Origin of the sequence: Mesorhizobium sp. M0870 (genome assembly GCF_040319775.1) — a bacterium.
Taxonomy (GTDB): Bacteria; Pseudomonadota; Alphaproteobacteria; order Rhizobiales; family Rhizobiaceae; genus Mesorhizobium.
The window spans coordinates 54,136-110,213 of record NZ_JAMYOI010000025.1 but is presented as its reverse complement, the minus strand read 5'-3'; the positions used below and the strand labels follow the sequence as shown (position 1 = coordinate 110,213).

General features: G+C 62.8%; 54 protein-coding genes and 1 pseudogene (2 of these 55 only partly in view). 17 read left to right on the top strand and 38 right to left on the bottom strand.

Annotation, left to right across the window (positions count from 1 at the left end):
* From hppD to NKH97_RS25580, 3 genes are all read left to right on the top strand, one after another.
* Positions 1-921, top strand: partial view of a 4-hydroxyphenylpyruvate dioxygenase gene (gene hppD, locus NKH97_RS25590; RefSeq protein ID WP_023813590.1) — the 3' portion only. The gene continues 192 nt to the left of window position 1, outside the view; only the last 921 of its 1,113 coding nucleotides appear in the window; its start codon lies beyond the left edge, outside the window; the stop codon is at positions 919-921.
* A gap of 68 nt (positions 922-989) precedes the next feature.
* A complete protein-coding gene (locus tag NKH97_RS25585; RefSeq protein ID WP_023813589.1) occupies positions 990-1,214 on the top strand; it encodes a type II toxin-antitoxin system Phd/YefM family antitoxin in 225 nt (74 codons plus the stop codon).
* Positions 1,211-1,588: a type II toxin-antitoxin system VapC family toxin gene (locus tag NKH97_RS25580; protein ID WP_023813588.1), complete on the top strand. Its 378-nt coding sequence runs from the start codon at positions 1,211-1,213 to the stop codon at positions 1,586-1,588. The genes NKH97_RS25585 and NKH97_RS25580 overlap by 4 nt, the downstream gene beginning before the upstream one ends.
* A gap of 18 nt (positions 1,589-1,606) precedes the next feature.
* Here NKH97_RS25580 and NKH97_RS25575 read toward each other — a convergent pair whose 3' ends face one another.
* The 5 genes from NKH97_RS25575 to hmgA are packed head-to-tail and all read right to left on the bottom strand — an operon-like array spanning position 1,607 to position 5,662.
* Positions 1,607-2,143, bottom strand: a complete 537-nt coding sequence (locus NKH97_RS25575; protein WP_023813587.1) for a DinB family protein — start codon at positions 2,141-2,143, stop codon at positions 1,607-1,609.
* A 4-nt stretch (positions 2,144-2,147) separates the two neighbouring features.
* Positions 2,148-2,435 carry a hypothetical protein gene (locus NKH97_RS25570; RefSeq protein ID WP_023813586.1) on the bottom strand — a complete coding sequence of 96 codons (288 nt, stop codon included), beginning with the start codon at positions 2,433-2,435 and terminating at the stop codon, positions 2,148-2,150.
* A gap of 4 nt (positions 2,436-2,439) precedes the next feature.
* Positions 2,440-3,453 (bottom strand): fumarylacetoacetate hydrolase family protein, encoded by a 1,014-nt coding sequence (locus NKH97_RS25565; protein WP_352775895.1) that lies wholly within the window; start codon positions 3,451-3,453, stop codon positions 2,440-2,442.
* On the bottom strand, positions 3,450-4,337 hold the full coding sequence (locus tag NKH97_RS25560) for an MBL fold metallo-hydrolase (protein WP_352775942.1): 888 nt from the start codon (positions 4,335-4,337) through the stop codon (positions 3,450-3,452). Before NKH97_RS25560 ends, NKH97_RS25565 begins: the two co-directional genes overlap by 4 nt.
* An 11-nt stretch (positions 4,338-4,348) precedes the next feature.
* Positions 4,349-5,662 (bottom strand): homogentisate 1,2-dioxygenase, encoded by a 1,314-nt coding sequence (hmgA, locus tag NKH97_RS25555; protein ID WP_352611659.1) that lies wholly within the window; start codon positions 5,660-5,662, stop codon positions 4,349-4,351.
* A gap of 87 nt (positions 5,663-5,749) precedes the next feature.
* On the opposite strand from hmgA, the gene NKH97_RS25550 reads away from it, so the two are divergent.
* Entirely contained in the window at positions 5,750-6,217 is a 468-nt protein-coding gene (locus NKH97_RS25550; protein ID WP_352611658.1) for a MarR family winged helix-turn-helix transcriptional regulator, read from the top strand.
* A gap of 154 nt (positions 6,218-6,371) precedes the next feature.
* Positions 6,372-6,878 (top strand): DUF2380 domain-containing protein, encoded by a 507-nt coding sequence (locus NKH97_RS25545; protein ID WP_352678555.1) that lies wholly within the window; start codon positions 6,372-6,374, stop codon positions 6,876-6,878.
* Positions 6,879-6,886: 8 nt separating this feature from the next.
* On the opposite strand, the gene tdh is transcribed toward NKH97_RS25545, so the two are convergent.
* Positions 6,887-7,921, bottom strand: a complete 1,035-nt coding sequence (gene tdh / locus NKH97_RS25540; protein ID WP_352678558.1) for an L-threonine 3-dehydrogenase — start codon at positions 7,919-7,921, stop codon at positions 6,887-6,889.
* A gap of 52 nt (positions 7,922-7,973) precedes the next feature.
* Positions 7,974-9,161 (bottom strand): glycine C-acetyltransferase, encoded by a 1,188-nt coding sequence (locus tag NKH97_RS25535; protein WP_352611657.1) that lies wholly within the window; start codon positions 9,159-9,161, stop codon positions 7,974-7,976.
* Between the two features lie 332 nt (positions 9,162-9,493).
* Here NKH97_RS25535 and NKH97_RS25530 point away from each other — a divergent pair, with 332 nt between their 5' ends.
* Together NKH97_RS25530 and NKH97_RS25525 are read left to right on the top strand one after the other, a co-directional pair.
* On the top strand, positions 9,494-11,560 hold the full coding sequence (locus NKH97_RS25530; RefSeq protein ID WP_352611656.1) for a putative bifunctional diguanylate cyclase/phosphodiesterase: 2,067 nt from the start codon (positions 9,494-9,496) through the stop codon (positions 11,558-11,560).
* A 133-nt stretch (positions 11,561-11,693) separates the two neighbouring features.
* Positions 11,694-12,257 (top strand): polysaccharide deacetylase family protein, encoded by a 564-nt coding sequence (locus NKH97_RS25525; RefSeq protein WP_352799042.1) that lies wholly within the window; start codon positions 11,694-11,696, stop codon positions 12,255-12,257.
* Between the two features lie 112 nt (positions 12,258-12,369).
* Here NKH97_RS25525 and NKH97_RS25520 read toward each other — a convergent pair whose 3' ends face one another.
* The 3 genes from NKH97_RS25520 to NKH97_RS25510 form a co-directional block, all read right to left on the bottom strand.
* Positions 12,370-12,819 carry a type II toxin-antitoxin system VapC family toxin gene (locus NKH97_RS25520; protein ID WP_023813577.1) on the bottom strand — a complete coding sequence of 150 codons (450 nt, stop codon included), beginning with the start codon at positions 12,817-12,819 and terminating at the stop codon, positions 12,370-12,372.
* A gap of 8 nt (positions 12,820-12,827) precedes the next feature.
* Complete coding sequence (locus tag NKH97_RS25515) at positions 12,828-13,070, bottom strand: type II toxin-antitoxin system Phd/YefM family antitoxin (protein WP_352799041.1); 243 nt, start codon at positions 13,068-13,070, stop codon at positions 12,828-12,830.
* 77 nt (positions 13,071-13,147) lie between these two features.
* Complete coding sequence (locus NKH97_RS25510; RefSeq protein ID WP_128305073.1) at positions 13,148-13,573, bottom strand: MarR family winged helix-turn-helix transcriptional regulator; 426 nt, start codon at positions 13,571-13,573, stop codon at positions 13,148-13,150.
* 115 nt (positions 13,574-13,688) lie between these two features.
* Here NKH97_RS25510 and NKH97_RS25505 point away from each other — a divergent pair, with 115 nt between their 5' ends.
* Complete coding sequence (locus tag NKH97_RS25505) at positions 13,689-14,096, top strand: hypothetical protein (protein ID WP_127258021.1); 408 nt, start codon at positions 13,689-13,691, stop codon at positions 14,094-14,096.
* Positions 14,097-14,240: 144 nt separating this feature from the next.
* Here NKH97_RS25505 and NKH97_RS25500 read toward each other — a convergent pair whose 3' ends face one another.
* Entirely contained in the window at positions 14,241-16,286 is a 2,046-nt protein-coding gene (locus NKH97_RS25500; protein ID WP_023813573.1) for an NADH:flavin oxidoreductase, read from the bottom strand.
* Between the two features lie 101 nt (positions 16,287-16,387).
* Here NKH97_RS25500 and queF point away from each other — a divergent pair, with 101 nt between their 5' ends.
* Positions 16,388-16,849 (top strand): preQ(1) synthase, encoded by a 462-nt coding sequence (gene queF / locus NKH97_RS25495; protein WP_010915503.1) that lies wholly within the window; start codon positions 16,388-16,390, stop codon positions 16,847-16,849.
* A 9-nt stretch (positions 16,850-16,858) separates the two neighbouring features.
* On the opposite strand, the gene NKH97_RS25490 is transcribed toward queF, so the two are convergent.
* From NKH97_RS25490 to NKH97_RS25475, 4 genes are all read right to left on the bottom strand, one after another.
* Positions 16,859-17,458: a hypothetical protein gene (locus NKH97_RS25490; protein ID WP_023813572.1), complete on the bottom strand. Its 600-nt coding sequence runs from the start codon at positions 17,456-17,458 to the stop codon at positions 16,859-16,861.
* A 4-nt stretch (positions 17,459-17,462) separates the two neighbouring features.
* A complete protein-coding gene (locus NKH97_RS25485) occupies positions 17,463-17,942 on the bottom strand; it encodes a DUF3828 domain-containing protein (RefSeq protein ID WP_023813571.1) in 480 nt (159 codons plus the stop codon).
* A 96-nt stretch (positions 17,943-18,038) separates the two neighbouring features.
* Positions 18,039-19,688 carry an ABC transporter substrate-binding protein gene (locus NKH97_RS25480; RefSeq protein ID WP_023813570.1) on the bottom strand — a complete coding sequence of 550 codons (1,650 nt, stop codon included), beginning with the start codon at positions 19,686-19,688 and terminating at the stop codon, positions 18,039-18,041.
* A 41-nt stretch (positions 19,689-19,729) separates the two neighbouring features.
* Complete coding sequence (locus NKH97_RS25475) at positions 19,730-21,280, bottom strand: trimethylamine methyltransferase family protein (RefSeq protein WP_013532332.1); 1,551 nt, start codon at positions 21,278-21,280, stop codon at positions 19,730-19,732.
* Between the two features lie 90 nt (positions 21,281-21,370).
* On the opposite strand from NKH97_RS25475, the gene NKH97_RS25470 reads away from it, so the two are divergent.
* Both NKH97_RS25470 and mutL read left to right on the top strand, forming a co-directional pair.
* A complete protein-coding gene (locus NKH97_RS25470; protein ID WP_127288978.1) occupies positions 21,371-22,273 on the top strand; it encodes a LysR substrate-binding domain-containing protein in 903 nt (300 codons plus the stop codon).
* Between the two features lie 276 nt (positions 22,274-22,549).
* On the top strand, positions 22,550-24,424 hold the full coding sequence (gene mutL / locus NKH97_RS25465; protein WP_128305109.1) for a DNA mismatch repair endonuclease MutL: 1,875 nt from the start codon (positions 22,550-22,552) through the stop codon (positions 24,422-24,424).
* A gap of 72 nt (positions 24,425-24,496) precedes the next feature.
* Here the strand turns inward: mutL and NKH97_RS25460 are convergent, their stop codons facing one another.
* The 4 genes from NKH97_RS25460 to NKH97_RS25445 all read right to left on the bottom strand — a co-directional run bounded on the left by NKH97_RS25460 (position 24,497) and on the right by NKH97_RS25445 (position 27,638).
* Positions 24,497-25,387: a DMT family transporter gene (locus NKH97_RS25460; RefSeq protein WP_023813567.1), complete on the bottom strand. Its 891-nt coding sequence runs from the start codon at positions 25,385-25,387 to the stop codon at positions 24,497-24,499.
* A 12-nt stretch (positions 25,388-25,399) separates the two neighbouring features.
* Positions 25,400-25,726 carry an antibiotic biosynthesis monooxygenase family protein gene (locus NKH97_RS25455; protein WP_023813566.1) on the bottom strand — a complete coding sequence of 109 codons (327 nt, stop codon included), beginning with the start codon at positions 25,724-25,726 and terminating at the stop codon, positions 25,400-25,402.
* A 58-nt stretch (positions 25,727-25,784) separates the two neighbouring features.
* Positions 25,785-26,660 carry an alpha/beta fold hydrolase gene (locus NKH97_RS25450; protein WP_352775904.1) on the bottom strand — a complete coding sequence of 292 codons (876 nt, stop codon included), beginning with the start codon at positions 26,658-26,660 and terminating at the stop codon, positions 25,785-25,787.
* Between the two features lie 84 nt (positions 26,661-26,744).
* Positions 26,745-27,638 (bottom strand): DMT family transporter, encoded by an 894-nt coding sequence (locus NKH97_RS25445; protein WP_128305063.1) that lies wholly within the window; start codon positions 27,636-27,638, stop codon positions 26,745-26,747.
* Positions 27,639-27,729: 91 nt separating this feature from the next.
* On the opposite strand from NKH97_RS25445, the gene NKH97_RS25440 reads away from it, so the two are divergent.
* Positions 27,730-28,656, top strand: coding sequence for a LysR family transcriptional regulator (locus NKH97_RS25440; protein ID WP_128305062.1), 927 nt, complete (start codon positions 27,730-27,732; stop codon positions 28,654-28,656).
* 39 nt (positions 28,657-28,695) lie between these two features.
* Here NKH97_RS25440 and NKH97_RS25435 read toward each other — a convergent pair whose 3' ends face one another.
* The gene (locus tag NKH97_RS25435; protein WP_352442456.1) at positions 28,696-29,331 is read right to left on the bottom strand and encodes a hypothetical protein; all 636 of its coding nucleotides are present in this window, start codon (positions 29,329-29,331) and stop codon (positions 28,696-28,698) included.
* Between the two features lie 77 nt (positions 29,332-29,408).
* Here NKH97_RS25435 and NKH97_RS25430 point away from each other — a divergent pair, with 77 nt between their 5' ends.
* A complete protein-coding gene (locus NKH97_RS25430) occupies positions 29,409-29,642 on the top strand; it encodes a DUF2093 domain-containing protein (RefSeq protein WP_031213688.1) in 234 nt (77 codons plus the stop codon).
* Between the two features lie 121 nt (positions 29,643-29,763).
* On the opposite strand, the gene lpxK is transcribed toward NKH97_RS25430, so the two are convergent.
* From lpxK to NKH97_RS25400, 6 genes are all read right to left on the bottom strand, one after another.
* Entirely contained in the window at positions 29,764-30,789 is a 1,026-nt protein-coding gene (lpxK, locus tag NKH97_RS25425; RefSeq protein ID WP_128305060.1) for a tetraacyldisaccharide 4'-kinase, read from the bottom strand.
* A 1-nt stretch (position 30,790) separates the two neighbouring features.
* Entirely contained in the window at positions 30,791-32,107 is a 1,317-nt protein-coding gene (gene waaA, locus NKH97_RS25420; RefSeq protein WP_128305059.1) for a lipid IV(A) 3-deoxy-D-manno-octulosonic acid transferase, read from the bottom strand.
* Entirely contained in the window at positions 32,104-32,895 is a 792-nt protein-coding gene (locus NKH97_RS25415) for a lysophospholipid acyltransferase family protein (protein ID WP_013532344.1), read from the bottom strand. The genes waaA and NKH97_RS25415 overlap by 4 nt, the downstream gene beginning before the upstream one ends.
* A gap of 5 nt (positions 32,896-32,900) precedes the next feature.
* The gene (locus NKH97_RS25410; protein ID WP_056593794.1) at positions 32,901-33,146 is read right to left on the bottom strand and encodes a DUF4170 domain-containing protein; all 246 of its coding nucleotides are present in this window, start codon (positions 33,144-33,146) and stop codon (positions 32,901-32,903) included.
* Positions 33,147-33,249: 103 nt separating this feature from the next.
* Positions 33,250-34,065, bottom strand: a complete 816-nt coding sequence (locus NKH97_RS25405) for a 3'(2'),5'-bisphosphate nucleotidase CysQ (RefSeq protein ID WP_352799038.1) — start codon at positions 34,063-34,065, stop codon at positions 33,250-33,252.
* Positions 34,052-35,395: a TldD/PmbA family protein gene (locus NKH97_RS25400; protein WP_352799036.1), complete on the bottom strand. Its 1,344-nt coding sequence runs from the start codon at positions 35,393-35,395 to the stop codon at positions 34,052-34,054. Before NKH97_RS25400 ends, NKH97_RS25405 begins: the two co-directional genes overlap by 14 nt.
* Positions 35,396-35,561: 166 nt before the next feature.
* On the opposite strand from NKH97_RS25400, the gene NKH97_RS25395 reads away from it, so the two are divergent.
* Positions 35,562-35,978, top strand: coding sequence for a VOC family protein (locus tag NKH97_RS25395; protein WP_013532348.1), 417 nt, complete (start codon positions 35,562-35,564; stop codon positions 35,976-35,978).
* Positions 35,979-36,001: 23 nt separating this feature from the next.
* On the opposite strand, the gene NKH97_RS25390 is transcribed toward NKH97_RS25395, so the two are convergent.
* Both NKH97_RS25390 and epmA read right to left on the bottom strand, forming a co-directional pair.
* On the bottom strand, positions 36,002-37,252 hold the full coding sequence (locus tag NKH97_RS25390; protein WP_352799034.1) for an NAD(P)/FAD-dependent oxidoreductase: 1,251 nt from the start codon (positions 37,250-37,252) through the stop codon (positions 36,002-36,004).
* Between the two features lie 113 nt (positions 37,253-37,365).
* Positions 37,366-38,406 (bottom strand): EF-P lysine aminoacylase EpmA, encoded by a 1,041-nt coding sequence (gene epmA / locus NKH97_RS25385; protein ID WP_352799032.1) that lies wholly within the window; start codon positions 38,404-38,406, stop codon positions 37,366-37,368.
* Between the two features lie 114 nt (positions 38,407-38,520).
* Between epmA and efp the strand changes: the two genes are divergently transcribed.
* Positions 38,521-39,090 carry an elongation factor P gene (gene efp / locus NKH97_RS25380; RefSeq protein WP_127289004.1) on the top strand — a complete coding sequence of 190 codons (570 nt, stop codon included), beginning with the start codon at positions 38,521-38,523 and terminating at the stop codon, positions 39,088-39,090.
* Positions 39,091-39,294: 204 nt separating this feature from the next.
* Here efp and NKH97_RS25375 read toward each other — a convergent pair whose 3' ends face one another.
* From NKH97_RS25375 to NKH97_RS25365, 3 genes and pseudogenes are all read right to left on the bottom strand, one after another.
* Positions 39,295-40,236, bottom strand: a complete 942-nt coding sequence (locus NKH97_RS25375) for a hypothetical protein (RefSeq protein WP_352799030.1) — start codon at positions 40,234-40,236, stop codon at positions 39,295-39,297.
* Positions 40,237-40,519: 283 nt separating this feature from the next.
* Positions 40,520-44,227, bottom strand: coding sequence for an anti-phage protein Upx-like protein (locus tag NKH97_RS25370; RefSeq protein WP_352799028.1), 3,708 nt, complete (start codon positions 44,225-44,227; stop codon positions 40,520-40,522).
* Between the two features lie 354 nt (positions 44,228-44,581).
* Positions 44,582-44,819 (bottom strand): annotated as a pseudogene (locus NKH97_RS25365) (patatin-like phospholipase family protein); the annotation flags it as partial.
* Positions 44,820-44,946: 127 nt separating this feature from the next.
* Here NKH97_RS25365 and NKH97_RS25360 point away from each other — a divergent pair.
* Positions 44,947-45,489, top strand: a complete 543-nt coding sequence (locus tag NKH97_RS25360; RefSeq protein ID WP_352799026.1) for a dihydrofolate reductase family protein — start codon at positions 44,947-44,949, stop codon at positions 45,487-45,489.
* Between the two features lie 48 nt (positions 45,490-45,537).
* Here the strand turns inward: NKH97_RS25360 and NKH97_RS25355 are convergent, their stop codons facing one another.
* The 5 genes from NKH97_RS25355 to NKH97_RS25335 all read right to left on the bottom strand — a co-directional run bounded on the left by NKH97_RS25355 (position 45,538) and on the right by NKH97_RS25335 (position 51,952).
* A complete protein-coding gene (locus NKH97_RS25355) occupies positions 45,538-46,401 on the bottom strand; it encodes a patatin-like phospholipase family protein (protein ID WP_352799024.1) in 864 nt (287 codons plus the stop codon).
* Positions 46,398-47,735 carry a M16 family metallopeptidase gene (locus NKH97_RS25350; protein ID WP_352799023.1) on the bottom strand — a complete coding sequence of 446 codons (1,338 nt, stop codon included), beginning with the start codon at positions 47,733-47,735 and terminating at the stop codon, positions 46,398-46,400. The genes NKH97_RS25355 and NKH97_RS25350 overlap by 4 nt, the downstream gene beginning before the upstream one ends.
* A 4-nt stretch (positions 47,736-47,739) precedes the next feature.
* Positions 47,740-49,128, bottom strand: a complete 1,389-nt coding sequence (locus tag NKH97_RS25345; RefSeq protein WP_352799022.1) for a M16 family metallopeptidase — start codon at positions 49,126-49,128, stop codon at positions 47,740-47,742.
* A 233-nt stretch (positions 49,129-49,361) separates the two neighbouring features.
* Positions 49,362-49,916 (bottom strand): 16S rRNA (guanine(966)-N(2))-methyltransferase RsmD, encoded by a 555-nt coding sequence (gene rsmD, locus NKH97_RS25340; protein WP_023813546.1) that lies wholly within the window; start codon positions 49,914-49,916, stop codon positions 49,362-49,364.
* On the bottom strand, positions 49,913-51,952 hold the full coding sequence (locus NKH97_RS25335) for a pseudouridine synthase (protein ID WP_352799020.1): 2,040 nt from the start codon (positions 51,950-51,952) through the stop codon (positions 49,913-49,915). The genes rsmD and NKH97_RS25335 overlap by 4 nt, the downstream gene beginning before the upstream one ends.
* A gap of 182 nt (positions 51,953-52,134) precedes the next feature.
* On the opposite strand from NKH97_RS25335, the gene NKH97_RS25330 reads away from it, so the two are divergent.
* Positions 52,135-52,584, top strand: a complete 450-nt coding sequence (locus NKH97_RS25330; protein ID WP_023813544.1) for a nucleoside deaminase — start codon at positions 52,135-52,137, stop codon at positions 52,582-52,584.
* A gap of 40 nt (positions 52,585-52,624) precedes the next feature.
* On the opposite strand, the gene NKH97_RS25325 is transcribed toward NKH97_RS25330, so the two are convergent.
* Both NKH97_RS25325 and ileS read right to left on the bottom strand, forming a co-directional pair.
* On the bottom strand, positions 52,625-53,305 hold the full coding sequence (locus NKH97_RS25325; protein WP_023813543.1) for a hypothetical protein: 681 nt from the start codon (positions 53,303-53,305) through the stop codon (positions 52,625-52,627).
* 206 nt (positions 53,306-53,511) lie between these two features.
* Positions 53,512-56,078: the 3' portion of an isoleucine--tRNA ligase gene (gene ileS, locus NKH97_RS25320; protein ID WP_023813542.1), read on the bottom strand. It continues 427 nt past the right edge of the window; the window shows 2,567 of its 2,994 coding nt (coding positions 428-2,994); the start codon falls outside the window, past its right edge; its stop codon occupies positions 53,512-53,514.

The window sequence follows — 56,078 nt, the reverse complement described above, 5'->3', positions numbered from 1 at the left end:
ATCAACTATGTCGTCAATGCCGAGCCTGGCTCGCACGCGATGAAGTTCGTCGACAGGCATGGGCCTTGTGCTGCCTCGATGGCCTGGCGGGTTGTCGATGCCAAGCACGCTTTCGATCACGCCGTTGCCAAGGGCGCCACGCCTTACGAAGGCGCCGACAAGGCGCTCGACGTGCCGGCAATCGTCGGCATTGGCGGCTCGCTGCTCTATTTCATCGAGACCTATGGCAAGAAGGGTTCGGCGTATGATGCCGAGTTCGAGTGGCTGGGCGAGCGCGACCCGCGGCCGCAAGGCGTCGGCTTCTACTATCTCGATCACCTGACCCACAATGTCTACCGCGGCCAGATGGACACATGGTGGGATTTCTACCGCAATCTGTTCGGCTTCAAGCAGATCCATTTCTTCGACATCGACGGCAAGATCACCGGCCTGGTCAGCCGCGCCATCACCTCGCCCTGCGGCAAGATCCGCATTCCGCTCAACGAGTCCAAGGACGAGACCAGCCAGATCGCCGAATACCTGAAGAAGTACAATGGCGAGGGCATCCAGCACATCGCTGTCGGCACCGACGAGATCTACGCCGCCACCGACAGGTTGGCCGAGAACGGCCTGAAGTTCATGCCCGGCCCTCCGGAGACCTACTACGACATGTCGTATGACCGCGTGAATGGCCATGACGAACCGATCGAGCGGATGAAGAAGCACGGTATCCTGATCGACGGCGAAGGCGTCGTCGACGGCGGCACGACCAAGATCCTGCTGCAGATCTTTTCGAAGACCGTGATCGGCCCGATCTTTTTCGAGTTCATCCAGCGCAAGGGCGACGAAGGTTTTGGCGAGGGCAACTTCCGCGCGCTGTTCGAATCCATCGAGCAGGACCAGATCAAGCGCGGGGTGATCAAGGTTCAGGCTGCGGAGTAGTAGATTCGAACCGGGCTTCTTGCGGCGCGACCAATTATGACCTAAATTATGGTCATAAGGATCGCGCTATGAATGTTTCCATCGCCGAGGCCAAGGCCAAATTGTCGGAACTCGTCAGCCGCGCGGAAGCCGGCGAGGAGATCGTTCTCACACGCCACGGCAAGGTGGCCGCGCGCATCGTACCGCCGGCAGCGGCCGAACCACTGCCGCGTATTGGCGCCTTGAAGGGCAAGATTTGGATTGCGGACGATTTTGATGAACTCGGTCCCGAATGGGACGAGTACGTGAAATGACGGTCGGCCCGTTTCTCGCCGACACGCATATCATCCTGTGGTCGATTTCAGACGATCCACGTCTCAGCCAGCACCACCGCGCTATCTTGGCTTCGGAAGCGGTGGTGTTCGCGAGCGCGGCAAGCGTCTGGGAAATTGCCATCAAACGCTCAATCGGAAAACTCAACGCGCCGGACGATCTGCCAACGCTGCTTCCCAGAATGCAATTTCAGCCACTTGCCGTCACTTTGCAGCATGCGAACGCCGTCAGCAGCCTACCCCACCATCATGGTGATCCATTCGACAGACTGCTGATCGCGCAGGCGCAAGTAGAGAACCTGACCATCTTGACATCCGACCCGCATTTCGCCCGTTACGGTGTCGCTGTGGCATGATCGGCCAAGCAATTGGTCTCACAAACCCAGCCGCTCAACCTCCACTTGTCTCAGCTTCAAATCATAATCGAGCAAGAACTCGTCCAATTGCGGCGGCTTGACCGACGTGCCCGAAAGCATTGCGTGCACCTGGCCGCGGTGATGGATGTCGTGCAGAAAGACATGGGCGAGGATATCGCCGATGCGCTCGGGGATCATGCCGTCCTCGCGCCGGTCGGTGATGACGCGGCGATCGAGATCGTCGGCCGACAGCCTATCGCAAAAGGCGATCAGCCGCCGGTCGGCTGCGACCTGCGCGGCAAACAACGCCGCCGGCTCGTCGAGGGGCACGAAGTCGTCATGGGCGGCAGCACCGAGACCACCCTCTTCGAGAAAATCGAGATAGAGAAGATCGACCGCAAGGATGTGGTTGAGCGTTGCCTTGATCGACGGAAAGAAGCTGGTGCGTTCGGCCTCGAACTCACCGGGCTGGAGGGACAGCACCGCGCGGTAGAGCCGGTCGTTCGACCACAGATTGTTGCCGGCCATACGGCGCAGATGGTCGAGCAGGTTCACGAGATCATCCCCCTGCCCGCACCAGATGCAAGCCTGCCCCCATGATCGCGAATCCGGCAAGAACGATCAGCAGCAGCCCGTTCATGCGCCGACGCATGGCTTGCGTCTCCTCATCCCGCGCGACTTTCATGTTGGTGATGGTGTGGAACATCATCGCCTTGCGCGGAAAGCCGCCGCGGTTGGTCAGGTCAGGCGAGCGCGCCTCGATGCGGTAACTCAGCCGGATCGCCTGGATGAAGACCGCCAGTATAGCGAGTGCCCAGACACCGGCCAGCAGATAGACCCCGGTCATGCCCTTACCTCTCGTATTTCTCGACCTTCTGCTCGATGGCGCCGAATATCGAATGCCCGGTCTTGTTCTTCATCTCGATGCGCACCGTGTCGCCGAAGCGCAGGAACGGCGTTTTGGGTTCGCCTGACACAATGGTCTCGATCATGCGCAATTCGGCGATGCAGGAATAGCCGGCGCCGCCGGCCGAGACAGGCTTGCCCGGCCCGCCGTCGAGCTTGTTGGAGACGGTGCCGGAACCGATGATCGTGCCGGCGGCTAATGGCCGTGTCCTTGCCGCGTGAACGATCAGCGCCGGAAAGTCGAAGGTCATGTCGACACCGGCATTGGCGCGGCCGAACGGCTTGCCGTTGAGATCGGCAAGCAGCGGCAGGCTGACCTTGCCGCCGTCCCAGGCGTCACCCAGTTCGTCCGGCGTCACCGCGACCGGCGAAAACGCCGAGGACGGCTTTGACTGGAAAAAACCAAACCCCTTCGCCAGTTCCGGTCCGGTGAGCGCGCGCAGCGTGACGTCATTGACCAGCATGACCAGCCGGATCGCAGCGCGCGCTTCTTCGAGAGTGGCGCCCATCGGCACGTCGTCGACAATGACGGCGACCTCGCCCTCCATGTCGATGCCGAAGCCTTCGTCAGCCATGCGGATCGGGTCACGTGGCGGAATGAAGGCGTCCGAGCCGCCCTGGTAGATCAGCGGGTCGGTCCAGAAGCTTGCCGGCATCTCGGCGCCGCGCGCTTTGCGCACCAGTTCGACATGATTCACGTAAGCCGAGCCGTCGGTCCATTGATAGGCGCGCGGCAGCGGCGAGTGGGCGTCATGCTCGTGGAAGCGCTCCGCCGGCACCGCATTGTTCTCAAGCGATTCCGCTATTGTCGCGAGATGCGGGGCGATGCGGCGCCAGTCGTCGAGCGCCGCCTGCAGCGTGCGCACCAGGAACGAGGCGTCGGTGAAGCGTGTCAAGTCGCGCGAGACGACGACGAGTTTTCCGTCGCGCGTCCCGTCCTTCAATGTGGCAAGCTTCATGCAGTTTCCTCTCCTTGTGCAGCTTTCTCGCTGCTTAACTCCACAACAAGGCCGTCGCGGGCGATCGTCAAGTCGCCGGCCCATGTTTTCCTGACAGCGTCAGTCCAGTCGGCCTCGCCGATCCCGGGATCGTCGGCTGGAATGAGGTGATTGAGCACCAGTCTCTTCACCCCGGCATCGCTGGCGATGCTGCCGGCCTCTTCGGCAAAGCTGTGGCTGGCAAGCAGATGCTCTTTCAGCCGCGCGCCATTGCCGGTCCTGGCCACCAGCCGCTCGATGCCTTCCTCCAGCATGGCTTCATGGACGAGGATATCCGCACTCCGGGCGAATTCGGCGAGCGGCGGAAAGAAGGCCGTGTCAGCGGAGAACACCACGCTTTTCCCGCCGTGTTCGAAGCGCAGGGCAAAACAGTCGGTCACCGGCGGATGCTCGACGCGCAGCGCCGAAACCGTCAAGCCGCCCTGCTCGAGCACCTGGCCTTCGCCGAATTCGACGATCGAAACCAGGTCTCGAATATCCGGCCGGCCCTCGTCGACGACGCGGATTTCGATGTCGAAGTCCATCGCCTGGCAAAAGCGCTGCCAATAATGATCCGTGCCGGGCGGACCGAACACGTGGACCGGCGCCGCCAGACCCGCCGTCCAGGCGGTGTGGATCAGCGGCCCCAGTTCCAGCACGTGATCGGAATGCAGATGGGTGATGAAGATCAGGTCGAGCGATTTCAGGCTGATGCCGGCATCGACGAGACCCCGCGTGACGCCAAGGCCGCAATCGACGACGATGCAGCGGCCGCCCATCCGCAGCACCGACGAGCTCGGCCATGGACCACCCGGCCGCAATGCCGGGCCACCCTTCGAGCCCAAAAGCACCAACCGATCCGGCATTGGCTCGGTGCTCAAGACCAGTCGCCCTCGGGCGTGCCGTTGAAACGCTTCTTGAGGTCCGCCCAGCAATCGATGTAGTTGTCCTGCCGGGTTTCGAGTTCCGCGCCGTAGCGGGTCAGCATCTGCGGGTATCGGGTCTCGAACATGAACGCCATGGTGTTGTCGAGCTTGACCGGTTTCAGGTCCGCGCGCGAGGCCTTTTCGAAGCCAGGCGCATCCGGCCCATGGGCCAGCATCAGATTGTGCAGGCTGATGCCGCCGGGCACAAAGCCTTCTTCCTTGGCGTCGTACTGGCCATGGATCAGGCCCATGAACTCGCTCATGATGTTGCGGTGGTACCAGGGCGGCCGGAAGGTATCTTCGGCCACCAGCCAGCGCGGCGGGAAGATGACGAAGTCGATATTGGCCGTGCCCTCCTCGCCGCTCGGTGCGGTCAGCACCGTGAAGATGGACGGGTCGGGATGGTCGAACAGCAGCGCTCCGACCGGCGAAAAAGTCGCCAGATCATATTTGTAGGGCGCGTAATTGCCGTGCCAGGCAACGACGTCCAGCGGCGAATGGCCGATCTCGGTGACATGGAAATTGCCGCACCATTTCACCGTCAGCCGGCACGGCGTTTCCTTCTCCTCGAACCAGGCGCAAGGCGTCTTGAAATCGCGCGGATTGGCCAGGCAATTGGCGCCGATCGGGCCACGGTCGGGCAGCGTCAGCTTGGCGCCGTAGTTCTCGCAGACATAGCCGCGCACTTCCTTGTCGCCCAGCTCGACCTTGAAGACCAGACCGCGTGGCAGCACGGCAATCTCGCCGGGCCGAAGCTCTATGACGCCCATCTCGGTGACCAAGCGCAAGGCGCCGACCTGCGGCACGACCAGCAATTCACCGTCGGCGTTGAAGAAATGGTCGTCGACCATCGAGGTGTTGGCGACATAGACATGCGCTGCCATGCCCGCCTGACCGAGCACGTCGCCTGATGTGGTGATGCTGCGCATGCCCTTGATAAAATCGGTCGGCTCCTTCGGCATCGGCACCGGATTCCAGCGGTACTGGCCAAGCGCCAGTTCGTGATCACCGACATTGGGCGCGCTCTTCCACAAGGGATAGCTCGCCGGCTTGAAGCGGCCGGTGTGCTTCACACTTGGCCGGATGCGGTAGAGCCAGGAGCGCTCATTGGTGCCGCGCGGCGCGGTGAAGGGCGAGCCCGAAAGCTGCTCGGCGTAGAGGCCGTAGGCCGGCCGCTGCGGGGAATTCCGTCCTTGCGGCAGCGAACCGGGCAGCGTCTCGGTTTCGAAGTCGTTGCCGAAGCCCGGCATATAGGAAAAGGCCATTGCTTCCTCCCGAAATGGATATCAATTGACCAAACTGGTTTCATTTGTAACCATTGAAAATGTAACCATCAATGGCGACTTTGAAAAATGGTGATCAAGAGCGAAGCGTCCGACGCGCCTGAAATTCTCAATCTGGAAAATTTCCTGCCCTACCGGCTGCACCGGCTTGCCGAGGCCGTCAGCCGGGAATTCTCGAGGATATACAAGGATCGTCACGGCCTCACGCGTCCCGAATGGCGCACGCTGGCCGGGCTCGGACAGCGTGGCACGATGACGGCGACGGCGCTGGGCGAACAGTCGGCCATGCACAAGACAAAGGTTTCGCGCGCTGTCGCCGAACTCGAACGGCGTCGCTGGCTGACGCGAAAACCGGACGAAAAAGACCGCCGTATCGAACATTTGACGCTGACCGGAACGGGGCTTGCCGCCTATCGCGAGATGGTGCCGCTGGCGAAGGCGTTCGAACGGGATTTGCTGGCAAGACTAAGTGCTGAAGAGCGCGCGGCGATCACCAGCGGACTGGCTGCATTGGAGACCAGTCTGGTCCCGAGCTAGTCCAAGATCAAGCCAATCACTCTGAACGACAGAGTTCGAGCGAGACTGCGTGGGAGCTCCCACCACAGCCAAAGCATAGCATTGCCTTCGATTTGATCGTGATTTGCGTTGTCAGGCCGCGTATAATGCCCATCACACCGACGGGAGGACTACGATGAGCATTCGCACATTAAGTGTCCTGGTGACGCTGCTTGTAGGCACCTGCACATTTGCGCAGGCCCAGCAGACAAAGCCGATGTCGATCGAAGTGTTCCCTTTCGAATTGGAGGATAAGAGCGCCGGGGCGGGAATAATTCCCCCGGATGAATATGACAGGCGCTATCTGTCGGAATCGGCACAAGTTGCGAGGGACATGCTCTCCCAGTCTGGGGGTTTTACAGTAATTGATGTGCCGGCGAGGGATACACAGGCTGCTGCGCCGCACGGATTGCGCAACTGCGCTGGTTGTGAAGGCCCGATTGCCAAGGAGCACGGCGCGTCGCTTGCCTTGCTTGGCGTCGTAACGCGCGTCAACCGAACAGAACATACTATGTTCATTCGCATCCTTGACGCCGAAACCGGGAGACATGTTTCGGAGGGGTTTACCGATCTTCGCATGGGTGCGAACCACGCGTGGCCCCGCTCCGTGAAATGGCTGATGAAAAACAGAATTCTGCGGTAGGGCGGCATCTACCAGTCCATCACCACCTTGCCGGAACTGCCGCTGCGCATCGCATCGAAGCCGGCTTGGAAATCGTCGATGCCGATGCGGTGCGTGATCAGGCCGGAGACATCCAGCGGGCCCTGCACAAGCGCGATCATCTTGTACCAGGTTTCGAACATCTCGCGGCCGTAGATGCCCTTGAGATGCAGCATCTTGAAGATGACCTTGTTCCAGTCGATCTCGAAGCCGGTCGGCGCGATGCCCAGAATGGCGATCTTGCCGCCATTGTTCATGGTGTCGATCATGTCGCGGAAAGCGGGGGCGGCGCCCGACATTTCGAGGCCGACGTCGAACCCCTCGGTCATGCCAAGCGCCGGCATGACGTCGCGCAGCTTTTCCTTCGAGGCGTCGACGACATGCTGGACGCCGAGTTTCTTGGCCAGCGCCAGCCGCACCGGGTTGATGTCGGTGATGACCACTTTGCGCGCGCCGACGCATTGCGCGACGAGCGCGCCCATGATGCCGATCGGCCCGGCGCCGGTCACCAGCACATCCTCGCCGACCAGATCAAAGGACAATGCGGTGTGAACGGCATTGCCCAGGGGATCGAAGATGGCGGCGATCTCGTCGGGCACATCATCGGGGATCGGCACGACATTGTGCTGCGGGATCGCCAGATACTCGCCGAAAGCGCCCGGACGGTTGACCCCGACGCCGAGCGTGTTGCGGCACAGATGCCCCCTGCCCGCCCGGCAGTTGCGGCAATGGCCGCAGACGATGTGGCCTTCGCCCGACACGCGCTTGCCAACCTTGTATTCGGTGACCGCAGCGCCGAAATCGGCAACGGTGCCGACGAATTCATGGCCGGTGACCATCGGCACCGGCACCGTCTTCTGCGCCCACTGGTCCCAATTGTAGATATGCACGTCGGTGCCGCAGATCGCCGTCTTCTTGATCTTGATCAGCACGTCGTTGGGGCCGATCTCCGGCACCGGCACCTCTTCCATCCAGATGCCTGGCTCGGCCTTGGCCTTCACCAGCGCCTTCATCATGTTCGACATGCTTTTGTCCCTTGAATCTCTTGATCCGGAAGCGCTTTTCGATTCCGGCCTTTCAGGAAATGACCCCGAGTTCGCGCCCGACGGCGGCAAACGCTTCCACCGCGCGGTCGATATCGGCGCTGGAATGGGCCGCCGACATCTGCGTGCGGATGCGGGCCTGCCCTTTCGGCACCACCGGGAAGGAGAAGCCGATGACATAGATGCCGCGCTTCAGCATGCGCGCCGCCATCTCCTGCGCCAGGCTGGCATCACCCAGCATCACCGGGATGATCGGATGATCGGCTCCGGCCAGCGTGAAGCCGAGTTTGCCCATCTGCGACCGGAAGCGCGCCGCATTGTCGTAGAGTTTGTCGCGCAGCCCATCGCCGTCTTTGATCAGTTCGAACACTTTGATCGAAGCGCCGGCGATCGCCGGCATCAGCGTGTTGGAGAACAGATACGGCCGTGAGCGCTGGCGCAGCCAGTCGACCACCTGGCCTTTGCCCGAGGTGTAGCCACCGGAGGCCCCGCCAAGCGCCTTGCCGAGCGTGCCGGTGACGATGTCGACCCTGCCCTCGACGCCGCAATGTTCGGCCGAGCCGCGGCCGTTCTGGCCGACGAAGCCGACGGCATGGCTGTCGTCGACCATCACCATGGCGTCGTATTTCTCGGCGAGGTCGCAGACACCCCTGAGATTGGCGATGATGCCATCCATCGAAAACACGCCGTCGGTGGCGATCAACCGGAAGCGGCAGTCTTTCGCCTCCTTCAGGCGCGCCTCGAGATCGGCCATATCGTTGTTGGCGTAGCGGAAACGTTTGGCCTTAGACAGCCTCACGCCATCGATGATCGAGGCATGATTCAAGGCATCCGAGATAATGGCGTCTTCCTCGCCCAGCAGCGTCTCGAACAGGCCGCCATTGGCATCGAAACAGGAGCCGTAGAGGATGGTGTCTTCCATGCCGAGGAAAGAGGAAATCGTGGATTCGAGCTGCTTGTGCTCTTCCTGCGTGCCGCAGATAAAGCGCACCGATGCCATGCCGTAGCCATAGCGGTCGAGCGCCTGCTTGGCAGCATTGCGCAAATCGGCGCTATCGGCGAGGCCGAGATAGTTGTTGGCACAGAAATTCAGCACCTTGTCGCCGCCGACCTCGATCTCGGCCGACTGCGTCGAAGTGATCAACCGCTCCGACTTGTAGAGGCCTGCCGATTTGAGCCCCGCGAGCTCGCTGTCGATGTGGGAGAGGAATGCTGCGGTCATGGTCGGCCTCGTTTGATGTGGGCTGACTGTCGTCTCGTCCGCGCGAAAAATCCATCGCAAAAACGACCGGATCGGTGGCAGGCAGCACGATGCGGCCCCGATGTCGATCATCATGCAGCCGCGGAAACGACGCCGCGACAAACGGTTCTGGCCGATGACCGCTCAAATGCCGGTACGGCGCTAAACGAGCCGATAACCATTTCGCGATCTTTCGACAGCTGCCCCTTTCCGGGCAGCCGTCGATTTCCGGTCCTGTTAACGTTTGCAGTTCAATGGTGCTCATACAAGAATCTTTTGGCAAGAATCCGTAGGCGAGAGGGCCGCCCCCGAAAATGTCGCAGCAGCCGGTGCAAACCGTTTCAGGCAAGCTCATACTGCTGATCAAGGCTGGCTATTGGCTGGCCCTGCTGATCATTGCGGCCATGGTGATCGCCTCCTTCATCCTGCTGCAGCAGATGATGGCCACCCAACAGCACAATCACAACTTGCTCGACATCGTCAGCACGCAAAAGACGCTGTCGCAGCGCATCGTCTTCCTTGCCGGTGCAACGGGTGCCGGTTCACGCGACAAGCAGCCGGCGCTGGTCAGCGCGCTCAAGCAGGCAACGGCGGAGTTCGAGACGAACTACGACCTGCTGCTCGATCAGACGGGAGCCGATCCGCAATCGCCGGCCAAGCTCGACCCGAAGTCGATCGAAAGCGTCCTTTTCGCCAAGCCCTTCCACCTCGACTATTTCTCGGTCGGGCTGATCGCCAATGGCGACCGCCTGATCTCGGCCTATGAATCGCAATTCAGCGGCAATGGCGGTTACAAGGGCGGCGGCGAGCGCGTCAATCTCGACGCCTCTGTCGCCAATGCGACCTTGTCGGGCTATGCCGCGCTCGGCCAGCGCATCACTGCCGACGCCGACGACCGCTCCGAGAAGCTGCTCGCTCTCCATCGCACGCTGTTCTACGCCACAATCGGCGTCATCATACTGGTGGCGCTGTTCATCTTTAGGCCGATGTCGAACGCCATCCTGCGCAAGACGAATGAATTGATCGACGCGCGCAATTCCATGGCCTTCATCGCGGTGCATGACGGCCTCACCGGCCTGCACAACCGCACGTTCCTGACCGATCATTTCGACACGCTGATCAAGGGCACGCACCGGCGTCGCGAACGCCTTGCCGTCGTCCAGCTCGATCTCGACCGATTCAAGCAGATCAACGATACGCTCGGCCACGCCGCCGGCGACTATGTGCTGGTCGTCACGGCACAGCGCATGCGCGATTCCTGCCGGGCGTCGGATCTGTGCGTGCGCCTGGGCGGCGACGAGTTCGTCATGATCCTCGGCGGCGCCGGCGGCACCGAAGACATCAATATGCTGGCGCGGCGCATCCTGGCACACATCAACGAGCCGATCGTCTTCCAGGGCACGACCATTCTCCCAGGCGCCAGCGCCGGCATCGCGGTCTATCCGATCGACGCCGACAATGCTGGGGATTTGCTGGTCCATGCCGATCTGGCGCTTTACTCCGCCAAGAAGCTTGGTGGCGGCAACTTCTCCTTCTTCTCCGAGGAGCTGCGCCGCGAACTCGACTATCGCAAGCAGCTCGAGCACGACATCAAGGTCGCCATCGCCGAGCGGGCGTTCCAGGTCTATTTCCAGCCGCAGGTATCGCTGACCAACGGCACGATCAGCGGCATCGAGGCGCTGGTGCGCTGGAACCATGCGGAGCGCGGCATGATCCCGCCCGGCGAGTTCATTCCGGTCGCCGAGAAATGCGGCTTCATGCCCGAGATCGGCCGCATCGTCATCACCAAGGCGATCAACGAGGCCGCCGAATGGAATCGCGCCGGCATTGCCTTCGGACGGCTTGCCGTCAATGTTTCCGGCACCGAGCTGCGCGAGCACGACTTCGATGTGTTTTTGTTCGAGACGCTGGAAAAGGCCGGGCTGCCGCCGCAGAAACTGTCGCTGGAAATCGTCGAATCCGTCATCCTCGATGACGAAAAGACGGGCATCGCGGCCAAGCTGCGGCACATCCGGGCAGCCGGCGTCCATCTTGAACTCGATGATTTCGGCACCGGCTATGCTTCGCTCAGCCATGTCAACCCGAACGAGATCGACCGGCTGAAGATCGATCGCCGCTTCGTCCAGAACATCCATGAGAATGGCGACAACTCGAAGATCGTCCGCGCCATCACCGAGCTGGCGCGTGGCCTTGGCATCTCGATCGTCGCAGAGGGCGCCGAAACCGAGGCCGAGCTCAATTCGCTGATGGCGATCGGCTGCGACCAGGTGCAGGGCTACTCCATCGCCTTCCCGATGCCGCACGACAAGGCGCTGGAATGGCTGACCGCCCGCATGCCCAAGAAGGCCAAGCTGACGGTGCTGCAAGGAAGCCTGGCATAGGTTTGCCTTTTTGTTTGTGCATGTCGTTATCCCAAAACCGCTGCGCACTTTTGGGCGACATGCACCGGCTCGCCTTGACAAGCCGTTGTGGACATGGCGGCCTTGTCGTGATCGCAACCGGATATCGGGGCCGATGACACCGTTTCGGTTTGTGCTGGCGGCGCTTTTGATTTTTGCGGTTCCCGCCCAAGGGGCCGATCGCATAATCTATCTTACCTTCGACGATGGGCCGCTGAACGGCACAAGCAACATCCTCGATGTGCTGGAAGCCGAGCAGGTTCCTGCAACCCTATTCATGGTCGGCATGCACGCACAGGCTAGCGCCGCCAACAGAGCGCTCGTCCAGCGTGCCAGGCAGCTTCCTTTGGTGACGCTCGGCAACCACAGCTACAGCCATGCTTACAATCACTACCGGCATTTTTACGGCGACACCGAGGGTGTCGTCGCCGACATGGTACGGGCAAACGCGGTGCTCGGGTTGAAGCCCCTGGTGCATGCAAGACTGCCGGGGCGCGACGTGTTCAGGCTGCCCTCCATGTCGAAGAACGACACTTCGCTTGGCCTCGCCCAGGAGGGGCGTGAAGAGCCCGATTACGAGTTTGTCGCGGCCTCAGGCTTCTATCTCTACGGCTGGGACCATGAATGGGTGCACAAGGACAACGGCGAGCCGGTGCAGAGCGTCGATCCGGCAAGCTGATCCTGCTGATGCATGACGAGATGTTCCAGAACGCGTTCGACGGCAAGACGAAGCTGACAAACCTGATCACCGCTCTGAAGCTGCGCCATTACACTTTTGGGACAATCCAGGGCTACGACGACTGAGCCGGCAAAGACGGCAAGCTCTTCAGCGGATTGAGCATTGGCACACCAAGTGGCGCGAAATGACGCTCGTTGTCCGTCAGTATCGTTAAACCATGAACCTCGGCAGTGGCAGCGATCGCTATGTCTTCAAATCCAGGCCGGTGCGCCCTCGCCCGATCCAGGATTAGTCCGGCAGCATGCGCGGCGCGCAAATCGAAGGGAAGCACTCTTTCTCCATAAAGGTGCTGAACCGCTTGCCACCAGCCGCGCAGCGAGTTCGCCTTTGTTGTCGCACCCTCACGTTCGGCCTTCGCTATTCCAGCGGCAACTTCGGATGCGGTGACAACGGACAGGAACAGATGGTTGCTCGCCTGGTCGAGCCAAGTCGCCAATGCATGCCGATCCGCTTTCTTGGACGGCGCCATTGCCGAGATGATATTGGTATCCAGCAGAAACATCGACCGCGTTACAACGCGACCTTGCGAGCCAGTTTGCGGGAACGAGGCGGAATATCGCCAAGGTCACCAGGGAAGGCCGCCAACAATTGTCCAAAACTTGGCACGCGCGAAAGCCTTTCATAGTCTTCGAAAGACAGAATGACAGCCTGCTTGCGCCCGTGACGGGTGATGACGGCAGGCGTCCCGGCGACGGCTTGATCGACCACCGCTGAAAGTGTTGCCTTGGCATCCTTCAACTGAATCTCGCGCATAGCTTGCTCCAAAATGACTAGAGTGGTCATATAGCAGAGCAACTCGGATCAAACAAGGCCTGTCGATCCCCCCAAGATCATCCCACATTCGCCCGCAACACGGCCAGCACCTGCGCGAACTCCGCCAGCCGCTCGTCGGACAGTCCGACCCGCAGCCGCTTGTCAAAGGAAAGCGCAGCCTTACGCAATGTCTCGAACATCGCTTCTCCGGCCGCGGTCAGTTCGACCAGATGAACCCGGCGGTTGACGGGATCACGGCGGCGCGTCAGCAGGCCCTGCGCCTCCATCGCGTTGAGATGGTGGGTCAACGTCGCGCCTTGGATGCCGATCATGCCGGCGAGTTCACGCTGATTGGCAAGCTTGCTCGACTTGACCGACAGCAGAGTGAGCCAGACCGGCAGCGTGCCACCGGCCTCGACCAGGGCAGCGTCGAAGGCCTGGGCAACCAGCTTGGCGGTTCGTCCGAGATTCATGCCGACTGGCGGGCGTTCGAAGGGTGTCATTGCAGGACACTAGACGGTGTCATGCACGGATGGAACTGGCGCGACTTATACATTGACATCTAACCATTTGATATCTAATTACCGAGAGATGGCGGGCTAAAGAGGAAATCCGGTTATGCAATATGTCTACATCGTCGTTATCGGCCTTCATGTCATGGCAGGTGTATTCTGGGCGGGTACGACGATCGCGGTCGGCCGTGACCCGGACATCCGGGCGGAACGGTTCTTCCGGCCGCAAATGGGCGCTGCCGGTCTGGTTTTCCTGACCGGCATACTGCTCTGGTATTTCTTTCACGAGGGCGTTTTCGGCTCGATGGAGAAGGTGCTGGCGCTGGGCATCGTGACGGCCCTGATCGCCGCCGGCGTGCAAGGCGCGCTGGTGGGCTCAGCCAGCAGGCAGCTTGCCGGTGCCGATGCGGCAACGGAAAGCCAGTTGCGCGCGAAGATGACAAGAGGCGAGCGCATCGCAGGGGGGCTGCTGGTGCTGACCGTGCTGTGCATGGCCACGGCCAGAATGTTTTGAGCGCCGCCCACGCAGCACAAGCTCACAGAATCGTACGTTGTCTGGCGACGAGCCAATGACGTGCGGGCGCGCGGCCAGACCGAAGTATACGGGCTCTCGTACGCAGGTCCGACCGCGCGCCACCGATCCTCGCAATAGCTAATTTCAGATACGCAAGCCGAACCTGATGCCGTCATAGATGGCGGCGTGGATGTTGCGCGAGGCGACCGCGTCGCCGATGCGGAACAGCACGAAGCCGCCTTCTGGATTGCGCTTGGGAAAGATGTCGCCACCACTCACCAGCCGTTCGTAGTCGACCGCACCGCCATTCTTCGACAGAGGCTTTAGCGATAGGTAGAGATCATCGAGCGGCAGCGTACCGTGCTCGACCACCACCTGGTCGACCCTGCGCTCGCCGCGCCAGCCATCGGCGAAATCCGAAGCCAGCTCTGCGATCAGTTGATTGCCCTCGCGCCGCACCGAACGCAGCCGCGTGTTGATGGTGATGGTGACGCCCTTTTCCTGAAAGGCCCTGATATAGGGCACATGGTTCATGCCGCCCATTTCCGGGGCAAAGAAACGCTCCGGCGATACAAGCTCGAGTTTCGAGCCGGCATTGGCGATCAGTTCGGCGGCGCCCATGCCCTGATGGCCGCCATTGTCGTCATAGAGCAGCACATTTTCGGCCGGCTTGACGCTGCTGGCCATGATGTCCCAACTCGAGGTGACAAGGTTGTCGCCGGCCGTCAGCGGCGGGTTCTGCGGCAGGCCGCCGGTAGCGACCACCACCACATCGGGCGACAGCGCCAGGACATCGTCTTTTTCCGCCCAAGTGTCGTAGCGGATCTCGACGCCGAGCCGGTCGAGTTCAGCCAGCCGCCAGTCGATGATACCGATCAGTTCCTTGCGGCGCGGGTTCTGCGTCGCCAATCGCACCTGGCCGCCGGCCTGGCTCGATGCTTCAAGCACCATCACCTTGTGGCCGCGCTCGGCCGCGACCCGCGCAACCTCCAGCCCGCCGGCGCCGGCTCCGACGACCACGATTTTCTGCTTCGGTCCTTCGGTCTTGACGATGATATGCGGGATTTCGGCCTCGCGGCCGGTCGCGGCATTGTGGACGCAAAGCGCTTCGCCGCCCTCATAGATGCGGTCGAGACAATAGGTGGCGCCCACGCACGGGCGGATCTCATGCTCGCGCCCCTCCATCACCTTTTTGATGATGTGCGGATCGGCGATATGGGCGCGGGTCATGCCGACCATGTCGAGCTTGCCGGTGGCGATGGCGTGGCGTGCGGTGGCCACGTCGGATATGCGCGCCGCGTGGAAGGTCGGGAATTTCGTCGCCGCCCTCACCTCTCCGGCGAAATCAAGATGCGGCGAAGAGCGCATGCCGGTTACCGGGATGACCTTGGTCAGCGCCGCATCGCTCTCGATCGAGCCACGAATGATGTTGAGGAAATCGACCTTGCCGGAGCCCGCCAGCCGCCTGGCGATTTCGATCCCCTCCGCCTTCGACAGGCCTTTTTCGAAATCTTCGTCGGCGACCATGCGGATGCCGACGACGAATTTGTCGCCGACAGCTGCCCGCACGGCATCGAGCACCATGTTGGTGAAGCGCAGGCGATTGTCCAGCGAGCCGCCGAATTCGTCGTCGCGATGATTGGTGGCCGGCGACCAGAAGCCGTCCATCAGATGGCCGTAGGATTCGAACTCGATGCCGTCGAGGCCGGCGGCCTCGCAGCGCTGGGCGGCTGAAGCATAGTCGGCGACGATGCGCTCGATGTCCCAGTCCTCGATCGTCTTCGGGAATGCGCGATGCGCCGGCTCACGCACCGGCGAGGCCGAGAGCACCGGCAGCCAGTCGGCCTTGTTCCAGCCGGTACGGCGGCCGAGATGGGTGATCTGGATCATCACCTTGCAGTCGTGCTCGTGGCAGGCGTCGGCGAGCTCGGCCAGCCACGGCACGATCCTGTCGTCATAGACATGCAGATTGCCGAAGGCGGCCGGGCTGTCGCGCGAGACGATCGCCGAGCCGGCGGTCATGGTCAGCGCCATGCCGCCCTTGGCCTTCTCTGCATGGTAGAGCCGGTAGCGCTGTTTCGGCATGCCGTCCTCGGAATAGGCCGGCTCATGGCTGGTCGACATGACCCGGTTCTTCAGCGTCAAATGTTTGAGCTGGTAGGGCTGGAGAAGCGGATCGTTGCTGGTCATCGTCTTCCTGCGGTTTCAAATTGTGCTAATGAGCGGCAAAATTCGTTTTCAAGCATGTCGTCCCGCACGCACTCCGGGCGCATGCGACAAGGATTGCGCCCATGATCGACACCAAAACTCTCACCCAGCTCGGCGCGCACGTCGAGACGCCACAAAGCCCCGAAGCAGCGGTCCTGGAGACCGTACCGTTTTCGCGTGGTGACGGACCGCCGGCGATCGTGCGCTTCACCTGTCCGGAATTCACCTCGCTGTGCCCCGTCACCGGCCAGCCGGACTTCGCCCATATCGTCATCGACTACGCACCCGATGCGGCTCTGGTGGAATCGAAGTCGCTCAAGCTGTTCATGACCTCGTTTCGCAACCATGGCGCCTTCCATGAAGACTGCACCGTCATGATCGGCCGCCGCATCGTGGCGGCAACCAAGCCGCTGTGGTTGCGCATAGGCGGCTATTGGTATCCACGCGGCGGCATTCCGATCGATGTGTTCTGGCAAACGGGCGCTCCGCCCGAAGGCGCCTGGCTGCCCGACACCGGGGTGGCGCCCTATCGCGGGCGGGGTTGAGCTCGCCCATCATTCGCACTGATATTGGCTGAGTGCCCATTCGCCGGTCACCGACAGCAGGTCCGATATCTTCCAGTCGCCGTCGACCCTCTTGAATTTCCATTCCAGCCGGTGCGGGTTGCCCGATATGACGAAGGCGACGATGACCTTGGCCTGGTCGCCGTTGATCGCCTCGAGCGTCTTCAGGCTCTTGTCGATCTCGGCCTTGTCGTAATCGGCATTATCGAGCGCCATGTTGGGGTCGAGGCACTCGCCCTGCCCGGATTTGCGCAAGGCGTCGCTCTTGTCGAGCACGGTTTTGGCCGGGTCGATGAAATGGCTTCGCTCGGCTGGATCGATCTCCAGCCCGACCTGATCGTAAAACGGCCGCACCACAGCGGTCGGCGAGCCCGGCTGGATCGGTGCGGCCGGCGCGGCTTCGGCTGGCGACCATCCAACAGGCGGCGTTGCCGGTTCCACTCCGGTTCCGGGTGCATTTGCGGGCGGAGCCCCGCTGTCGCCCGGCGCGGCGTCAGCCGGCGGCGCACCCAACAGGCCTTGCGCGGCGGCGCCGCTCAGAGCCGCCAGCAGACACACACCCGACAGGGCCAGCAACCGGCGATGGGCCATCGCTTCACTCCGGCGTCTGGCCGGCCATGCATTCCAGCGCACTGAGCGTCCAGTCGCTGGTCTTGGAAGCGATGTCCGATATCTTCCACTTGCCGTCGATCTTCTTGAGCGACCAGAGCATTTCACGTTTGGAATCATCGCCCTCGGAGAACAGGCTGAAGGATACCGTGACCTGTGCGTTATCGCCATCCAGCTTCTCAGACAGTTTCAGCGTTTTCGAGACGGTTTTCTGATCGAAATCCTGGGCGTCGAGACCAGGATCGAAATCGATGCAGGCGACCTGGTCCGGGTTCTTCTTCGTTGCCTGGTCGTTCAACTCGAACAGTTTCGTCACCGGTTCGGTGAACCGGTCCCGATATTGTTCGTCGGCCTCGAACTTGACCGCCGGGACATAGAAGAACTTCACCGCATCGGACGCCGGTCCGGCGACGGCGGCGGCCGGCAGGGCTATCGAAAGGGCGGCAACGAGCACTGTCAGTCTCATGCAGAATCTCCGGCTTTTGATGGCTTGAGCCTATCAATACCACGTATCCTGCATATCGGCTTTTTTGCGGCTCATGAAGTCCTGCAGCGCCTTGTTTCAGCCGTCCAGCCAGACGTTCTGAAGGTCCATCTCGAATGTCTGGTGGACACCATAGTTCTTCACCTTCTTGTTCTGGTGGCTGTAGAGCTTCTGCCAGAACGGCTGAATAATGACGCCCGAATCCTGCAGGATCTGCTCGACATCCTTCATGACCTCGCGTCGTTTCTCCACGTCGATGAGCGATAGCGCCTGCTTGAGCTTGGCGTCGAAATCGGGGTTGGAATATGCCGATTCATTCCAGGCCTCGCCGGTGCGATAGCCGAGCGCCAGCACCTGGACGCCAAGCGGGCGCATGTACCAGATCGTCATCGAATAGGGATATTTCGTCCAGTCGTTCCAGAAGGTCGAACCCGGCAGCACCGTGCGCTTCACCTTGATCCCGGCATCGCGCAGCTGGCCGGCAATGGCGTCGCCGGTATTCTTCTGCCAATCGTCCTCGATGGTGATCAGCTCATGCTCGAAGTCAGCCTGTCCGGCTTCCGCCATCAGCTTCTTGGCGCCGGCGGCGTCGCGTGTCTTCTTGGGCAGCGGATAGTATTCCGGATGGATCGGGGCAACGTGGTGGTTTTCACCAGGGGTGCCTCGCCCGGCGTAACCAAGTTGGAGGACCGCATTGTTGTCGACGGCCATTTGCAGGGCGTTGCGCACCCGCTTGTCGTCATAGGGCTTGTGGGTAATGTTGGTGCGCGCAACCAGCGTCGTCGCCGTCGCCACCTCCGATTTCACCAGATCCATCTTGTCGAGAATGTCGATGAAGTCGGCGGGCGACTCGAAATTGAGGTCGATCTCACCCGATTCGAACGCGTTAACGGTGGCGTTGAAATCGGTGCCGTAGTCGATGAACTCGACGCTGTCGAGCGGCGCTTCACCACCCCACCATTTGCCATTCTCACGACGCTTGACGACCGCCTTCTGGCCGACATCGTAGGAGACCAGTTCGAACGGTCCCGTGCCGATCGGCTTCTTGATCGGATCGGCACCATCGGCATCGAAGCTGCGATGGACGACGAGCGCCGGATAGTCGGTGAAATTCGGGATCAGTGAAATGTCTGGTTCGCTTAGCTTCAGCTTGACCGTGTTGTCGTCGACCTTGGTGATCGCACCATCCCTGGCCTTGCCGGTCTTTGTGTCGATCAGCGCGCCGACACGGGCGGCCATGGAATTGCCGGCGACATTCTTCTCGCACCAGCGCGTCAGATTGTGAGCGACGTCATCGGCGTTGAAGGCATCGCCGTTGTTCCATGTGATGCCCTTGCGCACATGCAGCACATATTCGGTGGCGTCGTCATTGATATCCCAGCTTTCGAGCAGAACCGGCTCGAAGGTGAACTGCCTGGTATAGCGGACAAGCGGCTCCAGCCAGCAACGCGAAATGTTCGCCAGTTCCACCCAGTCGTAAGTGCGCGGATCCTTCTGTCCCTTCACCGACATCGAGACGCGCAGCGTTCCGCCTTTCTTCGGCTCTTCGGCCAAGGCCCGATCCGGCACGGCAAGACCGATCATGCCATAGGCAAGCGCCGTCGATGCGCCGAAGGCGCTTGCCAGCGCCAGGAACTCGCGCCGGTCGACACGACCCGCGCGTGCTTCGACCGCCATTGCCTCGATAGCGCTCGGCACGCGATCGCCACTGCTTCTGAAGAATGCCATTTTTTCCTCCCGTCTGGTTCCCTTGATCTTGGTTCTTCGCGTCAACTGACGCTGTCCGGCAGCCTCTCCTCGCGCCGCGCGATGAAATCCATCAGGCCATCGGCGATGCCTTCATCGAGCTTCGGCTCCTCGTAATCCGCCAGCATGTTGCGCGCCTTCTCGCGGCCGCGCGTGTCGTGGTCCTTCGCCCCTTCCGCCTTCCACTGTTCGAACGAATTGAAGTCCATGATCGAGGGCATGAAGAAGGCGGATTCGAAATGTTCGAGCGTATGCTGGGTGCCGAGGAAATGGCCCTGCGGTCCCACCTCGCGGATGGCCGCCATGGCTTCCTTGAAATCGTCGAACGGCAGACCGCCGGCATATTTGTACCAGCCGATGAGCTGTTCGCAGTCGGTGGCGAATTTCGAATAGCCGCAGGTCAGGCCGGCCTCGAGCCATCCCGCGGAGTGCCAGATGTAGTTGGCGCCGGCGAGGATGGCGGCATGCATCAGCATGTTCGCCTCGTAACCCGCCTGGGCGTCGTTGAGCTTCGACCCGACATGAAAGCCGGACGTGCGCCACGGCAGCCGGTATTTCCGCGCCAAGGCTCCCATCAGATACATCATCTGCGCCGCCTCGGGCGTGCCGCCCATCGGAGCGCCGGTCTTCATGTCCACCGTGACCATGAACTGCCCGTAGATCTGCGGCGACCCTGGGCGCAGCAGTTGCGTGAAGGCGACGCCCGCCAGCGCTTCCGCATTGACCTGCGCAACCGCGCCCACGGCGGACGCCGAAGTCGAGGCGCCGCACAGTGCGAAGGGTGCGAGGATCAGCGGCTGGTTGCTTCGCGCATAGACCTTCATCGCGTCCAGCATGGTGGCGTCCCACACCAGCGGCGAATTGCAGTTGGTGATCGACACCAGGACCGGATTGTCGCGGACGTAATCCTCGCCGAACACGATGCCTGCCATCGCCATCGTGTCTTCCGCCCGCTCCTTGGACGTGACGATGCCCATGAACGGCTTGTCGGAATGCTTAAGCGCGGAATGGATGATGTGGAGGTGACGCTTCGGTACCGCGATTTCCATCGGCTCGCAAATGACCGAACTCGATGAATGCAGCGCCGGCGCCATGTAGGCGAGCTTGTGGAAATTGTTGAGGTCGGCCAGCGTGCCGTAGCGCCTGTTGTTGTCGAGATCGCGAACATAAGGCGCGCCATACATCGGCACGAAGATGGTATTGTTGCCGCCCACCCGCACCGTACGCTGCGGATTCCTCGCATTGAGCGTGAACTCCGACGGGACCTTCGATACCAGCTCCATCAGCAGGGCCCGGTCGATCCGCACACGAGTTTCCGAGACATCCGCGCCCGCCGCCTTCCACAGCGCGATAGCCTCGTCGTCGCGGAATTCGCATCCCACCTCTTCGAGGATCAGGAGCGACTCCTCGTGGATCAGCTCGACCGCCTCATCGGGGACCATCTGGTAGACGGGGATCTGGCGGACCAGGGTCGGGAACGACGTTACGGGGGCTCCGCGCAGCGCCTTGCGCCCCAGGCGGCCGCCACTGCGGCGGTTGGCATGTTCGGTCACTTCAGGGGCCGGTGCGTTCATGGCAACTCCATTCCACTCATGAAGGAGCCTAGCGCGACAAAATGGTGATGTGACGCTGGAAAATCCTGATCTCTTGTATAAGCTCAGCTTATGCGAAGCCTGCGCCACCTCCTGCCCTCGGCCGGCAGCCTGATCGTCTTCGAGGCGGCCGGGCGGCTTTCGAGCTTCACCGCCGCCGGCCGCGAGCTCGGCATGACGCAGGCCGCCGTCTCCTATGCCGTGCGCGGGCTGGAAGAGCAGCTTGGCGCCAAGCTGTTCCAGCGCCGCCACCGCCAGGTTCTCCTGACCGAGGCCGGCGAGCGCTTCCATGCCGATGTCTCGCTTGGGCTTTCGCATATCCGCAAATCGGCGGAGGATCTACGCCTGCAGGCGACCGGCGGTCATGTCACGCTGGCCGCCTCGACCGCGTTCGGTTCGTTCTGGATGATGCCGCGCCTGCAGCAGTTCCGCGACGAACTGCCGGGCATCGACCTGCGTATCCAGACCGCCGACCGCGACCTCGACATCATCGCCGAAGGCATTCCGCTCGGCGTGCGCGGCGGCGCGCCGCGGGACTGGCCGGACTATCACTCGTTGCCGCTGGCGGACGAGGAGATATTTCCCGTCGCCGGCACCAGCTATGCGGCAAAGTTCGGCCTGCCCAAATCCGCTGCCGAACTGGCCACGCACCGCCTCATCCATCTGGAGGAGCCGTATCGCGAGGCGGCCAGCTGGGACGAATGGTTCCAGTCGGCGGGCGCCAATCTCAGCGATACCGCGCGCGGCCTGCGCATCAACGATTACGGCCTGGTGATTCAGGGCGTCATGGAAGGCCAAGGCATCGCGCTCGGCTGGCGGCACCTCGCCGAGCGGTTGCTGGCGTCGGGCTTGCTGGTGCCGGTGACGGATCATGTGCTGAAGACCGGCAAGGCGTTCTATGTCGTCTGGCCGAAGAACCGGGAACTCAGCGACAACGCCCGCAAGGTGCGAGACTGGCTGGCGGCTCAGGCGTGAGGGGCAGTGCCTCCCTGTCCCTTGGAAGTCGGCGGGACAGCACCCCCCTCTGTCCTGCCGGACATCTCCCCCGCAAGTGGGGAGATTGGCAGTTCCAGCCTCGCCACCCTTCCTGCAGCGCTGCAGATTGGCGAAAGCCGTGGCGACATCCGATCTCCCTCCTTGCGGGGGAGATGGCCGGCAGGCCAGAGGGGGGTGCTGTCCTGCCAGCATCATCGCTATTCCGCCGACATCGAATGCTTTCTCATCGGCGTCGAATCCGCCTATAGTGGCGCCATGCCCATCCGCCAGCTTTCCGAAACGATGATCAACCAGATCGCCGCCGGCGAAGTCATCGAGCGTCCGGCGAGCGTGGTCAAGGAACTGGTCGAGAATGCGCTCGATGCCGGTGCTTCGCGCGTCGAGATCGTCACAGCCGGCGGTGGGCTGAACCTGATCCGCGTCACCGATGACGGCTCCGGCATTCCCGAACGGGAGCTGGCGCTGGCGATCGCACGACACTGCACCTCCAAGCTCACCGAGGATATCAACGACATCCGCTCGCTGGGCTTCCGCGGCGAAGCGCTGCCGTCGATCGGCTCGGTGTCGCGACTTTCGATCCGCTCGCGCACGGCAGCAAGTGACAGCGCCGCCGAGATCGGCATCGAGGGTGGCCGCGTCCTGCCTGTCAGGCCGGCGGCGGCCAATCGCGGCACCACGGTCGAGGTGCGCGACCTGTTCTTCGCAACGCCGGCCCGATTAAAGTTCATGAAGGGCGAGCGCGCCGAAAGCTCGGCCACCAGCGATGTGGTCAAGCGCATCGCCATCGCCTTCCCCGCCGTGCGCTTCACGCTGGCCGGCTCGGACCGCTCGACGCTGGAATTGCCGGCGGCGGATGACAGCGCGGAAGGCAGCCTGCGCCGTGTCGCCCAGGTGATGGGCGCCGACTTTCCGGACAATTCTATTGCCCTCGACGCGATGCGCGAAGGCGTGCATCTGACCGGCCACGTGTCGATCCCGTCCTTCACCCGCGCCAACGCGCTGCAGCAATATGCCTATGTGAACGGCCGCCCGGTGCGCGACAAACTGATCGCCGGCGCCATACGCGGTGCCTACGCCGACGTCCTGCCGCGCGACCGCCATGCGGTGACGGTGCTGTTCCTGACGCTCGACCCGGCCATCGTCGACGTCAATGTTCATCCAGCCAAGGCCGATGTGCGCTTCCGCGATCCCGGCCTTGTGCGCGGACTGATCGTCGGGGCAATCCGACAGGCACTGGCCGATGCCGGCGTCCGCGCCGCCACCACGGGGGCCGCCGGCATGATGGCGGCGTTCCGGCCAGGGGCCGCATCCTACGGCCACGGTGGAGCGGCAAACGGCCACCGCAGCTACGACGCGGCCTACCGCGCCTCGGGTCCGTCCGGCTTCGATCCCGCCCGGTCGTCGCAGCGGCCGCTCGATATGGGTTTCGAGGGTGCGGGCTTCCAGCAGCGCGGCTTGCATGAAAACGAGCAAGCGGCTTTCGATGCCGGTCCGCAGCATAGCGCCGATGCACGCGCAGGGCAGGATGAAGCGGCCGAGACGCTGCTCGGCGCGGTGCTGGGCGCGGCGCGCGCCCAGGTGCATGAGAACTACATCGTCGCCCAGACCAGGGATTCGCTCATCATCGTCGACCAGCATGCGGCGCATGAACGGCTGGTCTACGAGGCGCTGAAGAATGCGCTGCACTCGCGCCCGGTGCCCTCGCAGATGCTGCTTCTGCCCGAGATCATCGACCTGCCGGAGGAGGATGCCGAGCGGCTTGCGCTGCATTCGGAAACGCTGGCCCGCTTCGGTCTCGGCATCGAGCGCTTCGGCCCCGGCGCCGTCGCGGTGCGCGAGACGCCGTCGATGCTGGGCGAGACCAATGTCGGGCAATTGGTGCGCGACCTCGCCGACGAGATCGCCGACAACGACACGGTCGACACGCTGAAGGAGCGGCTGGACAAAATAGCCGCGACCATGGCCTGCCACGGCTCTGTGCGCTCCGGCCGCCTGCTCAAGGCCGAGGAGATGAATGCCCTGCTGCGGCAGATGGAGGCGACGCCCGGCTCGGGCACCTGCAATCACGGTCGCCCGACCTACATCGAACTTAAGCTGGCGGATATCGAACGGCTTTTCGGGCGGCGATAGCTGCGGACGGATTGCGGGCCATCGCTTCACCACTTGAGACCGGCAAGCCAAGGAGATCGGCCGACAATGCGGTCACCCGCGATTTTCGCCTGGCGGCCCGAGCAGCGCGATCGCAGCCGCCGCCAGCAGGAGGATCGCACCGGCGATTTCAGCCCAGCCGACCGCCTCGCCGAAGAGCCAGGCTCCGGCCGCTAAAGCGACGATCGGCGAAACGAAGGCGTAGAGCCCGGCACGGACGGTGCCCCAATCACGCATCAGCACGAGATAGAGCGTATAGGCGACGATCGTGCCAAACAGCGACAGGAACAGCAGACTGCCGATGGCGGCCGGCGTGTGCAGCGCCTCGAGCGTCTCACCCGAGATCGGCTCCAGCACGAGCGACAGCGCAAGCAGTGCAACACCGCCGATCGCAGCCTGGACCATTGTCAGCGCCAGTGGTTTGACCGCGCCCACCAGCGGGCGCGAAACCACGCTGCCGAAGCAATAACAGGCGGTCGCAACGACGATCGCAGCGAGCCCGATGCCGCTCGAACCGCTTCCCGCGCCAAGCCGCGTCCAGAACAGCCCAACCAGCCCGATGCTGCCGATAGCGAGCGCGGAAGCGTGGCGCCAGGTCGGTCGCTCCTCGCCGGTGAATGCGGCAATCGCGAACAGCAGGATCGGGATCAGCGCCAGGTTGACCAGCCCCGACAATCCCGAGGGCACGTGCTGCATTCCCCAGAAAAGCAGACCGTAGGTGCCGGTATTGACCAGCAATGCCGAGACCACCGTCCGCCCCGTTCGCCCGTGGGCGAATGCCGCGCCGGCTCCACGCACCGCTGTTGCCAGAAGCGCGGCGGTCAGCAAATAGCGCGCCGCCGCCAGCAGTAGCGGAGGCACGTCATTGAGACCGAGCTTGATCGCCGCCCAGGTCAGCCCCCAGATCAGCGACATCACCGCGAAGAAGGCGAGATTGCGAACCACCAGATTCGCCGCTCAGCGCAGTCCCTGACGATCGACAAGTATCCGGTGGATGTCGATCCGCTCCGGCAGCTCGATCAGGAACTCGGCATCGCGGTCCAGATGATGGACTTTGGTCGGTTCGCCTCTGGTAAAGGCCGTCATCGCTTGCATGTCGGCCCAATACGAGATGGTTGTGAACCACGTCTCGGCATCGCGGTCTTCGCGCAGCAATTGGACGCCAAGCGCCGTCTTCTCGAGGGGCGGAATACCCTCGGCACGCAGGTATGGCTCATAGGCGTCGGCGACGTCGCGGCGGGTGCGACCGCGCCAGATGCGCGCGATGGTCGGTTTGGTCGGCATGAGGTTCTCCTTCAGACAGGGGACAACAACTGAGCGCAGCAAGCGACGCCGGGTGAGATCAGCCGTGAACACGAGCCAGGAAATCGCGGACCAGCGGCAGCGCGTCGTCGAAATGTGTCTCGAGCAGCCAGTGACCCGCCCCCTCGATCAGATGCAGTTCCGCATCGGGCAGATCGCGATTATAGGCCTGCGCCGACGCCGCGGGCATATAGCCGTCCTCTGGCCCCCAAACGATCAGCGTGGGCGGGTGGTGTTCACGCAAATAAGCCTGGTAACGCGGAAACCAATTGAGATTGGCTTCCAGCTTCTCCATCAGACCGACGGCGATCTGCCGACGAACCGGCGTGTTCATCAATGGCCAGTGAAGGCTCCAGAGATCGGGCGGCACGCGGATTGCAACGTCGTCAGCCACTTCCCCGATGAACTCGCCCCGGAACCCGTCCTCGCTCACGGCGGCCTCGAGCGGACGGTGCTTGTCGGGCGACTTGTCGGTCCACCAAGCCTTGATCGTGGCGTATTTGGGTCCAAGCACGTCTTCGTAGATGTCGCCGTTCTGGATGATCAGGGCGCTGATCCGCTCCGGGTGCGAGATCGCATGCCGGAGTCCTATCTGCGAGCCATAATCATGCAGCCACAAGGCGTAGCGTTCGAGACCGAATTCACCGGCAAGTTTGGAAAGCACGTCGGAATAGGCGTCGAAATCATAGCCAAAGGCGGCCGGATCTGGTGTGCCACTGTATCCGAAGCCCGGCCAGTCGAATGCAATCGTTCGCCAGCGGTCGGCGAGCGCCGGCATCAGTCGGCGGAATTGGAACGAAGAGCAGGGATAGCCGTGCGGCAAGAGCAAGACAGGTGCTTCTGGCGGCCCTGCCTCGCGATAGAAAATGGATAGATCATCCAGTTGGATGCGTCGGTGCGTCGTTGCACCCGGCATTCGGACCTCCGTCGAATAAACACCGGCTAAACGCCTTTGACCGAGGGATCGTTCCGAATGAGGGAAGCGGACGGACGGCAATATTCATCTCTTCAAATTCACCACGATGACACCGCCCAGGGCCAGCGCGCCCCCGATTATGCCGAGCAGCGTGGGGACTTCGCCCAGCCAGAAGAAGCCGATCAGCGCGGACATCGGCGAGACCAGATAGAGGAAGTTGGAGGCACGTGCGGCGGGCAGACGCGACAGCGCGGTCGCCCAGGCGGCATAGGCGATGAGGCTGGGCACGATGCCGAGAAAGATGACGGCGCCGAGGCCTGCCGTGTCGGCAACCGCCGCCTGCGAAAAGGCCGACGGCAGGAAGGGCGCCAGGCATAGTGCGCCGAGCACCATGTTCGAAGCCGAAATGGTCAACGGATGATGGCGGGCAAACAGCGGCTTCTGGACGATGGTGTTGACGGCCGAGCACAAGGCCGAGCCAAGCACCAGAAGAGCACCGGTGTTAAATGACAGGCCATGCCCGTCGGCCATGGCGATGACGCCTATGCCGGCGAAGGAAATCACCGTGCCGGCCCAGGCCATGCCCGAAAAGCGCTCGCCCAGCAGGACCATCGCCATGATGGCGGTGAAGATCGGGCTGACATTGATGATGAAGCCGGCGGCACCGGCCGAGACGGTCAGTTCGCCGAAATTGAGCATGACGGTGTAGAGCGCGACGAAGATGGCGCCGCCGAAGACCAAGCGCCACACTTCGTCGAGCCTGGGCAGCGCCGGGCGCTTGACGGCCAGGAAGATCGCCGCCGGCACCGCGGCGATGGCAAAGCGCAATGCACCCAATTCCAGCGGCCCGAAGGCGGCGAGACCGGCTCGGATGGCGGGAAAGGCAGAAGCCCAGCCGACCACCGTCAGCGCGACAGCAATGGCTGCCGTGGTGTCCATCCGCTGTGTCGAATTCAACGTGCCCGTCATCGCGCTCATCTCACTGCCCTCGCATTCTTCGGTCCTGAGAGGCAGAAAACGCCATTTCAGGCCGGTTGACAAACGACCAAATCGAGGATCACCTGTGACTATGGATCACAGCTCGGACACAATGGTGCCGCTCGAGACGCTCCGCGCCTTCGATGCGGCGGCGCGGACAGGCAGCTTTTCGGCGGCCGCCGAAAAGCTCAACATCACCCATGGCGCCGTCAGCCGGCAGATCGCCAAGCTCGAGGACTGGCTGGGATTGAAAGTCTTCGACCGTGGTGCGCGCGGCGTCTCGCTGACGATCGAGGGGAACCGGCTGCATCTGCGCACGGCGGAAGCCTTTGCGCTGATATCGACCCATTCCGACCGCTGGGTCGAGCCGCGTGGCACCGCCGTGGTGCGACTGACCTCGATCCCCTCGGTCAGCGGACTGTGGCTGATGCCGCGCATGGCGGCTCTGGAGAACAATCCCTCGAAGCTGCGCATCGTGCTCGATGTCGACATCCGCCAGGCCGACCTTGCCGATGAGGGCATCGATCTCTCCATCCGCTGTGGACGCGGCGGCATTCCGGGCCGCGTCTCGGTGCAGCTTTTCGAGGAACATGTCTTCCCCGTCGCGTCACCCGGGCTTGCCCGCGAGATCGGCCGCGGCGACCCGGCCCGGCTGCTCAAATATCCGCTGATCAACGATTCCGACGCGTCTGCCTGGCGCGCCTGGTTTGCCGCGCAAGGCATGGATTATCGCCCGCGCCCGCAGGACCGCCGCTTCGAGGACTACAATCTGGTGCTCGACGCCGCCGCCTATGGGCTGGGCATCGCGCTGGCACGCCCACCCCTGACCGGGCATCAATTGCAATCGGGCCGCATCACTCCCGTCGATGAGCGCACCGCGCTCAATCCGGTGTCCTACTGGCTTGACCGGCCGATCGGGCGGCCGCGTGCCGCAGCCGCCGACCTCGCCCGCCGCATCGCGGCAGAGGCCGGGCTGGCTCCGGACAAGATCGAGGCGTTTATCGAAGCCGAGCGATAGGCCTCTCGGACATATATCGAGAACCGGCCGATTCGAAGCTCAGCGAAGCAACAACAGAACGAACCCGAGGATCACGGCTCCCAGAAAACCGGCCATTATCGAAACAAAGCCAATTTTCACCAGCAACTGCTCAGGGTTCGGCACCGCACCATGGGATTGATTGGCCGGCCTGTGCCTGCCCGCCAATGTACCCAGGGCGGCAGCGTTGCGCGGGACTGGAGCCTGCGGCGGGATAAGCGACAGCAATGACAGCCCCGCAACCTTGGCAGGGGCATTGTCATTGGCCGTTGTCGAAGGCGGCAAGAAGGCTCGCAGCGTTTCGGCTTCGGGTTCTGCCTTTCTCGCCGCGATCGTTGCCAACGCCGCCTCTTCGCCCGTCTCAAGTTGGGCAAGATAGGCATCGACGATGCCAGCCGATGCGATCTGCTGCGATTTGACGGCCATCGGCGCGGCCGGCAAAGTCAACAGCGCTGGCGCTGTCTGTTGTGCGAGCAGAGACGGCGCCGGCGGCTGGACCAGCGCCTTGACCAGTGCCGTCATGACTGGATCAGCCTGCCCCGAGGGCACTACCTGCGGCGTCATCACTTCCCTGAGCAAGGCGGGAAGACGAGTGGAGGAAATGTCCATTGCGGCCTGCCAACACCATTTTTCCGCCTCACAATAAGCGTTCAGCATTGTCTCAGGCTTGTCGCATGCTTGACCTCGCCGGGAATTTATGGCGATGAAATCCTCATGAACCCTGGCGTCCCCGCATGATGAACCGTTTCGAAGGCCCCGGCGGCAAGGAAGCCCGCATCCGCTATCTGGATGGCGACTTCCAGGTTACCAGTCCCGGCGCGTTCGTGCGTTGCGCGGTGACAGGCGAAAGCATTCCGCTCGACGAGTTGAAATACTGGAGCGTCGCCAGGCAGGAGCCCTACATCAGCGCCACCGCCTCGCTGCGCCGCGAAATCGAAATGCATCCGGAGCTGCGTAAGCGCGGTTAGAGCAGTTCCCCGTTTCACGGAACGGCGAACCGCTCCAGCTCTTTGTTTGACGCAATTCCCAAGGGAAAGCGCTATGCGCTTTTTCCCAGGAAAACCGTTTCACACTTTTCCTGGAATTGCTTTAGCCCTTCAGCTTGCGCTGGCGCCAGGCATCGAGCGTCTCGTCGATGATGCGCTCGGGAACGTGGTCGAGTTCGAAGACCGTGTCGATCTCGAGCACCTCGAGCCGGTCGAGGAAGTCCTGTGAGGCGCCGTGGCGCAGCCGGGCGGCGTCCTTGGCGGTGGTGATGAGCACCAGCCCTTCGGCGTGCGCGGTCGCCGCCAACTCGGCAAGTTCGTCCTCGGCATAGAAATGATGGTCCGGAAACGGCCGCGTCAACGCCAGTTCGCCGCCGGCTTCGCGCACCGTGTCGAAGAATTTCTCGGGATGGCCTATACCGGCGAAGGCGAGGAACCGCTTGCCGGCAAGCCCTGCCTTGCTGCTTGGCTCTGTATGGGCCTCGAAGATTGGCCGGCCGGCGCGTGCCGCCTGGCGGACCACGCTGTCGGCGGCGATGCCCTCGCCCATTTTCAACAGCCCGCTGGTGAAGACCAGCTGGTCGACGATTTTGGCCCTGAGCGGACCGCCCGGAATGACGCGGCCATTGCCGATCCCATAGCGCGCATCGACGACGACCAGCGCATAGTCGATGTGGATGCGGGCGCTCTGGAAGCCATCATCCATGATCAGGAAATCGCAGCCATTCCGTTCCAGCAGCAGCCGGGCGCCGGCGGCACGATTCGGCGTCACCGCCACCGGCGCGTGTTCGGCCAACAGGAGCGGCTCGTCGCCGACATGCCTGGCGCTGTCGTGATGGATATCGACGACATGCGGCTCGGCGAAGGAGCCGCCATGGCCGCGCGACAGAAAACCGGGTTTCAGATGCATGCGCTTGGCCTTTTCGGCGAGCGCGATGGCCACCGGTGTCTTGCCGGTGCCGCCAACCGTGAAATTGCCGATGCACAGAACGGGTGCTTCGATCTTCTCGCGCTTGGCCCGCCGCATGCCGCGACCGGCGGCGGCGGCATAGATGGCCGATAGCGGCGACAGCGCCAAGACCCGCCAGTCCGGCTCTTCCCACCAGAATGGTGGTGCTTCGGAGGCCACGCTAGCGCCCGTTCGCGCCCTTCAGGCGCGACTTGACGACCAGCGGCTGGATGTAGGGCTCAAGCGATTTCAGCGTGCGCGCCAGCGCGCCGCGCATCTCGTCGACGGTCGCTACACCCGCCGCCATCATCTCGTGGCGCGCCACTTCGTTGGTCAGGAGGAAATTGACGGCGCCGGCCAGCATGTCGCGATCGCGCACCAGCTTGGCGCCGCCGCTGTCGAGGAGACGCTGGTAGGCCTCGCGAAAATTCTGAACATTGCGCCCGGCGAGAACCGCCGTGTCGAGCATGGCCGGCTCCAGCGGGTTCTGGCCACCCTCGGAGGTCAGCGAGCGGCCGACGAAGGCGATTTCGGTCAGCCGGAGATAGAGCCCCATCTCGCCGATCGTGTCGCCGAGCAATATATCCGTGTCGGCGGCGATCCTGTCGCCCTTGCTGCGCCGCGCGACCTTCAGGCCCATGCCGGAAATCTGCGCCGCAAGCGCCTCGCCGCGATCGGGATGACGCGGAACGACGATCGTCAGGAGACCATGGTGGCGCTTGTGCAGCGTCGCGTGGACTTCAGCCGCGACCACTTCCTCGCCGTCATGGGTCGAGATCGCCGCCCAGGTCGGGCGCGTGCCTACCTGCCGCCGCAGCGTCGCCAGCGCCCGTTCGTCGACGGGCGGCGGCGAGGTATCGACCTTGAGATTGCCCGACACGGTGACCGGCCGCGCGCCTAGCGCCAGAAACCGCTCGCCATCGACATCCGACTGCGCCACGACGTGAGCCAGGTTCTCGAACAACGCCTCGGCGATGTTGGCCCGTTTCTTCCACGACTTGAACGAGCGGTCGGACAGCCTGCCATTGACCAGCACCTGCGGCACGCGGCGCGCGCCAAGCTCGAGGATGGTCATCGGCCAGATCTCGGATTCGGCGATGATCGCCAGGTCCGGCTGCCAGTGATCGAGGAACCGGCTGACCGCCGGCTTGAGATCGAGCGGTACGTATTGGTGGATGATCCGATCACCGAGACGCTCGTCGGCGACCTGCGCCGAGGTGACCGTGCCGGTCGTCAGCACGATGTTGACGCCGTAGTCGAGAATGCTTTCGACCAGCGGCACGACGGCTATGGTCTCGCCGACGCTCGCCGCGTGGATCCAGATCACCGGCCCGTCGGGGCGCGCGCGGCCGGCGACGCCATAGCGCTCGCGGCGGCGGTAGCGGTCTTCCTTGCCGCGCGAGGTGCGCCAGGCAACATAGGGCCCGACCAGCGGATAGGCTGCCGCACCCGCGAACCGGTAAGCCGACAGCATGGCCCGTGCCCAGCGGCCGCTCATCGCGGAGCATCCACGAGACGGTAGGCCTCGGCGGTCGCGGCATTGAGCGCGGTCGTCACTTCCTGGCGCTTGCGCTCCATTTCGGCGTCATCGGCGCCGGCCGCCACGAAGATCGGCTGACCGATGACGATCGACGAACGGCCGAACGGCAGGTTGATGGTGGTCTTGTCCCAGCTCTTCTCCAGCACCTTGCGGCGGCTGGTGGTGATGGCGACGGGCACAAGCGGCCGACCCGACAGGCGAGCTAGGAGAACGATGCCAAGCCCTGCGTCTCGCGGCGTGCCGTGCGGAATATCTGCGATCATGGCGACGTTCTTGCCGACGGCGAGCGACTTTTTCAGGGCGATAAGCGCTTTTGCCCCACCCTTGTCGAGGTGCCTGGCATTTTCCCGCCCGCCGGAGCCGCGCACTGCCTCGATGCCGAATTTTTCCAGCATCAGCGCGTTGAGCTCGGCATCGGCGCTGCGCGAAACCATGGCGACCAGCGGCTTGCGCTTGGGATAATAGGCCGGCGTCAGCAGATGCTGGCCGTGCCACAGGGCTATGATGCCAGGCTCGAACTCGGTATAGGCGCCGCCCGAAAACCGCGCCGAGCCCTCGACGACGCGATTGGTGAGGCGCACGAACCGCACGAACTGGGCGAACAGGCTGGCAATGGCGTTCTTGACGAATCGCGACTGCGCTAGCGGTTGGCGAATCTTGCGCCAGAAGGCCTTGGTCGTGCGGCTGCGTCCCCTGCCCGTGGGCGCCGCATCGCTTGCTGGCCCTTTCGCCAGGTCATGCTCCATCGAAGTCAACCGGCAGCCTTGTTGTCGGGGTCCAGCAGCCGGTGCAGATGAACGACGAAGTAACGCATGTGGGCGTTGTCCACGCTGGCTTGCGCCTTGGCTTTCCACGCCGTGTGCGCGGATTGATAGTCGGGATAGATGCCGACGATGTCGAGCCCGTCGAGATCGCGGAAATCGGTGCCGCCAAGCTTCTTCAGTTCGCCACCGAACACCAGATGCAAAAGCTGTTTCTTTCCGTCTTCCGCGGCCATGTCGGTCCTTCACATATCGTGAGTTTGTGACAGGTCTAGACCAAAGCCGCCGACTTTGGAACCTTTAGGGCGAGATGAATTCATCTCGCCCGGGAAAACGCTTTCACGCGTCCAGACCGGCGATGACGCCGGCGAGCACGGCCAGCAATTCACCGCTGCCGGCAGCAAGGGCGCCGTGACGAGTCACCTCGCCGGCATAGAGCGGAGCACGGCCATGCTGGTCGAGCAGCTGGCCGCCGGCCTCGCGCAGGATGAGGTCGGCCGCCGCAATATCCCAGTCATGCGCATTCGGCTTGACGAAAGTCGCATCCAGCGAGCCATTGGCGATCATGGCCAGCCGATAGGCGAGCGAAGGGCTGTAGGGCGCCCGCTTCAGGCGCGCCTGCCATTCGGCCGGCATCAGGTCGGTCAACTGCTTCAGCCCGGAGATCTCGACCGTGTCCGGCAGCTTGCGAACCGCAATGCGCTTGCCGTTGCGGAAGGCGCCCTGGCCGGGCAGCGCCCAATAGGTCTCCTCCATCGCCGGGCATTCCAGCACGCCGGCCAGCGTACGGCCACGCTCGACGACGGCGACGCTGACGCACCAGGTGCGCTGGCCTTCCAGAAAACCGCGTGTGCCGTCGATCGGGTCGACGACGAAGGTGCGGCGTGCGGAAAGCCGGACCGGATCGTCGACCGTCTCTTCCGACAGCCAGCCATAGTCGGGCCGGGCCGCCAGCAGCGTTTCGCGCAGATAGGCGTCGGCGGCATGGTCGGCCTCGCTGACCGGCGATGTGCCGCCCTTCATCCAGACTTGTGGGCTGTTGCCGAAGTAGCGCATGGCGATGACCCCCGCCTCGCGGGCAGCATCGCGCAGCAGCGGCAAGTCCCCAGAGGCGCCGGAGATGGCCCCGGCTATGGTCAGGTCATGCTCCGGCAAGGGTCATGCCTTCGATCAGGAGCGTTGGGGCGGCGGTGCCGAAATTGCGGTCGAGGTCATCGGCCGGCACCATGTTGAGGAACATCGTCTTCAGGTTCGAGGCGATGGTGACCTCGGCGACCGGATAGGCCAGTTCGCCATTCTCGATCCAGAAGCCCGAAGCGCCACGGCTGTATTCGCCGGTGATCATGTCGACGCCCTGGCCGAACACTTCGGTGACGTAGAAGCCGGTCTTGAGCGATTTGATCAACTCTTCCGGCGACCGCTCGCCCGGCTCGATGGCGAGATTGGTGGAGGATGGTGTCACGGAAGAGCCGCCGCGCGCGCCGCGGCCGTTGGTGACGAGGCCCAGTTCCCTTGCGGCCGAGGTCGACAGGAACCAGTGGTTGAGCACGCCCTTCTCGACCATCAACAGCTTTTCGCCTTCGACGCCTTCACCGTCGAACGGCCGTGAGGCCTGGCCACGCAACCGAAGCGGCTCGTCGGTGACGGTGATGGCGGAGGCGGCCACCTGCCTGCCCATCATGTCGCGCAGGAAGGACGTCTTGCGCGCCACCGAGGCACCGTTGATGGCGCCGGCAAGATGGCCGGCGATGCCGCGCGCGACGCGCGGGTCGAAGACCACGTCGACCGGCCCGGTGGCCGCCTTGCGCGCGCCGATGCGGCGCACGGCGCGTTCGCCGGCCTTGCGGCCGATGTCCTCGGGCGCATCGAGATCGGCAAAATGCTGGCGCGAGGAGAATTCATAGTCGCGCTCCATGCCGGTGCCCTCGCCGGCGATGACGCTGGCCGAGCGCGAGAAACGCGAACCGACATAGTGGCCGAGGAAGCCGTGCGAGGTGGCCAGCACCAGGCCGCCGAGGCCGGCACCGGCGCTGGCGCCGGCCGAATTGGTCACGCCCTTGACGGCAAGCGCTGCCGCTTCCGCCGCCAATGCGGCTTCCTTCAACTGGTCTGCCGACACTTCGGTGGCGTCGAACAGATCGAGATCGCGCGTCTGTTTGGCCAGCAATGCCGGGTCGGCCAGCCCCTGATAAGGATCCTGCGGCGACACTTTCGCCATCGCCACAGCGCGCTCGGCCAGTGTTGTCGGGTCGGACGCCGCGGTCGCCGAGACACTCGCCACGCGGCCGCCGACGAAAACGCGCAGCGCGACATCCTCGCTCTCGGAGGCTTCGGTAGCCTCGACCTTGCCGAGACGCACCGACACGCCGGTCGAGCGGCCGCGCACGGCCACCGCGTCGGCGGCATCGGCGCCGGCCTTTTTTGCAGCCTCGACCAGAGCCGCGACGCGGTCGGTCAATTTTGCTGCGTCTGATATATCGGTCATGCCTGAAATCCTGCTGGTGCGGCCGGTGTGCGGCCGTTGCCCACCCATCTATTGTTCCGGTCCGGCTTGTGCAATGGCATAGGCTTCAATCAAAATGCAGGGTGGACGGTTCAAATCGCCAACCCTGTGACGCAAAATCGGTTCGCAGCCTGCACGGAGCATTTCGATGACGCCATTCCATCTCGCCTTTCCGGTCCGTGATCTCGATGAAACCCGCGTTTTCTATGGCGAGGTGCTGGGCTGCGCCATCGGCCGGTCGTCAGCGACCTGGGTCGATTTCGACCTTTACGGCCACCAGATGTCGGCGCATCTGCGGCCGCAGGCCGCACAGGCCCCCAGCGACGGCAAGGTCGACGGCATTGTCGTGCCGATCCCGCATTTCGGCGCCGTGCTGTTGATGGACGACTGGCAGCGCCTGGCGACGCGGCTGGAGGCGCGCGACGACATCGATTGGCTGGAACGGCCGATGGTCCGTTTCAAGGGCGAGCCCGGCGAACAGGCAACGCTGTTCATCCGCGACCCCTCGGGCAATGCCCTGGAATTCAAGGGTTTTCGCTCACTGGAGCAGGTTTTCGCGCACTAGCCCAGATCGAGGGCATCGGTCGATCAACGGCCGAAACGGCCCGCCGCGAAAGGTGCGAGCCGAGCCGGATCGCCGCGTCCGCCGATCAAGTCGGCGACCAGCCGCGCGGTGATCGGAGCCAGCGTCAGGCCGAGATGGCCGTGCCCGAAAGCATGGATTACGCGGGAGCTGCCGCGCGAAGCGCCGATGACCGGCCTGGAATCCGGCAGGGACGGCCGGAAGCCGAGCCATTGCGAGGCAGGCGAGCCGAGCCCGGGAAAAATTTGCCTGGCGCCACGGTCAAGCAGCGCCAGCCGGCGCGGATTTGGCGGCGCGACCAGGCCGCCGAGTTCGACGGTGCCGGCGACCCGCAAGCGGCCAGCCATCGGCGTCAGGTAGAAGCCAAGATCGACGGGACAGACAGGTCGGTTGAGCAGCGGCGCGTCGGTGTGGAATTCCAGATGATAGCCGCGCTCGGTCTCGAGCGGAATCCTGTCGCCGGCCTGCGCGGCCAGTGCGCGCGACCGTGCACCGGCGGCGATCACCACCGTGCCAGCGTTGATGCGAACGCCGGGGCCGCTGAGCTGGACACCGCCAGCCTCGACCTGCAGCCCGGTGATCTCAGCCTGCTTCACCGATGCACCACGGGCGCTCACCGCGCCCCGCAACCGCCGCATCACCATTGCCGGATCGGTGACATTGATCGAGTCGGGAAAATACACGCCATGCGCTGCTGTCGCCGGCAGGCCCGGCTCAAGTGCCGCTACCTCTTCCGGAGTCAGCACCTCTTGGTGGATGCCAAACCCAGCGCGCATTGCCCGGCCGCCGGCGCCAACGGCAAAATCGCTCTCGCGGCGATAGAGGTAAAGACAGCCATTGCGGCGCAGCAGATCGTCCAGATCGGCCTCCCCGGCCATTTCCTCCCAGGCCGGGAGGGCGTCGGCCAGCAGTCCGGCGAGCGCCAGCGCATTGGCCCGGGTGGCCGCCGGCAGCGATTGCCGCATGAACCGAACGAGCCATGGCGCCAGCTGCAGCAGCGCCGGCCAGCGCAGCGAAAACGGGCTGTCGGGATCAAGCAGCAGCTTCGGCAACGCCCGCAGTACCGCAGGAGTGCCGACCGGCATGCAGGCATATTCGGCGATCGTCCCGGCATTGCCGAACGACGCGCCGGAGCCCGGCTCGTTCGGATCGATGAGCAGAACTTCGCGGCCGTCCGCGACAAGGCGAAGTGCCGTCGCCAGCCCGACAACTCCGGCGCCGACAATGGCGATTTCGACCGTTTCAGAAGCAGCCACTGTGGATCTTCCCGATTGACCTTGAAATCCCGTACCGATCATGTGGTCTCTTGGTTCGGGGTCACGGTCCAGTCTTGATCCCTGGAATCGAATAGGCCAGATCTTTCCGCGCCTCAGGCGACAGGCGTCCAGATCACGTCCTCGATCTTTTGCGCGCCGGTGGCCAGCATCGCCAGCCGGTCGAAGCCGAGCGCGATTCCGCTGGCCGGCGGCATGATGGCAAGGGCGGCAAGAAAATCCTCGTCCAGCGGATAGCGCTCGCCATAGATGCGCTGTTTCTCATCCATCTCGATGACGAAACGCCGGCGCTGCTCGTCGGCGTCGGTCAGTTCGCCAAAGCCGTTGGCGAGTTCGACGCCGCAGCAATAGAGCTCGAAACGCTCGGCGACGCGCGAGTCGTTCGGGCTCGGCCGCGCCAATGCCGCCTCGGCCAGTGGATATTCGCACAGGATGGTCGCCCGTCTTTGCCCGAGCAACGGCTCGATCTTTTCCACCATCACACGGCTGAACAAATCTGCCCAACTATCGTCGGGCGCAGTGCGCAGGCCGGCCTGGGTCAACGCCGCATACAGCGCGTCGCGATCGGTGCTGCCGTCGGCGGCGACCGTTGCCAGCAGATCGATGCCGGCGTAGCGAGTGAAGGCCTCCGCCACCGTCAGCCGTTCCGGCTCGGCAAACGGATCGCAGTCGCGGCCCCGAAACGAGAAAAGAGTAGCCCCTGCCCTTGTCGCGGCCAGCGCCAGGAAGGCCGCGCAATCCTGCATCAGGCTCTCATAGGCCTCGCCCACCCGGTACCATTCGAGCATGGTGAATTCGGGATGGTGCAAAGGCCCGCGCTCACGGTTGCGGTAGACCGGACCGAAGCTGAAAATCCTGACTTCACCGGCGGCGAGCAGCTTCTTGCAGGCGAATTCCGGAGAGGTGTGGAGATAGAGCGGCGCCCTTGCACCGTCCGGCCCGACCGCTTCCGTGGCGAAGGCCGTCAGATGCGCCTCGTTGCCGGGCGAGACCTGCAGCGCTGCCGTCTGCACCTCGACGAAATCATGGGCGGCGAACCAATCGCGCAGGCTGGCGGCGATGCCGTTGCGCAGCATCAGCCGCGGGCGGCGGTCGGCGTGGACATGCGGCGTCCACCAGGGCGAAGCTTCGGTCATGCGGCTCGGAACATGGTGGAAGGGGGCTGGCGGCGGCGGCCAAGATGCGGTAGGCCCCCATCCAGCGCCGCACAAGCCGGCAAACGCCAATCAACTCTCGCAGGATTTAAAACCGTGGTGAAAGTCATCGCCAGTTCGCTCCGCAAAGGCAATGTCGTCGAAAAGGACGGCAAGCTTTATGTGATCCTCTTTGCCGAAAACATCCACCCAGGCAAGGGCACGCCGGTGACGCAGCTCGACATGCGCCGCATTGGCGACGGGGTGAAGGTTTCGGAGCGCTACCGCACCACCGAGCAGGTGGAGCGCGCCTATGTCGAAGAGCGCGAGCACACCTTCCTCTACCGTGACGGCGAAGGCTTTCATTTCATGAACCCGGAAAGCTACGACCAAGTCGCGGTGTCGGAAGCCGTGGTCGGCGACATGGCGCCTTACCTGCTGGAAGGCATGGCCGTGCAGGTGTCGCAGTTCAACGGTATTGCCATTTCCCTTGTGCTGCCGCAGCGCGCCACCTTCGAAGTGGTGGAAACCGAGCCGACGACCAAGGGACAGACGGCCTCGTCGTCCTACAAGCCGGCCGTGCTGTCCAACGGCGTGCGCACGCTGGTCCCCCCGCACATCGCGCCGGGCACCCGCGTGGTGGTGATGACGGCCGATGGGGCGTATGTGGAGCGGGCGAAGGACTGAGGCGGGCTGGCTTTCAGCTTCAGGGTGAAGGCGGTTATTCCTCAGCGAGCGACCCTTAGAGACGAGGCATCGAATGGGCCGATTGCTGCCCGTCTGGGTCCGGACGAGGAATTTGGTAAACCGCCGTTCGGCTCTCGACCCGTTTCGGGCATCAGCTTAGCCGCAGCTTGGTCCGGACGCGGTTTCGAGACTTGAGGATCCAAGTCACTCCATTATGATTATGGCATTGTAGGCTGGCTGGAACCGGGGTGCCGCACGCTTGGCGAGGATCTCCATTACCTCCAAAACCCTGTTCGAATAGTTGCTATCCTTGTTGTAGTCGCTGATGGTTGATAGCGTTCGCATGTAGAAATTTTCTTCAGCATAGCTTTGCCAAGACGCAGACAGTTTCTTCGCTCCCAGCTTAACGCTTTCCTCATCAGTCAAAGCTGTTGAGGAAGCTACTTGCATAACACCGGTCGTGCGCACCGGCTTCCAGAAGCAGAGACGTTCGAGGATCCGCATAGAAGGCGGTCGGCAGTAATCCTCATAGATGAGGATGGCATAAGTTATGAGTTGCAGCTTGTCGTCGGAAATTCTCTCGTTGATGAGCGCGCCATATAAGAGTTCCGCCCTGTCATAGCTTCGCTGTATGAACGCGTTGCGCCTTCTATTTCCCGGTCCACCAGACACCGTCACTTTGTTGGCGGCCGCATAGAGGAAGGCAGAAATGGCCAGCCAGAGCTCATTCCCGGCCGTATCGAGGTTCGGAAGTAGAGATCGGTTGGGAAGGATCAGGGACTGGTAGACCAGCCAAGCTGCAGCGAGGCCAACGCCCGAATGGAAGACGAAGCGTGGCCAGCTGACAAGCCGGTGCATGTTCATGGCTAAGATGTAAATGGCGCGAAGCGCATAATAATAGATCGCGATCCAATAGATGCCGACACGAAGGTCGGCATGGCCTGCGGCGACGGTTGCCGCGGACAGCGCCACCATGAACACGGCCGGAGCAAGTGCCCGGATGAAGAAATTGAGGGCCAGCGACTCGTTCGGCTCTTCGAAAAGTGTCGTGCTCGCATAGCCAAAGTCGGTGGCATGCTCGCCGATCCAATTAACCAGCCGAAAAAGCACTAATGCTAGGACGACGTGCGCTGCGATCAGTGCCATTCTTATGTCCCCCGTTTGGCGGATCATTGCATGCTTAAGAAGGGTTGGCCACGCATTCGCCCACGGTCCAAGGTGCCGCGCCCAGTACCGTCAAATAATAGACGGCTTATGTGTCAAATTAGTGCGATCCGGACCTGAGCAAGTGGGCGAAGCAACTTCCGATCTCCACCCCGTAGGCGCCGTAGAACGTCAGACTCATCCGCTTAAGAATGGGAAACGATTTCCTGTAGCCGAACTGGGCCGGAAGGAGAACGTCAGGTACGCACTAGTCTAGGTCCTCGGACTAGCGTCCAAACGCCACTTCCAACTGGTCATAGGCTAGCAGCGTTATGGCATGGCCTATCCGCTCGGACGCAAAGCTCATCGGGACCGTGTGTGCGAAGACCAGAGCACCATCAATCCGCACATCAGCCAGCTTGAGATGAGATTGAAACGCGGCAGCGTTTTCCCGCGCAAGATCTAACCTCTTGAGGTGCTTGCCGAGTAGGTCGGAGCGTCCCTTCTCATCCGTCTTGCCGCGAAATTTGTAGAGCTGCTTCGCAATCTCGCTGGATGTTTTGGCAAACTGGAGGTCTTTGCATTCGAGAAGCATGACACGTCCATCAGGATGCCATGCCAGCACGTCAATATCGCCTGGATCTTCGGAAAGCTTGCGGCCGAGGACCTGGGGGAATGTCACTCGTCTCTTCGTCCACCATCCAAGGCCCTGCAATCGTTTGACGACCCGTTCCTCGAATTCTACGGCTTCCTTCGCGACAATATGCTCGCGCCAACTTTGCATCTCCTTCGAGGCAAGCGAGCTTCGGTCATACTGACCGTAGTAGAAATTGTGGAGTTGAATGCCGAACGCCTCTCGGATCATTCCGGGCGTAATCATGACATCCGACTCAGGAGACGGCTCCAACCGAAGAATAGGGCGCCTCGCGATGGATAGTCTGCGCCTGAAGCGCCACGGCTGCCGATCCTGTTCGGTGTACGGCTGCGGGATGGTTTTCCATCCATCACGCGGAAGTAATTCAAGGGATGCAACGAACTGTTCCGCACAATCGACATGCTCAGCGAGGTATTCGAGCAATGCGGGTCTGGGCAATATCTCCCATGCTTGCCCGGTGTCGAACAGTCGATTTTCCAGCGCCTCAAGCGCTGTGCGGAAATCCCTTAGGGATACGCCCATCTCCGCTTCCCATGCTGCGGCAAAACGTACGTCCGTCCGGCTGGTGACCTGCTCTGCGGTGACTAGTTCAGGATCATGCAGCAACTCTGAATAATCGCGACGATTTTTGTCGATCTGTCCGCTAAAAAAGGATTCTCCCACCGGCGTCACGATAGTGTCGAAGAACGAAACATCGATCTGCACCTCACCTGCCGGAGAGATGCGTATTTCAGGGCGCATGCCTTCGTAGTGGATGGCGTCGGAATAACCCCCGAGATGATGGATCATCATCGCCAGAGCCATCAGGTTGGAAAGGTCAAAATCTGCAACATCGAAGCCGCTGTCCACCGGGCATTCACAAATTGCTGCTTCCAGAATGACGCGGCTCGCATATCCCGTGGCGTTGGCTTTCAGGATGTTATCATAAATCTCTTCTCGGGATTCTTGAGGGTTCGCCGAAAGGTCGAGGATAGCGCCCGAGGTACGCTCCCATCGAGACTTGTCGATTATGGATGCTTCGTGATTGTCCACGACGCGACTGATCAGGGCGTGCCTCTCAAATTGCCTGAGATGGCCGCAGAACATTTCCTCTGCGGCGATAGTGATCGCGTTTAGCACTTTGGTGCATTCGTCACGTCCGTGGACCGTGCCACCCGGCCGGGGAAGCCCATGCCAACCCAATCCCAACCGCAGCGCGGCATCATCAAAGCAACTTATCTTAACTACTTTCCGGGGAACCGATCCACGAACATGATCACGGAAGCCCTGCGGTGCGAACGCATGGAGTTGCCGTGCTTCAGGTGAAGGAACGATTTCATGCAAAAGCTCGGCAACATTGAACTCGGTGCCTTCTGCGAGCGTAACAACCTGCTCAACGAACGCCTCTATCAAGGAGACCTCCGAGACATTGCCGGCATGTGAAAGGCCGTTAAAGAACGGCAACCCGATCTCCGTGGTAACAACGCGCTCCTCCTGATCGCAGGATGCCCGGATGTCTGCCTTCAATTCTTCTGGCGGCGGCGGATTGATCTCTATTGACCTGATGACCGGCCATGTAGGCGTGACAAGCTTCCATGTCAGAACATCCGGCAGACTTGGTACGAGTCGCGCCAATATCGGGGCAAGCCGCTCCATCCAGACCATCTGCATCTCGAAGATGGGATAGAGGTTTGAGCGTTCCGCTGACGGTACGGTTTCGAGCCACCATGTTCGACTACCCGATCTCCACACCCCGCGGTAGCGGAGTACTCGGGCATCAAGGTGGGAGACGTAGATCCGTTGTGTATTTTGGGGCGAACGCTTTCCGCCGTCTTTGCGGCGGACAACAAGCATATTACCTGCCGCATCGTGCACCGCGTGCATGTCAAAGCGGGCATGGTGCTCCGCCCTGAGCCGCAAATGTGCATTTGTGGGCACCATGAGCGTGGCGCTCTCGGTGCCATCCGGCATAGCTTCGTGTGGCACGACGTGGCCGTTGTTGCCGTAGGCAAAGCCAATACGCGCCAGAAGGCCGTTTATCGCTGCCAACGGAAAGCCCATCTGTCCGGCAGTGCCTTCGGCCAGAAGAAACTTCAAGAGTTCGGCGATATCGAAGTCGGGTCGCCACCCGAGCACATCGAGGTCGTAGCTACTAATGCCTTCGACTAACCAGTGGGAAGGGCGGGTAAACTCCACCATTTGCCCCCGGCCAAAGCCGCAAAGGACAACCAACGAAAGTCCAAGTTTGAAACCCGGTCGGGTTTTGATGTTGTTAACGGCATCATCTATCGCTTGCTGTAGCTCAGCCTGCGCCTTCTCACCGGATGGCCCGGGCCGATTGAACCCCGTTTCATCAAAACCGGTGAAATCATCCGTCAGCAGGATGAGTTGGAACCACAGACCTGCCTGGAACTCAACGGGTTCGGACGGAACCACGTTGGAATCTCGCTTCATCTCGGTGGGAGGGATGTCGATACGCGAAATTGCAGGGTTCAGGGAGAGCTCATCGGTCTGGGCAATAAGCAGGCCGGTTCGCAGCGCAAACTCGGCCCCAGCGTCCTGACAAGTCTCGATCACTGCCCTGCGTATGGCGGTTCCCATTGCCGACGGCAGTGCCACTACGATCTCGTCCTGAAAATCAATGAGGGGGCATCTCTCCAGCCAGCTTTCGCCGTAACCGCCAAAACCCACCTTGCGCTTTGATGGCGGCAAGCAAAACCGGCCAATCGCTCGGTGACTAAAGCCTGCACGGGCTAGGTCGTCATTCGAAAAGGTTACGCGAGCCGCCAGCGTTTTGAGGGTAGGAAGATCATCGACCGGCAGCGCATCGAAACCGTATTCACCACCACCGCAAAAGGCATCCAGTCCTGAGCGGGCACAGACAAGGTCAGAGAGCACAAGCATCGCGCGGCAGGAATGCTTGAGCGCGGCATACACTCCGTGGTCGGGCATGTTCTCGACGGCCGTTAGCATATGCTGCAAGTGATGGCCGTTTGCCTCTGCCAACCCCTCAAGAACGCGATAGTTTCGTCCGTCCATATGCACGCGGGCGACAAACACGTCCTCGGCCGCATCCTCCATGCGCGCAAAGGCTTGCCCCACCTGCTTGAACCACCGGGCTGCATCCTGCTTGTTCGGCTTCTTCTTCCCGGCCGCGCTGGCGATGATCAGATGTGCGATGGCCTCAAGCCTGACTGTGTTTGCTTGAAGTGCCGGAACCGTAAGCAGGCAGCCTGCGGCAGCAATGCTGGCTTTCACTTCGTACGGGCGAAAAATCGAACCGAGATTCTCTGCCCGGGACTTTACCAGCTCCGTCAGCATCTGCTGCGCTGCAAATATATTGTCGGGAATCTCGTGCATGCTGCGAGTCTAACTGCGCGGCGCTGCATCAACAACAATAAGCTTACCGGCAACGTGGATTATTTATCTGACGTCAGTGGTCATCTCATACCTGCTCATACCTGCGCCGCCACAATGGCTGAATATGATATCCGTACTTGGCAGCCTCAATGGTGCGAACGAACAGTGTCCGCTTTAGGGGTGCGTCTAGGTCTGCTCGACGACCGAGATGAGGCGCAAAGCCGCCATTCGCTTGTGAACTCGCCTATGGCCGCATCGGGTCAAATGCGACCGTTTCCATAGGTCGCCTGTTGTTCGCTTAAGCCAGTTCGGCAAGCAGAATGGGCGCCAGGTCTTACCGGCACGCCACCATCCTCACCCGACCTGCTTTCCCCGCCTCGCTTTAACGGCGGCGCTAGCCTCGCGCCTCCGGCACCTTCTCCACCTGCCGCTTCAGTTCGTCCTTGAGATCCGCTGTCTCGCCCATCAAGGCGTCGATCTTCAGGAAATCGAGGACGCGGTATTTCGACACTGCCGGGCGGACCAGGATGTCGGGGCGGCATTGTCTCAGCTTGTTGGCGATGATCGACTGCATCATCAATTGCGGGGCGCCGTCAGGCCGGTTGAGGTCAATGCATGCCTCTGCCATTGACTGAAAACGACAAGGCGCCCCGATTTTTTCCGAAGCGTGTCGCAAACGCCCCGCGCGGTTCGTCCTCTGACCAAAGAAGGAGATCGCCATGCGAAAACTTATCGTCACCGAATTCATCAGCGTCGATGGCATTGCCGAGGTCGAGAAGCTGCCCAGCGTGACCTGGAACGACGAGATGAACAGGTTCAAGGAGGATGAGCTTGCCGACAGCGGCGCCATGCTTTTGGGGCGCACGACTTATGAGATGTTTGCCGGCTCCTGGCCCAAGGAAACCGGAGATTTTGCCGACCGGTTCAACGCGCTGCCCAAATATGTCGCCTCGACCAGCCTGAAGGCGCTCGAGTGGAAGCCGGCCGAATTGCTGAAGGGCTCCCTGCCGGAAGCGGTCAGGACGCTGAAGCAGGGCAGCGGCGGCAACATCTATGTGCATGGCAGCCTGAGCGTTGCGCAGGAATTGCTGCGTCACGGCCTTGTCGACCGCGTCAGGCTGCTCAGCTATCCAGGCACTGTGGGCCAAGGCAAGCCGCTGTTCCCAGTTGGCGAGCCGGTCTCGCTCGAACTGATTTCCGCCAAGCCGTTCGACAACGGCGTGGTGGCGCTGGAGTATGCGCCGGTGGCGGCGAAATCGTAAATCGGTTGGAGCCTCTTTCCTTCCAGATCGCGTCGGGAAGATGCATCCTCACCCGATCTGCTTTCCTCGCCTCGCTTTGACGGCGGCGCCAGCCCGCGCCTCCAACACCTTCTCCACCTGCCGCTTCAGCTCGTCCTTGATGTCAGCCGTGTCGCTCATCAGGGCGTCGATCTTCAGGAAATCGAGCACGCGGTATTTTGAGACCGCCGGGCGGACCAGGATGTCGGGGCGACACTGCTTCAGCTTGTTGGCGATGATCGATTGCATCATCAGTTGCGTGGCGCCGAACATCAGGTCGACGGAGGTCGGCTGTTTGCGGTCGGCCTCTTCCGGCGCGCCGACGACGTCGACGCCGATGATGATGTCGGCATCGTTCTCGATCAGGTCGAACGGCACGGGGTTGTAGATGCCGCCGTCGATCAACAGCCTGCCGTCGCGCGTCACCGGGCGGAACACGGCGGGAATGGCTGCTGACGCCGCCAGCGCGGAATGCAGGTCGCCGTCTTCGAAGACGGCCAGCTTGTGGCCGAAATAGTCGGTCGCCGTCACCTTCAGCGGGATTTTCAGCTCGGCAAAGGTTTCGGGGATGGCCTCCGGCAGAAAGGCTTTCAGGACGCGCTCGACGTTGAACTGGCTGACGCGGACCTGCATGGCTTCGGCGATCGTGCCCGGCCGCGCCCGCCACATGCGGCTCGCCACTTGGGCGCGGCGGCCGAGGATCGAGCGGGCATAGTCGTGGATCTCCTTGCCGGTCATGCCGGCGGCCATACCGGCGCCCATGATGGCGCCGATCGACGAGCCGGCAATCGCCACCGGCTTGATGCCCAGCTCGTCCAGCGCCTCGATGACATGGATATGCGCCAGCCCGCGCGCGCCGCCGCCGCCGAAGGCGATGCCGAAGGTCGGGCTCATCCCTTGCCGGCTCCGGCCAATTTCGGGCCGATGACCATGATGGTCGGCTCGGTCGTCAGCAGCTTTTTCGCCGCCGCCTTGACTTGGTCGAGCGTCACCGCGTTGATGTAGCCGGCGCGGCGCTGCATGTAGTCGATACCGAGATCGTCGAGTTGCAGTTCGACCAGCGTCGAGGCGATGGCGCTGGACGAGTCCAGATTGTTGATGGCGTAGGCGCCGATCATGTATTTCTTGGTCGCCGCCAGCTCCGCTTCGGTCGGGCCTTCTTCGGCCAGTCGCTTGACCACGTCACGGACGATGCCCAGCGTCTCGGCCGCGCGGTCGGAGCGGGTGCCGGTGCTGACGATCAGCGCGCTGGCGTGGTCCTGGTTGATGAGCGAGGAGTTGACGCTGTAGGCCAGCCCGCGCTTCTCGCGCACCTCCTGGAACAGGCGCGAGGTGAAGGTGCCGCCGCCGAGGATCTCGTTCATCAGCACGGCGGGGAAGAAATCCGCCGCTTTGCGCTTCACGCCGGGAAAAGCGAGCTGCAGGGAGGTCTGCGGCAGGTCGTAGTCGACCTCGATATGCTGCGCCAGCTTCGGGTCGATATCGGCCACCGGCCTCAGCGCCTGGTTTTGCGGCAGGTCGCCGAACACCATGTCGAGCTTCTTCTTCAGCGTCTCCGCGTCGATGGCGCCGACGACGGCAACATGCAGGCCGCCGCGGGCGAACACCGCTTTGTGCAAGGCTTTGAGATCATCGGGCGTGATGGCGGCGATGCTTTCCTTGGTGCCCTGGTCGGAGCGGGAATAGGGATGATCGCCATAGAGGGCGCGCGCCCATTTGTTCTGCGCCACCGTGTCGGGATCATTCTCGCCGGCGATGATGCCGGACAGGATCTGGGAGCGAATGCGGTCGATCGGCAGCTGGTCGAAACGCGGCTCGTTGACCGCCAGCCGCAACAGGTCGAAGGCCTGGTCGCGCTGCTCGGCCAGCATGCGCATCGAGCCGTAGATGCCGTCGCGGCTCTCGTCGAAGCTCATCTCGGCGCCGGCATCGTCGAGCTTGATCTGGAAGTCTTCACTGTCAAGCGGGCCGGCGCCTTCGTCGAACAGGCCGGTCATCAGATTGGCCAGCCCTTCCTTGCCGACCGGATCCTGCGTCGAGCCGCCGCCGAAGACGAAGCGGATGGCGACGACCGGCACGGAATAGTCCTCGACCAGCCAGGCGGTGATGCCCTTCGGCGAGGTGACGGACTGGATCTCCATGGCCCGCGCGGTGAGTGCCGGCAGGATGAGGAAGAGGACGGAGAGGAAGAGGGTGGTGAGGGGTGCGCGTACCGCGTTCGTGCTCATCAAATCAATTCCCCGCCTGTTGCTGCGGCAAGAGATAGCCGGTGGTCGACCGGGCGAGCACCAGGTAGCGCGCGGCGACGGCCTTGACCTCATCTGTCGTGACCTTGCGGATGCGGTCCGTCCATTGCTGGACGTCCTGCACATTGCCGCCGGTGGCCAGCGTCGAGCCGTAAATGTTGGCCATGGAATCCTGCTTGTCGCGGGCAAAAATCATCGACCTGACATAGCGGTCCTTGGCCTTCTCCAGCTCCGATGGCGTGACGCCGTCCTTGACGATGCGCACCACTTCGGCATCGACCGCCGCTTCGACGTCGGAAATCTTGGCATCCCCGCGCGGCGCGCCATAGACGGTGAAGTTGGTGTCGTCGAGCATGGTGCCCTGGAAAAAGGCGCCGGCGCTGGATGCGATACCTTGCTGGACGACGAGCGCCTGGTAGAGCCGGCTGCGATTGCCGCCGCCAAGGATCTCCGCCAAGAGGTCGAGCGCTTCCGCCTCGCCCGGCTTGCCGGTGTGATAGGACGGCACCACCCATTGGGTGGAAAAGCTCGGCACGCTGACGCGGGCATCGGCGAGCGTCACCGTGCGCTTGGTGTTCTGCTCCGGCTCGACCGGACGGATGCGCGGCGGCAGATCGGGGCCGCGTGCCACCTTGCCATAGGTCTTTTCGGCCAGCGCCCGCACCGTGTCCGGTTCGACATCGCCGGCGACGATCAGCACCGCGTTGTTGGGCCGGTAATATTTGTCATAGAAGGCAACAGCGTCGGCGCGGTTCAGCTGCTGCATCTCCTGCATCCAGCCGATGACCGGGATGCGATAGGGCTGGTTCTGCCACAGCGTCGCATCGACCTCCTCGTCCAGCACGGCCTCGGGGCTGTTGTCGATGCGCGAGCGGCGCTCCTCGAGGATGACATCGCGCTCGGTCTTGATCACATCGTCGGTGAGAATGAGATTGCGCATGCGATCGGCCTCGAAGCTCATCATCAGCTCGAGCGCCGACGGCGCCACCGTTTCGTGGAAGGCGGTGTAGTCGTAAGAGGTGAAGGCGTTGTTGGAGCCGCCGATATCGGAGATGGCGCGGTCGAACTCGCCGGCCGCATGGTTGGTCGTCGCCTTGAACATCAGATGTTCGAAGAAATGCGCAATGCCGGATTTGCCGGGCGGCTCGTCGGCGCTGCCGATCTTGTACCAGACCATGTGGGTGACGATCGGCGCACGGTGGTCGGGAATGACGACCACCTCCATGCCGTTGTCGAGCAGGAAATCCGTGACCTTGAACTCGGCCGGAACCGTGTTGGGCAAGACGGGGCTCTCGGCCAGCACCGGACCGGTTATCGCAAAAGCCAAAGAGGTCGCCAACAGCGTTCCGCGCAGCCATTCAATCCTGGATGTCATCAACGGCTCCGGTTTCGTAGAGCGGTTCATCGTTTCACGGAAACGTTGAACCGCTCTATCTCTTTGTTTTGTCGCAATTCTGGGCGGAAAACCGCTTCACACTTTTCCTGGAATTGCTTTGGCGGACGATAGGCAAGGTGCTGGCGACAAGCAAAGTGAATTGTTGGTCATGTTGCCGGCAAAGGCGGCGGCAAAGAGGCCGGCCCATGAGGCCCGGCCAAGGATGCAGGCTATCAGACCGCCTCGACAAAGCGGATAACGGTCTCGCCATAGTTGCGCTCGTCCAGCACCGAAAAGCCGGGACCAGGCTCGAACGGCGCCACTGCCGCCTCTTCGACCACGCACAGCGCGCCGGGGCGAAGCCAGCCGCCGGCTTTCGCCGACTGCAAGGCGCGCTCGCCAAGACCCTTGCCATAGGGCGGGTCGGCGAAGACGAGGCCGAACGGCGCCAGCGTGCCGGCCTCGCCGAGGCCCGTGGCGTCGCGACGGAAGATCTTGGTGCGGCCGGTCAGCCCAAAGGCCTCGACATTGTCGCGGATCAGGCCACGGCCTTCGGCCGATTCCTCGATGAAGACCCCGTAGGAGGCACCGCGCGACAGGGCTTCGAGCCCCAGCGCGCCGGTGCCGGCGAACAGGTCGAGCACGCGCGCACCGTCCAACTGCGCGGCAAAGCGATGCGCCAGCACGTTGAAGACCGCCTCGCGGGTGCGATCGGTCGTCGGACGGATGGCGCTCGAACGGGGCGTCGCCAGCGGACGCCCGCGAAACTCACCACCGACGATTCTCATCTCGCTTTGGGGCCTCGGGGACCATTGCGCGGACGCTCACCGCCGCCGGCCCCGCCCGGACGTTCGCCTCTCGGCTTGCCGAACGGCTTGGCACCGGCCGGTTTGCCATAGGTCGGCTTGAACGATGCCTTTCGCGCCTTTGCTTCAGCGGCCTTGGCTGCGTCTGCGTCGGCCCTGCCCTTGCCGATCGGCCGCGCGCCCGGTGCCATCCAGACATTGGCCTTGCGCTGGCCGGGCGGCTCGATCGGCCGCTGCTCGCGCTCGGACTTTTTGCCACCACCCCGAGGCTTGTCGCCGAAACCGCCGCGTGGCTTGTCACCGAAGCCACCGCGCGGTTTGTCGCCAAAATTGCCGCGCGGCTTGTCGCCGAAGCTGCGTTCGGGACGCGGGCCGCGTTCGCCAAAACTCTTCTCCGCGCTTCTGTCGGGACTTGTCGACAGTTTGCCCAGAGCCTCGTCGCGGCTGCCTTCGCGGCGTTTGCGGTTCTTGATCAGACCGCCCTCCCCGATCGGGCGGCGCTCACCGTCGCGGGTGAATTTCGGCCGCTCCGGCTCCGGCTCGCGAACTTCGGTGCGCCGCACCGGCTTGTTGGAAAACGGCTTGGTGACATCGGCGTCGAAATTGGCGCCGGATTCCTCGACCAGGCGCTCGCCGAGTTGGTCACGCAGCACGCGCCCCTTGATCTCCAGCACATGGCCCTCGGCGAGGTCATCGAGCTGGAACGGCCCGTAGGAGATGCGGATCAGCCGCGTAACGTCGAGGCCGAGCGAACCCAGGATGTTCCTGACTTCGCGGTTCTTGCCCTCGCGCAGGCCGATCGTCAGCCAGGCATTGGTGCCTTGCTCACGGTCGAGCGTCGCTTCGATGGCACCGTAGAACACGCCGTCGACGGCAATGCCTTCACGGAGGCCCGCAAGCGCGCTTTCCTCGACCTTGCCGTGGACGCGCACCCGGTAGCGGCGCAGCCAGCCGGTGGCCGGCAGTTCGAGCACGCGCGAGAGGCCGCCATCATTGGTGAGCAGCAGCAGGCCTTCGGTGTTGATGTCGAGCCGGCCGATGGTCATCAGCCGCGGCAATTCAGCCGGCAGCACGTCGAAGACGGTCTTGCGGCCCTCGGGATCGCGGTTGGTGGTGACGACGCCGGCCGGCTTGTGGAACAGGAACAGCCGGGTGCGCTCGATCGGCGGGATTTCCATGCCGTCGAGATGGATGATGTCATCAGGCATGACGTTGAAGGCCGGTGAAGTCAGGGCGCGGCCATTGACCTTGACGCGGCCGGCGGCGATCAGCTCCTCGGCATCGCGGCGCGAGGCCAGGCCGGCGCGCGCCAGCCGCTTGGCGATGCGCTCGCCTGCCTCTTCCGCGCCCTCGGCGGGACGCGGGCGTGGCTTGAAGCTGCCACCCGATGCGCCTTGCGGCCGATCGCCAAAGTCGCGCTTGGGGCGGTCGCTGAAATCGCGCTTGGGGCGGTCGGCGAAGTCACGCTTCGGGCGATCGCCGGCGTCGCGCGGCGCGCGGTCACTGAAATCACGCTTGGGACGGTCGAAACGCTTTTCGCCGCCCGCTGCCGCCGCAGCCGGGCGATCGCCACGGGGGGCATAAGGCTTGCGCGGCCCCTCGCGCTTTTCATAGGGCTTGCGCTCGCCTTCGGCGGCCACCGGGCGATCTCCACGGGGCGCATAAGGCTTGCGCGGCCCCTCGCGCTTTTCATAGGGCTTGCGCTCGCCTTCGGCGGCCATCCGGCGGTCGCCGCGCGGTGCGTAGGGCTTGCGCGGCCCTTCGCGCTTCTCAAAAGGCTTCCCTTCGGGTCGCGGGCCTTTGCTGAAAGGCTTGTCGCCGCCCTTGAAATCGCGCTTCGGCCGCTCGCCATCGGCGGCCATCGGCCGATCGCCACGCGGTGCGTAAGGCTTCTTGGCGCCAAAGGACGGCTTGCCGCCCTTGCCGGCGGCGCCATCACGGCTGCGCGGTCCCGCGGCTTTCGGCCCACTCTTGGCCGGACCCTTCCTGGGTCGGAATTTCTTGTCGTTGTCGTCCATGTGGCCTTTATCCGTTTGCGCTGCTACAGCGTGGCGCATCCTTTCGGGCGCGCAACGAACGCTGTAGCACTTTTGATGTGGCGCATGATCATTTTCGAAAACCGAGTCCCGATTTTCGAGGTCCTGCGCTCCATAACAGGATCACCGTCAGGTGGCGAGGAGATAATCAGAGTGGAAATCGCGTGAAGCGGCCCGATTTCATGGCGCTGGCGCTGAAGGAGGCCGAGGCTGCCGCCTTGCGAGGCGAAGTGCCGGTCGGCGCCGTCATCGCCAATGGCGCTGGTGTTGTCGCCAGCGCCGGCAACCGCACACGCGAACTTGCCGACCCGACCGCGCATGCCGAGATGCTGGTCATCCGCGAAGCTTGCCGCAAACTGTCGGCCGAGCGGCTGACCGGCCATGATCTCTATGTGACGCTGGAACCTTGCGCCATGTGCGCCGGCGCAATTTCCTTCGCCCGGCTGCGCCGGCTTTATTTCGGTGCCGCCGACGACAAGGGCGGCGCGGTGGTCAATGGCGTGCGCTTCTTCGCATCGCCAACCTGCCACCACAGGCCCGACATCTATCCAGGCATGGGCGAGACCGAGGCGGCCTTGTTGCTCAAAGGATTTTTCCGGGAACGGCGCGGCTGAGCCGGGCGCCCTTCGGCAAGAAATAAGAAAGAAGCGGTTTTTACAGGGACGGCATCCAGTCGAACCAGCCGCTGCCCTTCTTGCCTTCCGCCTCTTTCTTGAGACGGCGTTCCTTCTTGTACTCGTCCTCGCCAAGCTCGTTCTGCGGCGCCGTGCCGGCCGCGACACGATACTGCACTGGAGGCTCGCTCAGATATTTGCGGGTGTTCGGATCGCCCTGCTTGCTGTCGGCAAGGCGGCGCTGGATCTCGGCGGCGCGACCCTTGTCGGAATCGGCCGGTGTCCATGCCGGCGGGTGGCTCGAGCCTGATTCCGCCATTGCCCTCTTCACCGAGGCCGGATCGGTCTGCACGTCGTCGACGATCTCCGACTGGTAAGCCGGGTCGTTCTGATGGGCGGTGGCGTCGGCGCGCAGGCGGGCGCGGCGCTGCTCGGGCGATTCGGGCCATTCGGCGCTCGCCGTCTCGATGCTGTCCTGCGGGGCCGGCAGCGCTTCCTTCTGGCCTGGCGCCGGCTTCACAAGCGTCGGACGCGGCTTGTAGTCGATCTGTTCCTTGCGCTTCGGCGCGAATGAAAAGGCACCTGAAATATCGCCGGCCAGCTGTTCGCCGGCGGTCTTGTCGGTGCCGTAGGTCGGAGAGCCCATGCAGCCGGACAAAGCGAGGCCCGACGCGACAAGCGGCGCCAGCAGCGCCAAGCGCGCGTTATATCTCTCGGTCATGCCAAAAAGTCCCACTCTAGACAGCCTCTCGATTGCCGCCGGCCTTGTGGCCGGTCCCCATCGTCCAAGCACTTGCGACGGAAATCCGGCGACAATTTGTCTTCCGGAGTTTCGCGTGTTTACCTCAACCACTCGTTAAGGGCAACGCGCGGGCGGTTTTCGCCCGCCCGGCGTGGCATTTGTGCACCGATCCAGCCGACTAACCGTTAAAGTCGGCCAAGCGTCTTCAATTCATGCAGCACCGCCGCATCCCTAGCCGAAACATCCGGGAATTCCGGATCCTGGCCGACATCGGCGGTGTAGCGCCAGGAGCGTGCACATTTTAACAGGCCACGATCCTCGGCCTTCTCGACCACCACGGCGACACCCTTGACGTCGTCGATCGCGAAGGCACCAGCCGGTGCCTCGCCATGAGCGATGACCAGATCGCTGGTGATCGCCATCTCGGCCATGTCGACATCTGAAATCGCCGCTTCGAGCGCTGCGTCGTTGATTGTGACGACCGGCACCGCTTCCAGCGACGATCCGATCACCTTCTGGGCGCGCGCGATCTCCAGCGCGCCGGTGACGACGCGCCGCACTTGCCGCACCTGGCGCCACTTTTCCGCCAGCGCCTCGTTCTTCCAGTCCGCCGGGATTTGCGGGAACTGGTCGAGATGCACCGAGACGGCGTCGGGATGACGGTCAAGCCAGGCCTCCTCCGTGGTGAAAGGCAGCATCGGCGCCAGCCATTTCACCAGGCAATCGAAGAGATGGCGCACCACCTGCACCGAAGCCTTGCGCTTCAGGCTCGACGGCGCGTCGCAGTAGAGCGCATCCTTGCGGATGTCGAAATAGAACGCCGACAGCTCGACCACCATGAAATCGAGCAGCATGCGGGTGATGCGCTTGAATTCAAAGGCGTCGTAGCCCGAACGCACGACCTCATCGAGCTCGGCCAGCCGGTGCAGCATCAGCCGCTCCAGCTCCGGCATTTTCTCCATCGGCACCTCTTCGCCATCGTCATGGGCAAGCGTACCCAGCATCCAGCGGATGGTGTTGCGCAGCTTGCGGTAGGCGTCGATGTTGGTCTGCAGCACGTTCTTGCCGAGCCGCTGGTCCTCCCAGTAGTCGGTCGTCACCACCCACAGACGCAGTATGTCGGCGCCCGACTGCTTGATGACGTCCTGCGGCACGACGGTGTTGCCGAGCGACTTCGACATCTTGCGGCCATCCTCGTCCATGGTGAAGCCATGGGTGACGACGGTGTCGTAAGGCGCCCTGCCCCTGGTGCCGCAGCTCTCCAGCAGCGACGAATGGAACCAGCCGCGATGCTGGTCGGAGCCTTCGAGATAGACGTCGGCTGGCCATTTCAGGTCAGGACGATCCTCCAGCGTGAAGGCATGCGTCGAGCCCGAATCGAACCAGACGTCGAGGATGTCCATCACCTGCTTCCACTTCGAAGCGTCGTGATTGCCAAGGAAACGCTCCTTGGCATCAGCCGCGAACCAGGCGTCGGCGCCTTCCTGCTCGAAAGCGTCCATGATGCGCTGGTTGACCGCCTCGTCCTTCAGCACATTGCCGTCGGCATCGGCGAACACGGCGATCGGCACGCCCCAGGCGCGCTGGCGCGACAGCACCCAGTCCGGGCGCTCCTCGATCATGGCGCGGATGCGGTTCTGGCCTGCGGCGGGCACGAAGCGGGTGTCGTCGATGGCCTTGAGCGCCCGGCTGCGCAACGTCGAGCCATCGCCGAGGTCCTTGTCCATGTAGACGAACCATTGCGGCGTGTTGCGGAAGATGATCGGTTTCTTGGACCGCCAGGAGTGAGGGTAGCTGTGCTTCAGCCGGCCACGCGCGAACAGCGCGTTGCGTTTGATCAACTCGTCGATGACGGCCTGGTTGGCGTTGCCCTTCTTGCCATTGTCATCGATGACGCGTGCCGGTCCACCCTCGCGGTCGGGGCCGAACCCCGGCGCGTCCTTGGTGAAGAAGCCGCCATCGTCGACGGTGAACGGGATGGCGGGATCGATGCCGCGTGCGCGCAGATCCACCGCCGCGTCCATCCAGGCGTCAAAGTCCTCGCGGCCGTGACCGGGCGCGGTGTGGACGAAGCCGGTGCCGGCATCGTCGGTGACATGGTCGCCGACGAGCATGGGCACATCGAAATGATACCCTCCGTTTAACGCAAAAAATGGATGATCTAACGTTACGTTGGCAAGTTCCTCGCTTGTCACGGTGCGAAGTCGCTTAAAATTCACCTTGGCTTTGGCTGCGCTTTCATCGGCAAGCGCGTCGGCAAAGACCAGCTTCTCACCGGGCTGAGGGCCAAAGTCATTTTCGGCTGCCACGATCTCGTAAAGTCCGTAGGCAATGCGTGGCGAATAGGCTACCGCCCGGTTACCCGGGATCGTCCAAGGCGTTGTCGTCCAGATGACAACTGAAGCATGGGACAAACTGTGCGGCGGCTTTACGACAATTTTCCTGCCAGTTCGCTCACCACCTTCGTCCTCGACGTGTAAAATCGTATCCCCATCAGCAGACTGGATCGGAAACTTCACCCAGATCGTGTCGCTCTCATAGTCGTGGTACTCGATCTCGGCCTCGGCCAGCGCCGTACGCTCGACCACGCTCCACATCACCGGCTTGGAGCCGCGGTAGAGCTGGCCCGACATGGCGAATTTCAAAAGCTCGCCGGCGATCCGCGACTCGGCATGGAAAGCCATCGTCGTATAGGGATTCTCGAAGTCGCCGATGACGCCGAGGCGCTGGAACTCGGCCCCCTGCACCGTGA

Coding starts and splice junctions, on each gene's coding strand:
- NKH97_RS25585 (WP_023813589.1), top strand. CDS start 990: ATGAATGTTTCCATCGCCGAGGCCAAGGCCAAATTGTCGGAACTCGTC.
- NKH97_RS25580 (WP_023813588.1), top strand. CDS start 1,211: ATGACGGTCGGCCCGTTTCTCGCCGACACGCATATCATCCTGTGGTCG.
- NKH97_RS25570 (WP_023813586.1), bottom strand. CDS start 2,435: ATGACCGGGGTCTATCTGCTGGCCGGTGTCTGGGCACTCGCTATACTG.
- NKH97_RS25565 (WP_352775895.1), bottom strand. CDS start 3,453: ATGAAGCTTGCCACATTGAAGGACGGGACGCGCGACGGAAAACTCGTC.
- NKH97_RS25560 (WP_352775942.1), bottom strand. CDS start 4,337: ATGCCGGATCGGTTGGTGCTTTTGGGCTCGAAGGGTGGCCCGGCATTG.
- hmgA (WP_352611659.1), bottom strand. CDS start 5,662: ATGGCCTTTTCCTATATGCCGGGCTTCGGCAACGACTTCGAAACCGAG.
- NKH97_RS25550 (WP_352611658.1), top strand. CDS start 5,750: ATGGTGATCAAGAGCGAAGCGTCCGACGCGCCTGAAATTCTCAATCTG.
- NKH97_RS25545 (WP_352678555.1), top strand. CDS start 6,372: ATGAGCATTCGCACATTAAGTGTCCTGGTGACGCTGCTTGTAGGCACC.
- tdh (WP_352678558.1), bottom strand. CDS start 7,921: ATGTCGAACATGATGAAGGCGCTGGTGAAGGCCAAGGCCGAGCCAGGC.
- NKH97_RS25535 (WP_352611657.1), bottom strand. CDS start 9,161: ATGACCGCAGCATTCCTCTCCCACATCGACAGCGAGCTCGCGGGGCTC.
- NKH97_RS25530 (WP_352611656.1), top strand. CDS start 9,494: ATGTCGCAGCAGCCGGTGCAAACCGTTTCAGGCAAGCTCATACTGCTG.
- NKH97_RS25525 (WP_352799042.1), top strand. CDS start 11,694: ATGACACCGTTTCGGTTTGTGCTGGCGGCGCTTTTGATTTTTGCGGTT.
- NKH97_RS25520 (WP_023813577.1), bottom strand. CDS start 12,819: ATGTTTCTGCTGGATACCAATATCATCTCGGCAATGGCGCCGTCCAAG.
- NKH97_RS25515 (WP_352799041.1), bottom strand. CDS start 13,070: ATGCGCGAGATTCAGTTGAAGGATGCCAAGGCAACACTTTCAGCGGTG.
- NKH97_RS25510 (WP_128305073.1), bottom strand. CDS start 13,573: ATGACACCCTTCGAACGCCCGCCAGTCGGCATGAATCTCGGACGAACC.
- NKH97_RS25505 (WP_127258021.1), top strand. CDS start 13,689: ATGCAATATGTCTACATCGTCGTTATCGGCCTTCATGTCATGGCAGGT.
- NKH97_RS25500 (WP_023813573.1), bottom strand. CDS start 16,286: ATGACCAGCAACGATCCGCTTCTCCAGCCCTACCAGCTCAAACATTTG.
- queF (WP_010915503.1), top strand. CDS start 16,388: ATGATCGACACCAAAACTCTCACCCAGCTCGGCGCGCACGTCGAGACG.
- NKH97_RS25490 (WP_023813572.1), bottom strand. CDS start 17,458: ATGGCCCATCGCCGGTTGCTGGCCCTGTCGGGTGTGTGTCTGCTGGCG.
- NKH97_RS25485 (WP_023813571.1), bottom strand. CDS start 17,942: ATGAGACTGACAGTGCTCGTTGCCGCCCTTTCGATAGCCCTGCCGGCC.
- NKH97_RS25480 (WP_023813570.1), bottom strand. CDS start 19,688: ATGGCATTCTTCAGAAGCAGTGGCGATCGCGTGCCGAGCGCTATCGAG.
- NKH97_RS25475 (WP_013532332.1), bottom strand. CDS start 21,280: ATGAACGCACCGGCCCCTGAAGTGACCGAACATGCCAACCGCCGCAGT.
- NKH97_RS25470 (WP_127288978.1), top strand. CDS start 21,371: ATGCGAAGCCTGCGCCACCTCCTGCCCTCGGCCGGCAGCCTGATCGTC.
- mutL (WP_128305109.1), top strand. CDS start 22,550: ATGCCCATCCGCCAGCTTTCCGAAACGATGATCAACCAGATCGCCGCC.
- NKH97_RS25455 (WP_023813566.1), bottom strand. CDS start 25,726: ATGCCGACCAAACCGACCATCGCGCGCATCTGGCGCGGTCGCACCCGC.
- NKH97_RS25450 (WP_352775904.1), bottom strand. CDS start 26,660: ATGCCGGGTGCAACGACGCACCGACGCATCCAACTGGATGATCTATCC.
- NKH97_RS25445 (WP_128305063.1), bottom strand. CDS start 27,638: ATGAGCGCGATGACGGGCACGTTGAATTCGACACAGCGGATGGACACC.
- NKH97_RS25440 (WP_128305062.1), top strand. CDS start 27,730: ATGGATCACAGCTCGGACACAATGGTGCCGCTCGAGACGCTCCGCGCC.
- NKH97_RS25435 (WP_352442456.1), bottom strand. CDS start 29,331: ATGCTGAACGCTTATTGTGAGGCGGAAAAATGGTGTTGGCAGGCCGCA.
- NKH97_RS25430 (WP_031213688.1), top strand. CDS start 29,409: ATGATGAACCGTTTCGAAGGCCCCGGCGGCAAGGAAGCCCGCATCCGC.
- waaA (WP_128305059.1), bottom strand. CDS start 32,107: ATGAGCGGCCGCTGGGCACGGGCCATGCTGTCGGCTTACCGGTTCGCG.
- NKH97_RS25415 (WP_013532344.1), bottom strand. CDS start 32,895: ATGGAGCATGACCTGGCGAAAGGGCCAGCAAGCGATGCGGCGCCCACG.
- NKH97_RS25410 (WP_056593794.1), bottom strand. CDS start 33,146: ATGGCCGCGGAAGACGGAAAGAAACAGCTTTTGCATCTGGTGTTCGGT.
- NKH97_RS25400 (WP_352799036.1), bottom strand. CDS start 35,395: ATGACCGATATATCAGACGCAGCAAAATTGACCGACCGCGTCGCGGCT.
- NKH97_RS25395 (WP_013532348.1), top strand. CDS start 35,562: ATGACGCCATTCCATCTCGCCTTTCCGGTCCGTGATCTCGATGAAACC.
- epmA (WP_352799032.1), bottom strand. CDS start 38,406: ATGACCGAAGCTTCGCCCTGGTGGACGCCGCATGTCCACGCCGACCGC.
- NKH97_RS25375 (WP_352799030.1), bottom strand. CDS start 40,236: ATGGCACTGATCGCAGCGCACGTCGTCCTAGCATTAGTGCTTTTTCGG.
- NKH97_RS25370 (WP_352799028.1), bottom strand. CDS start 44,227: ATGCACGAGATTCCCGACAATATATTTGCAGCGCAGCAGATGCTGACG.
- NKH97_RS25360 (WP_352799026.1), top strand. CDS start 44,947: ATGCGAAAACTTATCGTCACCGAATTCATCAGCGTCGATGGCATTGCC.
- NKH97_RS25355 (WP_352799024.1), bottom strand. CDS start 46,401: ATGAGCCCGACCTTCGGCATCGCCTTCGGCGGCGGCGGCGCGCGCGGG.
- NKH97_RS25350 (WP_352799023.1), bottom strand. CDS start 47,735: ATGAGCACGAACGCGGTACGCGCACCCCTCACCACCCTCTTCCTCTCC.
- NKH97_RS25345 (WP_352799022.1), bottom strand. CDS start 49,128: ATGACATCCAGGATTGAATGGCTGCGCGGAACGCTGTTGGCGACCTCT.
- rsmD (WP_023813546.1), bottom strand. CDS start 49,916: ATGAGAATCGTCGGTGGTGAGTTTCGCGGGCGTCCGCTGGCGACGCCC.
- NKH97_RS25335 (WP_352799020.1), bottom strand. CDS start 51,952: ATGGACGACAACGACAAGAAATTCCGACCCAGGAAGGGTCCGGCCAAG.
- NKH97_RS25325 (WP_023813543.1), bottom strand. CDS start 53,305: ATGACCGAGAGATATAACGCGCGCTTGGCGCTGCTGGCGCCGCTTGTC.